At 35.9% G+C, this 57,671-nt stretch carries 56 protein-coding genes and 1 pseudogene (1 of these 57 running past the window's edge); 35 read left to right on the top strand and 22 right to left on the bottom strand.

Going from position 1 to position 57,671, the window contains the following annotated elements; translation table 11 throughout:
* The 6 genes from C7B89_RS05685 to C7B89_RS05660 form a co-directional block, all read left to right on the top strand.
* A protein-coding gene (locus C7B89_RS05685) for an AAA family ATPase (RefSeq protein ID WP_115673285.1) crosses the window boundary here: on the top strand, positions 1-105 show its 3' portion. Its footprint begins 1,584 nt before the window's first position; the window shows 105 of its 1,689 coding nt (coding positions 1,585-1,689); its start codon lies beyond the left edge, outside the window; its stop codon occupies positions 103-105.
* 198 nt (positions 106-303) lie between these two features.
* Positions 304-813 carry a TetR/AcrR family transcriptional regulator gene (locus C7B89_RS05680; RefSeq protein WP_115673284.1) on the top strand — a complete coding sequence of 170 codons (510 nt, stop codon included), beginning with the start codon at positions 304-306 and terminating at the stop codon, positions 811-813.
* A 90-nt stretch (positions 814-903) separates the two neighbouring features.
* Positions 904-1,323, top strand: coding sequence for a DUF3995 domain-containing protein (locus C7B89_RS05675; protein WP_048392518.1), 420 nt, complete (start codon positions 904-906; stop codon positions 1,321-1,323).
* A 44-nt stretch (positions 1,324-1,367) separates the two neighbouring features.
* Positions 1,368-1,985, top strand: a complete 618-nt coding sequence (locus C7B89_RS05670; protein WP_016993289.1) for a histidine phosphatase family protein — start codon at positions 1,368-1,370, stop codon at positions 1,983-1,985.
* A gap of 78 nt (positions 1,986-2,063) precedes the next feature.
* Positions 2,064-2,900, top strand: a complete 837-nt coding sequence (locus C7B89_RS05665; protein WP_115673283.1) for a D-alanyl-D-alanine carboxypeptidase family protein — start codon at positions 2,064-2,066, stop codon at positions 2,898-2,900.
* Between the two features lie 528 nt (positions 2,901-3,428).
* Positions 3,429-4,691: a polysaccharide deacetylase family protein gene (locus tag C7B89_RS05660; protein WP_115673282.1), complete on the top strand. Its 1,263-nt coding sequence runs from the start codon at positions 3,429-3,431 to the stop codon at positions 4,689-4,691.
* A gap of 48 nt (positions 4,692-4,739) precedes the next feature.
* On the opposite strand, the gene gltS is transcribed toward C7B89_RS05660, so the two are convergent.
* Together gltS and hutG are read right to left on the bottom strand one after the other, a co-directional pair.
* A complete protein-coding gene (gene gltS, locus C7B89_RS05655) occupies positions 4,740-5,924 on the bottom strand; it encodes a sodium/glutamate symporter (RefSeq protein WP_016993292.1) in 1,185 nt (394 codons plus the stop codon).
* A complete protein-coding gene (hutG, locus tag C7B89_RS05650; RefSeq protein WP_054550383.1) occupies positions 5,921-6,886 on the bottom strand; it encodes a formimidoylglutamase in 966 nt (321 codons plus the stop codon). Before hutG ends, gltS begins: the two co-directional genes overlap by 4 nt.
* Before the next feature lie 140 nt (positions 6,887-7,026).
* Here hutG and C7B89_RS05645 point away from each other — a divergent pair, with 140 nt between their 5' ends.
* The 5 genes from C7B89_RS05645 to C7B89_RS05625 all read left to right on the top strand — a co-directional run bounded on the left by C7B89_RS05645 (position 7,027) and on the right by C7B89_RS05625 (position 11,635).
* Positions 7,027-7,914 carry a LysR family transcriptional regulator gene (locus C7B89_RS05645; protein WP_048392528.1) on the top strand — a complete coding sequence of 296 codons (888 nt, stop codon included), beginning with the start codon at positions 7,027-7,029 and terminating at the stop codon, positions 7,912-7,914.
* Positions 7,915-8,064: 150 nt separating this feature from the next.
* Entirely contained in the window at positions 8,065-9,300 is a 1,236-nt protein-coding gene (locus C7B89_RS05640) for an acyl-CoA dehydrogenase family protein (RefSeq protein ID WP_054550382.1), read from the top strand.
* Positions 9,297-10,073 carry an SDR family oxidoreductase gene (locus C7B89_RS05635; RefSeq protein WP_048392531.1) on the top strand — a complete coding sequence of 259 codons (777 nt, stop codon included), beginning with the start codon at positions 9,297-9,299 and terminating at the stop codon, positions 10,071-10,073. Before C7B89_RS05640 ends, C7B89_RS05635 begins: the two co-directional genes overlap by 4 nt.
* A gap of 13 nt (positions 10,074-10,086) precedes the next feature.
* Positions 10,087-11,130: a phosphotransferase family protein gene (locus C7B89_RS05630; protein ID WP_115673281.1), complete on the top strand. Its 1,044-nt coding sequence runs from the start codon at positions 10,087-10,089 to the stop codon at positions 11,128-11,130.
* A 289-nt stretch (positions 11,131-11,419) separates the two neighbouring features.
* Entirely contained in the window at positions 11,420-11,635 is a 216-nt protein-coding gene (locus tag C7B89_RS05625; protein ID WP_244205579.1) for a DUF3955 domain-containing protein, read from the top strand.
* A gap of 36 nt (positions 11,636-11,671) precedes the next feature.
* Here C7B89_RS05625 and C7B89_RS05620 read toward each other — a convergent pair whose 3' ends face one another.
* Positions 11,672-12,157 carry a tetratricopeptide repeat protein gene (locus C7B89_RS05620; protein WP_112118482.1) on the bottom strand — a complete coding sequence of 162 codons (486 nt, stop codon included), beginning with the start codon at positions 12,155-12,157 and terminating at the stop codon, positions 11,672-11,674.
* A gap of 30 nt (positions 12,158-12,187) precedes the next feature.
* On the bottom strand, positions 12,188-12,631 hold the full coding sequence (locus C7B89_RS05615) for an SMI1/KNR4 family protein (RefSeq protein WP_054550378.1): 444 nt from the start codon (positions 12,629-12,631) through the stop codon (positions 12,188-12,190).
* A gap of 185 nt (positions 12,632-12,816) precedes the next feature.
* On the opposite strand from C7B89_RS05615, the pseudogene C7B89_RS05610 reads away from it, so the two are divergent.
* A pseudogene (locus C7B89_RS05610) lies at positions 12,817-13,659 on the top strand (alpha/beta fold hydrolase).
* Between the two features lie 81 nt (positions 13,660-13,740).
* On the opposite strand, the gene C7B89_RS05605 reads toward C7B89_RS05610, so the two are convergent.
* From C7B89_RS05605 to C7B89_RS05595, 3 genes are all read right to left on the bottom strand, one after another.
* Positions 13,741-14,163 (bottom strand): hypothetical protein, encoded by a 423-nt coding sequence (locus C7B89_RS05605; RefSeq protein WP_066037268.1) that lies wholly within the window; start codon positions 14,161-14,163, stop codon positions 13,741-13,743.
* A gap of 142 nt (positions 14,164-14,305) precedes the next feature.
* On the bottom strand, positions 14,306-14,881 hold the full coding sequence (locus tag C7B89_RS05600; RefSeq protein WP_048392543.1) for a GNAT family N-acetyltransferase: 576 nt from the start codon (positions 14,879-14,881) through the stop codon (positions 14,306-14,308).
* Positions 14,882-14,897: 16 nt separating this feature from the next.
* Complete coding sequence (locus C7B89_RS05595; RefSeq protein ID WP_066037269.1) at positions 14,898-15,764, bottom strand: AraC family transcriptional regulator; 867 nt, start codon at positions 15,762-15,764, stop codon at positions 14,898-14,900.
* 267 nt (positions 15,765-16,031) lie between these two features.
* Between C7B89_RS05595 and C7B89_RS05590 the strand changes: the two genes are divergently transcribed.
* Positions 16,032-16,787, top strand: a complete 756-nt coding sequence (locus C7B89_RS05590; RefSeq protein WP_066037270.1) for a class I SAM-dependent methyltransferase — start codon at positions 16,032-16,034, stop codon at positions 16,785-16,787.
* A 47-nt stretch (positions 16,788-16,834) separates the two neighbouring features.
* Here C7B89_RS05590 and C7B89_RS05585 read toward each other — a convergent pair whose 3' ends face one another.
* The gene (locus C7B89_RS05585; RefSeq protein ID WP_054550372.1) at positions 16,835-18,028 is read right to left on the bottom strand and encodes a Ger(x)C family spore germination protein; all 1,194 of its coding nucleotides are present in this window, start codon (positions 18,026-18,028) and stop codon (positions 16,835-16,837) included.
* A gap of 142 nt (positions 18,029-18,170) precedes the next feature.
* On the opposite strand from C7B89_RS05585, the gene C7B89_RS05580 reads away from it, so the two are divergent.
* Entirely contained in the window at positions 18,171-18,554 is a 384-nt protein-coding gene (locus C7B89_RS05580) for a VOC family protein (protein ID WP_115673393.1), read from the top strand.
* A 161-nt stretch (positions 18,555-18,715) separates the two neighbouring features.
* On the opposite strand, the gene C7B89_RS05575 is transcribed toward C7B89_RS05580, so the two are convergent.
* Positions 18,716-19,630: a class I SAM-dependent methyltransferase gene (locus tag C7B89_RS05575; RefSeq protein ID WP_115673279.1), complete on the bottom strand. Its 915-nt coding sequence runs from the start codon at positions 19,628-19,630 to the stop codon at positions 18,716-18,718.
* Between the two features lie 135 nt (positions 19,631-19,765).
* On the opposite strand from C7B89_RS05575, the gene C7B89_RS05570 reads away from it, so the two are divergent.
* Entirely contained in the window at positions 19,766-20,200 is a 435-nt protein-coding gene (locus C7B89_RS05570) for a hypothetical protein (RefSeq protein WP_066037272.1), read from the top strand.
* A 1,378-nt stretch (positions 20,201-21,578) separates the two neighbouring features.
* Here C7B89_RS05570 and C7B89_RS05565 read toward each other — a convergent pair.
* The 3 genes from C7B89_RS05565 to C7B89_RS05555 all read right to left on the bottom strand — a co-directional run bounded on the left by C7B89_RS05565 (position 21,579) and on the right by C7B89_RS05555 (position 24,800).
* Entirely contained in the window at positions 21,579-22,313 is a 735-nt protein-coding gene (locus tag C7B89_RS05565) for a class I SAM-dependent methyltransferase (RefSeq protein WP_103118272.1), read from the bottom strand.
* Between the two features lie 294 nt (positions 22,314-22,607).
* Positions 22,608-23,132 (bottom strand): hypothetical protein, encoded by a 525-nt coding sequence (locus C7B89_RS05560; RefSeq protein WP_103118271.1) that lies wholly within the window; start codon positions 23,130-23,132, stop codon positions 22,608-22,610.
* Positions 23,133-23,375: 243 nt separating this feature from the next.
* Positions 23,376-24,800, bottom strand: coding sequence for a VanZ family protein (locus C7B89_RS05555; RefSeq protein ID WP_115673278.1), 1,425 nt, complete (start codon positions 24,798-24,800; stop codon positions 23,376-23,378).
* A 398-nt stretch (positions 24,801-25,198) separates the two neighbouring features.
* On the opposite strand from C7B89_RS05555, the gene C7B89_RS23005 reads away from it, so the two are divergent.
* The gene (locus C7B89_RS23005; protein ID WP_004225101.1) at positions 25,199-25,360 is read left to right on the top strand and encodes a hypothetical protein; all 162 of its coding nucleotides are present in this window, start codon (positions 25,199-25,201) and stop codon (positions 25,358-25,360) included.
* Between the two features lie 466 nt (positions 25,361-25,826).
* Here the strand turns inward: C7B89_RS23005 and C7B89_RS05550 are convergent, their stop codons facing one another.
* Positions 25,827-26,288, bottom strand: coding sequence for a DinB family protein (locus C7B89_RS05550; protein WP_048392558.1), 462 nt, complete (start codon positions 26,286-26,288; stop codon positions 25,827-25,829).
* A gap of 625 nt (positions 26,289-26,913) precedes the next feature.
* Between C7B89_RS05550 and C7B89_RS05540 the strand changes: the two genes are divergently transcribed.
* From C7B89_RS05540 to C7B89_RS05530, 3 genes are all read left to right on the top strand, one after another.
* Positions 26,914-27,423 carry a ClbS/DfsB family four-helix bundle protein gene (locus C7B89_RS05540; protein ID WP_115673276.1) on the top strand — a complete coding sequence of 170 codons (510 nt, stop codon included), beginning with the start codon at positions 26,914-26,916 and terminating at the stop codon, positions 27,421-27,423.
* Between the two features lie 509 nt (positions 27,424-27,932).
* Entirely contained in the window at positions 27,933-29,789 is a 1,857-nt protein-coding gene (locus C7B89_RS05535) for an S-layer homology domain-containing protein (protein WP_244205576.1), read from the top strand.
* Between the two features lie 63 nt (positions 29,790-29,852).
* The gene (locus tag C7B89_RS05530; RefSeq protein ID WP_115673275.1) at positions 29,853-33,980 is read left to right on the top strand and encodes a chitobiase/beta-hexosaminidase C-terminal domain-containing protein; all 4,128 of its coding nucleotides are present in this window, start codon (positions 29,853-29,855) and stop codon (positions 33,978-33,980) included.
* A gap of 125 nt (positions 33,981-34,105) precedes the next feature.
* On the opposite strand, the gene C7B89_RS05525 is transcribed toward C7B89_RS05530, so the two are convergent.
* The 3 genes from C7B89_RS05525 to C7B89_RS05510 all read right to left on the bottom strand — a co-directional run bounded on the left by C7B89_RS05525 (position 34,106) and on the right by C7B89_RS05510 (position 36,065).
* Entirely contained in the window at positions 34,106-34,288 is a 183-nt protein-coding gene (locus C7B89_RS05525; protein ID WP_115673274.1) for a hypothetical protein, read from the bottom strand.
* A gap of 763 nt (positions 34,289-35,051) precedes the next feature.
* Positions 35,052-35,441 (bottom strand): hypothetical protein, encoded by a 390-nt coding sequence (locus C7B89_RS05515; protein ID WP_048392570.1) that lies wholly within the window; start codon positions 35,439-35,441, stop codon positions 35,052-35,054.
* Between the two features lie 285 nt (positions 35,442-35,726).
* A complete protein-coding gene (locus tag C7B89_RS05510; RefSeq protein ID WP_048392571.1) occupies positions 35,727-36,065 on the bottom strand; it encodes a hypothetical protein in 339 nt (112 codons plus the stop codon).
* 357 nt (positions 36,066-36,422) lie between these two features.
* Between C7B89_RS05510 and C7B89_RS23395 the strand changes: the two genes are divergently transcribed.
* Positions 36,423-36,551 (top strand): hypothetical protein, encoded by a 129-nt coding sequence (locus C7B89_RS23395; RefSeq protein WP_279495212.1) that lies wholly within the window; start codon positions 36,423-36,425, stop codon positions 36,549-36,551.
* Positions 36,552-36,962: 411 nt separating this feature from the next.
* On the opposite strand, the gene C7B89_RS05505 is transcribed toward C7B89_RS23395, so the two are convergent.
* Both C7B89_RS05505 and C7B89_RS05500 read right to left on the bottom strand, forming a co-directional pair.
* Positions 36,963-38,195, bottom strand: a complete 1,233-nt coding sequence (locus tag C7B89_RS05505) for an MFS transporter (protein ID WP_115673273.1) — start codon at positions 38,193-38,195, stop codon at positions 36,963-36,965.
* Positions 38,196-38,268: 73 nt separating this feature from the next.
* Positions 38,269-38,898 (bottom strand): LysE family translocator, encoded by a 630-nt coding sequence (locus tag C7B89_RS05500; RefSeq protein ID WP_115673272.1) that lies wholly within the window; start codon positions 38,896-38,898, stop codon positions 38,269-38,271.
* A 235-nt stretch (positions 38,899-39,133) separates the two neighbouring features.
* On the opposite strand from C7B89_RS05500, the gene C7B89_RS05495 reads away from it, so the two are divergent.
* The 3 genes from C7B89_RS05495 (at position 39,134) to C7B89_RS05485 (ending at position 42,196) form a co-directional block, all read left to right on the top strand.
* Positions 39,134-39,814 carry a TraR/DksA C4-type zinc finger protein gene (locus C7B89_RS05495; protein WP_115673391.1) on the top strand — a complete coding sequence of 227 codons (681 nt, stop codon included), beginning with the start codon at positions 39,134-39,136 and terminating at the stop codon, positions 39,812-39,814.
* Positions 39,815-40,455: 641 nt separating this feature from the next.
* A complete protein-coding gene (gene pbfA / locus C7B89_RS05490) occupies positions 40,456-41,814 on the top strand; it encodes a (R)-1-hydroxy-2-aminoethylphosphonate ammonia-lyase (protein WP_054550361.1) in 1,359 nt (452 codons plus the stop codon).
* A gap of 193 nt (positions 41,815-42,007) precedes the next feature.
* Positions 42,008-42,196, top strand: coding sequence for a hypothetical protein (locus tag C7B89_RS05485; protein ID WP_054550360.1), 189 nt, complete (start codon positions 42,008-42,010; stop codon positions 42,194-42,196).
* A 515-nt stretch (positions 42,197-42,711) separates the two neighbouring features.
* Here the strand turns inward: C7B89_RS05485 and catA are convergent.
* Entirely contained in the window at positions 42,712-43,362 is a 651-nt protein-coding gene (gene catA, locus C7B89_RS05480) for a type A chloramphenicol O-acetyltransferase (RefSeq protein WP_115673271.1), read from the bottom strand.
* Between the two features lie 853 nt (positions 43,363-44,215).
* Here catA and C7B89_RS05475 point away from each other — a divergent pair.
* From C7B89_RS05475 to C7B89_RS05430, 10 genes are all read left to right on the top strand, one after another.
* Positions 44,216-44,719 carry a hypothetical protein gene (locus tag C7B89_RS05475; protein WP_115673270.1) on the top strand — a complete coding sequence of 168 codons (504 nt, stop codon included), beginning with the start codon at positions 44,216-44,218 and terminating at the stop codon, positions 44,717-44,719.
* Between the two features lie 709 nt (positions 44,720-45,428).
* Positions 45,429-45,854 (top strand): acyl-CoA thioesterase, encoded by a 426-nt coding sequence (locus tag C7B89_RS05470; RefSeq protein ID WP_004225136.1) that lies wholly within the window; start codon positions 45,429-45,431, stop codon positions 45,852-45,854.
* 11 nt (positions 45,855-45,865) lie between these two features.
* A complete protein-coding gene (locus C7B89_RS05465) occupies positions 45,866-46,240 on the top strand; it encodes a DUF423 domain-containing protein (protein WP_103118262.1) in 375 nt (124 codons plus the stop codon).
* Between the two features lie 162 nt (positions 46,241-46,402).
* Positions 46,403-47,734, top strand: coding sequence for an SPFH domain-containing protein (locus C7B89_RS05460; RefSeq protein ID WP_048392584.1), 1,332 nt, complete (start codon positions 46,403-46,405; stop codon positions 47,732-47,734).
* 14 nt (positions 47,735-47,748) lie between these two features.
* The gene (locus C7B89_RS05455; RefSeq protein WP_048392586.1) at positions 47,749-48,852 is read left to right on the top strand and encodes a TFIIB-type zinc ribbon-containing protein; all 1,104 of its coding nucleotides are present in this window, start codon (positions 47,749-47,751) and stop codon (positions 48,850-48,852) included.
* Between the two features lie 443 nt (positions 48,853-49,295).
* Positions 49,296-50,501, top strand: coding sequence for an EAL-associated domain-containing protein (locus tag C7B89_RS05450; RefSeq protein ID WP_036076413.1), 1,206 nt, complete (start codon positions 49,296-49,298; stop codon positions 50,499-50,501).
* Between the two features lie 324 nt (positions 50,502-50,825).
* Complete coding sequence (locus C7B89_RS05445; protein ID WP_115673269.1) at positions 50,826-51,476, top strand: copper amine oxidase N-terminal domain-containing protein; 651 nt, start codon at positions 50,826-50,828, stop codon at positions 51,474-51,476.
* A 17-nt stretch (positions 51,477-51,493) separates the two neighbouring features.
* Positions 51,494-51,751 carry a hypothetical protein gene (locus C7B89_RS05440; RefSeq protein ID WP_115673268.1) on the top strand — a complete coding sequence of 86 codons (258 nt, stop codon included), beginning with the start codon at positions 51,494-51,496 and terminating at the stop codon, positions 51,749-51,751.
* Positions 51,752-51,779: 28 nt separating this feature from the next.
* Positions 51,780-52,685, top strand: a complete 906-nt coding sequence (locus C7B89_RS05435) for an FAD:protein FMN transferase (protein WP_016992200.1) — start codon at positions 51,780-51,782, stop codon at positions 52,683-52,685.
* Positions 52,675-53,229 carry a ferric reductase-like transmembrane domain-containing protein gene (locus tag C7B89_RS05430; protein WP_036076409.1) on the top strand — a complete coding sequence of 185 codons (555 nt, stop codon included), beginning with the start codon at positions 52,675-52,677 and terminating at the stop codon, positions 53,227-53,229. The genes C7B89_RS05435 and C7B89_RS05430 overlap by 11 nt, the downstream gene beginning before the upstream one ends.
* A 141-nt stretch (positions 53,230-53,370) precedes the next feature.
* On the opposite strand, the gene C7B89_RS05425 is transcribed toward C7B89_RS05430, so the two are convergent.
* Positions 53,371-54,513 carry a sensor histidine kinase gene (locus C7B89_RS05425; protein WP_244205574.1) on the bottom strand — a complete coding sequence of 381 codons (1,143 nt, stop codon included), beginning with the start codon at positions 54,511-54,513 and terminating at the stop codon, positions 53,371-53,373.
* Positions 54,514-54,619: 106 nt separating this feature from the next.
* Complete coding sequence (locus C7B89_RS05420; protein ID WP_036076407.1) at positions 54,620-55,285, bottom strand: response regulator transcription factor; 666 nt, start codon at positions 55,283-55,285, stop codon at positions 54,620-54,622.
* Positions 55,286-55,502: 217 nt separating this feature from the next.
* On the opposite strand from C7B89_RS05420, the gene C7B89_RS05415 reads away from it, so the two are divergent.
* Together C7B89_RS05415 and C7B89_RS05410 are read left to right on the top strand one after the other, a co-directional pair.
* A complete protein-coding gene (locus tag C7B89_RS05415) occupies positions 55,503-56,051 on the top strand; it encodes a hypothetical protein (protein ID WP_115673266.1) in 549 nt (182 codons plus the stop codon).
* A gap of 683 nt (positions 56,052-56,734) precedes the next feature.
* Positions 56,735-57,127, top strand: coding sequence for a RidA family protein (locus C7B89_RS05410; RefSeq protein ID WP_115673265.1), 393 nt, complete (start codon positions 56,735-56,737; stop codon positions 57,125-57,127).
* Positions 57,128-57,180: 53 nt separating this feature from the next.
* On the opposite strand, the gene C7B89_RS05405 is transcribed toward C7B89_RS05410, so the two are convergent.
* Entirely contained in the window at positions 57,181-57,426 is a 246-nt protein-coding gene (locus tag C7B89_RS05405) for a hypothetical protein (RefSeq protein WP_115673264.1), read from the bottom strand.
* Between the last annotated feature and the right edge of the window lie 245 nt (positions 57,427-57,671).

The raw sequence follows: 57,671 nt of genomic DNA, 5'->3' as shown, positions 1-57,671 counted from the left end.
CGATTGATTCAACAGGCAACAATCTCGAGAGAAGAACTCATGACATTTGAGGAGCAGGATATTTTACAGGGCATTGCAGAAAAGTTGTTTGACAATACTTTTTAAGACAAGGAGTAAATTCATGAAAAAGCTATTAGTGTTTATTTTAGTGTGTGCATGTATTTTACCACGACTAGTAACAGTTCATGTTACAGTGAATAATCATATTAATGTACGCCATAAAAACGATAAAAGTTGATGAGTGATGTATAAAGTGGTAATATAAGACAAAACATACGCTAACGTATTTTTTGGAGGGCAATTATGCAAGTAACGAAAGAGGATTGGATTAGAGCGGGTCTAGAGCAATTAGCAGAAGCGGGGATTCATAAAGTACGTATTGAAGCACTTGCTCGATCATTAAACATTAGTAAAGGTAGCTTTTATCATTATTTTCCTGATCGTCAACAACTATTAGATGCCATGCTAGACTATTGGGAAAACCACGCAACAAAGGCCATTATTCAAAATATGGAGCAAGTTGATGCTAATCTAGAGCAGCTTTTACGGATAAGTTTTCACAAAAATAAAAAGATGGAGATAGGCATTTATGCTTGGGCCAAATATGATTCAGATGTCGCAAAGCGTATCGTTCAAATAGAGGAGCAGCGAATAGCCTGTGTGGCGACACTCTATCAAAAAAGTGGTATCAGCATAGACGAATCCACTGATCGTGCAAGATTAGCTTATTTAACCTATATAGGCTGGATGACACGATTTGAAGCCAATCCTCATTTCGATCTCGAAAAAATGATTAAGCTGTTAATACAGTAAGAAGGTCTCTCGGAGCTAACATGGGCTTTGAGGGACTATATTTAACGCCAGAACATACGGTAGCGTATGTAAATGAAGAGGAGGTAGAACATGTTTATTTTATCAATTGTCGCAGTGGGACTATTAGGGCTCATTAGTATCCTACATATTTATTGGGCCTTTGGTGGTCGATGGGGTACAGAAGCTGTTATTCCTATGAAAGAAGGCAGCCAACAAGCTGTTTTTACGCCGAGAAAATGTGGAACGCTCTTTGTTGCAATGCTGTTGATGCTAGCAAGTGGTATCATCCTTGTTCAAGGAGGCTTCATGCCATTTTTTCAAGCCTCTATTTTTTCAAAAGTAGGAAGTATCGTTTGTGCGCTAGTATTTTTGCTACGAGCAATTGGTGATTTTAAGTATGTTGGTATTTTTAAAACGATTAAGCATTCCACATTTGCTCAAAATGATTCAAAATGGTATAGTCCTTTATGCTTGTTTCTTAGCTTTGTTTATGTGCTGGTGTTAGTTTAACAGCAATTTTACTTTAATAAGGGGAGCAGAATGGGGGATATAAAATGGAGCAAATGATCTACTTACTTCGCCATGGTGAGACAAATTATAATACACAAGGGAGATATCAAGGACAGCTTGATTCACCACTCACTGAGCGTGGTCGGGAGCAGGTTCAGCAAAATGCACGCATGCTGAAATCACTCATTGGCGATGCAGATGAATGGACCATCCTATCAAGTCCAATGGGAAGAGCCATGCAAAGCACAGCCATACTTTGTGAAACACTGGGCTATGACAGCAACAAGGTGAGGCAGGATCCACGTTTAACAGAGGTTGCTGTGGGACAATGGGCTGGATTAACCATGGCGGAAATACAGCAACAATGGCCTGCCTTGTTAACGAACACAGATGCCTTCAATTGGTATTTTCGTGCACCAGATGGGGAAACCTATGAAGCTGTTGTAAGCAGATTAACTGCTTTGCTTGAAACGATTCAACCACTTTCAAAAGTGATTATTGTCTCGCATGGCTTAACTGGTCGTATTTTACGCGGCGTCTATGCAAGTCTAAGCAAAGAAGAGACGCTCAAGTTAGAGGTTTCTCAAGATGTAATGTTCAAATTAAAAAATAAAGAGATTACAAGAATTAGTTCAAATTTCGATGATGATTTTTACCTGTGAAAATATTTGAGCGCATCCCATTTTTCTCAAGGAATATTCAGAAATGCCGCCTCTTATAATGTGTAGGAGGCGTTTTTTATGAAAAAATGGATGTTAGTAGTCTGTATTTGTATCATGGTTTTCTTATTTTATTATACAAGCAAAACATATGAATTCACGCATCTAGAACTGCCATCATTACATAGTCAAAATGCTTTGTTACTCAATGAACAGGGCGATGTATTATACGAAAAAAATGCGGATGCTATTATTTATCCTGCATCTTTAACAAAGATCATGACAGCCATTGTTGCCATAGAGATGACAGATAATTTACAAACACAAACCATTGTAGAGCCTCAAACGATTGCGAACTATACGGCACAAAATGCTTCGATGGCAGGCTTTCAAGCAGGAGATTTTGTCACGATGGAGGATTTATTGTATGGTACACTCCTTGCCTCAGGTGCCGATGCAACAGGAACACTTGCAGATGCTGTCGCTGGCAGTGAGGACAAATTTGTCACGTTGATGAATAACAAGGCGCAAGAATTAGGCATGCATGACACACATTTTGTTAATACCAGTGGCCTACATGATGAGGCACATGTATCCACCGTGCGGGATATCAGCAAGCTTCTGCGATATGCATTGGAAAATCCTACCTTTTATCAAATATTTACCTCAAAAAACTACACAACCTATGTTCCCAATCAATTAATCATCACAAACTCATTATTTACAAAATTACCGGGTCTAGACAGTCCGATAATAGGTGGAAAAACAGGCTATACCCCAGAAGCAGGACTGTGTCTGGCGACCATAATCGAGAAAGAAGGGAAATCTTTTTTATTCATTACAACCAATGCTCCTAGCTATATATGGAACCCACCCCCACATATTGAAGATGCCCTAACGGCCTTCGAAGCTTTATAGCAGGAAAAATAATGAAAAAACCTCAACTTTTTCATGGTTCCTAACGTCTTAATAGAAAGGGGAATTATATAGCTGAGGTTCGGTGGTGGATAACCAGCTTTTTATAGGAACCATCAAATACGGGGAGAGCTGCTGCTAAAAGTGAGGGAGCAGTTCAAAAAGAGAGGGGAGCCATCTCCAAAAGGTGGCGAACCTGCTCAAAGAGGTGAGAGCCCTCTCCCAGTAAGGAGAAGGTCACTCACCTAAGTCCGTAGGCCATTTAGCAGCATGAGAAAAAGGAGCTAACAAAAAATCTACAAAATAAGCCACCATCATTTAATTATCATAACCTATGCATAGTTTCTCAGTAAAAAGGGAAGGAGGAATGTATAAGTATTTACTAAAATATGAATTTTAGCAGCATCGTAAAAGGGAATCTAGTTGATTATTACTATTTTATGGCAGGGTTGTTTACTCTATAATAAAAGTTAAATCTTAGCAATTTTTTAGCAAACAGACATGGAAGACATCTAAGGGCGGTGTAGAACAATGAAAAAATTTTTACCCTTTGCCATCGTTTTGACGTTTATGATGTGCATCTTGGCAGGGCAACTTTCAGTAAATGCTGAAGGGTCAGTGGTGATTCACAAGGTAGTCAAAGATACGGTTATTTTTGAAGAAGCTTCTACGAATAGTGCGGAGATCGGGGAACTTTCGAAAGGTAGCTTTGTTTCAGTAACAAAAGTAAGTAAAGGTTGGACACATATTCAAACGCCAGAGCAGGAGGGCTATGTCACATCTGATGCTTTAGTCAAGTTGAAGTCTGAGGGATACCTAGTGATTCAAAAGGGCGGTACAACATTATTTACAGCCCCAAGTCAACATGCCCAGCATGTAGGACAGCTCTATGAAGGACGAATAATTTATGTATATGGCACAGCACCTGGTGGTTGGTCTTTCGTTCAATATGGCGAGGAGATAGGATATGTAGCGACAAACGCATTAAAAAAACCAGCTCCAACGAAGAAAAAAATTAATGCTGTTGCTGGTGCTGAATTACGTTTAACAGCTAGTCCAGACGGAGAAGTTCTTGGTACACTTCCCAATAAAACAAATGTCCAGTATTACATAACACTTGCTGGTTGGGCTTATGTAGAAGCAGGCGACCAAAAAGGGTATGTCAAAGCTTCTGAGCTAGCCGATATTCAGTTAATAGATAATAAACTTTATAATAAAGGTGTGCCAGTAGCGAAAGGCGCAAAAAAACGGGTAGCCTTAACATTTGATGATGGGCCAGATGCTAAGGTGACACCACAAATTTTGGCAACGTTAAAGAAATACGATGCCAAGGCTACATTCTTTATGGTAGGTAAAAATGTGTCAAGAAATGCTGCAATCGTTAAACAAGTCTATGAAGCAGGGCATGAAATCGGAAACCATACCTTGAGCCATAAAAAATTAACGACCTTATCAATAGCAGGCGTTAAACAAGAAGTCAATGGCACAAGTAATGCTATTTATGCAGCCATCGGGCAGTATCCAACTGTTTTCCGACCACCCTATGGGGCGACCAATGACCAAGTACGTTCTGTCATGACAATCCCCTCGATTTTGTGGTCGATTGATACACTGGATTGGAAACATCATAATCCAGATAAAATTTTAGCGTATGTCAAAGCCTCTGTAAAAGATGGGAGTATTATTCTAATGCACGATATCCATCAAACGACAGCCAATGGTTTAGAAAATGTTATTCTTTATTTACAAAAACAAGGCTATGAATTTGTTACAGTAAGTGAGATATTACAATAATAGAAAAGCTTTGCAATCGTCTACTCAGAACGAATGCAAAGCTCTTTTTTATTTAAATAAATTGATAGTCGTAATAATAATAGGAATCCCAAATACGTCAATTAAAAATGCGCCGACAATCGGTACGACAAGAAAGGCTTTTTTAGAAGGACCGAAGCGTTGCACAACGGCTGACATATTGGCCATGGCATTTGGTGTTGCGCCTAGACCATGTCCTGCAAAACCTGCTACCATAACAGCAGCATCGTAGTTTTTGCCAAGTAATTTAAATAACACAAAAATACTAAATACAACAATAAAGAATACTTGCGCAAAAACAATGATGAATAATGGTAGTGCCAAATCAGCAATTTCCCATAATTTAATACTCATGAGAGCCATGGAAAGGAATACACCTAATGTGACATCTCCAATTAATGAGATGCTTTTCATATTAATGGCTTCAGGTTTGAATTTATCCATAATATTGCGTACTAATACAGCCACAAACATTGCTCCTACATAGCCAGGTAGAACGAAACCTGTTGCTTCTGAGAATAGTGTGCCGACGTACGTACCAACAGCCATACAGAAAGTAATTAATAAGACTTGTGTAAAGAACGAATCCGATGTAATTTGCTCATGTTTATTTTCATATTGGACTTCTTCCGATTCTTGTTCATCTGGTGTTAAATTATATTTACCTACTAAATATTTGACAATTGGACCACCAATTAAGCCACCAGCAACTAGACCACATGTTGCGGCAGCAGCACCAATTGTCATAGCTGAAGAAATCCCTAAATCTTCTAAGGTTTGGCCAAATGCAGCTGCAGCGCCATGACCACCCTCCATAGAAACGGCACCCGCCATCATACCGATTAAAGGATGGATCCCCATAAGTGAGGCCAGAGATACCCCAATGACATTTTGCATTAACGCTAGGAAGCCACATGCTAGCCAGTAGATAATCAGTAATTTACCACCGAGCTTTACAAGTTTAAAGCTTGCACCTAAGCCAATTGTCGTAAAGAAAGTAATCATAAATAAGCTTTGTAAAGAAGTATCAAGTGATATTTCTAAAATACCCGTTGTTTTTAAGATAGTGGCAAGAGCAGCGAACAATAAACCACCAACCACTGGTGCTGGGATACAGAAACGCTTTAAAAAGCCTATTTTATTGATAAGAAAGCTTCCTAATGCAAAGAGTGCAACAGCTAGGAATACCGTTGTAATTTGATTAATTTCGATCATGAACCTTGCCCCCTAAGTAAGTTGTTCAGTGCCTCATATACAAAATAGGCACCTAATTTCACTGTACGTCCGTTTTCATCTAATAACGGATTGACCTCACAAATATCAAATGAATGGGTGTGAGGGTGTGAAGTGACTTGTTGCAAAATGGAGCGCACAGTCGATGGGTCAAGCCCAAACGGTGATGGAGCACTTACACCTGGAGCAAATGCTGCATTCAATACATCCATACATAATGTTAAAAGAATATAATCATGCTTATCCATAAAATGTTGTAATGCATCCGTTAATTGTTGTTGGTAGGCTACCGTCATTTGATCCTCATAAACATACTTCACGTTTAATTCATCAGCTTTTTCGAAAAGTTCTCTTGTATTGCCGTAGCGTTGAATACCAACAACAAAATAGTCAGCGTGTGGATCCTGCTCTAAAATTTGACGGAACATCGTACCTGACGAAGGTTGTTCATCATATGGTCGTAAATCAAAGTGAGCATCTATATTGATGATGCCGATTTTAGCTTCCTTTGGTAGAGCAGAACGAACGCCTAAATAATGGCCATACAGCGTTTCATGCCCGCCACCTAGCACCACACATGATATGTTTTTTTGTAGTACTGTTGCTACGACTTCACCAAGCTCACGTTGCGCCTCCTCTAAAGCATGGTTTAGACAAACGATATTGCCAACATCAATAATTTGCTGATCGTCCTCAAATGTCCACGGTAAGCTGGCTAAGCCTTCTCGTAGGGCGTTTGGACCATTTGCTGCCCCTACACGGCCTTGATTTCGACGTACCCCTTCATCGCAGATAAAGCCAACGAGAGCAGCACTTTTCTTATCTGAAGCGCTTACATCATTAATCGCAACTCTTTTTACTTGTTGATGTAAACGAAAGCTGCTTGTATTTGTCGTTGAATCTATTCGGCCTTTCCATTGTTTTTGATCGGTCATTGTGTACATAAACTTATCAACCCCATTGTGAATATTATTGTAGAAAAAGTATTGTTGTAATTCATTATATATTCACATAATTATAATTACTAATATATAATTAATATTAATCTATAGCTTTTAACTATAAATCTGGGAGGTATCTATAGGTGGACATTAAACAATTACACTATTTTATCGCTGTTTCAGAACAGATGAATTTCTCAAAAGCCGCAGAAAGACTGCATATTTCGCAGCCTTCCTTAAGTAATGCGATCAAAAAATTAGAACAAGAGATTGGCTCCCCTTTATTAGAGAGAAATACTAGAAATCTGCAATTAACAGAAGCTGGAGAGTTACTTTTTGAACGAGCAAAAGTTATTGTAAAAAATATGGAAGTGCTAAAAATCGAAATGGATGAAGTAATTGTTCATGGCACGAGAGACATCACCATTGGTGTCATGGAATCTATTAAGCATTGGCTGCCAAAGGTAATCGCCAACTATAAAAAAGACTATCCTCACATGAAAATTCACTTAGTCGATATTTTAGGAAGTAAGCGGGTGAAAAAATCCTTGAAAAGCTATAAAACTCATTTAATCATCACCAATCAGCTAATGGATGATCCAGAGTTGGAAGTTCAAACTTTATATGAAGAACGGTTGGTCGCAGTATTACCTCTACATCATCCGTTAGCCCAAAAGGATACTTTAACCATCTCAGATATTTGTGAAGAACCATTTATTATTAGTACCGAGGGCTTTCAAACAAGACGAGATATCTTAACGTCATTTGAACAGGCTGGTAAAAACATCAATATTCAATTTGAAATTGAGCGTTTTGAAACCGCTGTATCGCTTGTACGAGAACATTTAGGAGTGACCATATTACCTGAAAATTACTTGCAAGGACCGACTGCTAAAACGATTGTAAAAAAGGAAATAGAGGGTCTGAATTTAAGTCGCAATGTCTATCTAGTGTACTTAAAAAACCGTCATTTACCATTAGCCATCCGACAATTACTGAAGGATATAGTACAGTTTTTTGAAAATAAATGATGTAAGTCCATAGTGATGAATTTTCTCTTTTATTAGAAAATTCAAAAATAGAACATTGCTTTACTAGAAAAATAGCGGTAACATTTATTGTAAGAATGAAAATGAACATTCATTCATTTTGCGAAGTTCAAGCAAAGGGGGTATCTTTTAATGAATTTTTCCTATAGTGAAAAAGTTGAGAAGTTACAGGACAAGCTGAAGAATTTTATGGCGCAATACATTTATCCAAATGAGGCCGTTTATGCTGCACAGGTTGAGGCAATGGAGGATCGTTGGGGAGCGATTCCACCGATTATGGAGGAGCTGAAACAGAAGGCGCAACAGGCAGGTTTGTGGAATTTATTTTTACCAGATAGTGAATATGGGGCAGGCTTAACCAACTTAGAATATGCACCTTTATGTGAAATCATGGGCCGTTCACTTCTGGCCCCCGAGGTATTTAACTGTAATGCACCTGACACAGGCAATATGGAAGTACTTGTACGCTATGGAACGGCACAGCAAAAAAAACAGTGGCTAGAACCATTATTACGAGGTGAAATACGGTCCTGCTTTGCGATGACGGAGCCAGCCGTTGCATCCAGTGATGCTACAAATATTGAGGCAAGCATTGAACGCGATGGAGATGAATACATTTTAAATGGCCATAAATGGTGGACAACTGGTGCTGGGGATCCTCGCTGTAGGGTGGCTATTTTTATGGGCAAGCATAAAGATACAACGGCTCCTATCCATGAGCAGCAGTCTATGATTCTTGTACCGATGGATACACCAGGAGTAAAAGTGGAGCGTATGCTAACGGCTTTTGGCTACGACCATGCGCCAGAAGGACATGGTGAGGTTACATTTACCAATGTGCGTGTACCGGTGGAAAATATTTTATGGGGTGAAGGTAAAGGCTTTGCCATTGCGCAAGGCAGACTAGGACCAGGTAGAATTCATCATTGTATGCGTCTTATTGGTGCCGCAGAGCGTGCATTAGAGGAAATGTGTGTGCGTGTACAAGCGCGACAGGCATTTCATCGACCACTAGCAGATCAAGGGGTAATGCGGGAGCGCATTGCAGAATCTCGGATGGATATTGAGCAAGCAAGACTTTTAACATTGAAGGCTGCTTATATGATGGACACAGTAGGCAACAAAGAGGCAAAAGCTGAAATTGCTATGATTAAGGTAGTTGCTCCAAATATGGCACTCAGAGTCATTGATCGAGCTATCCAAGCATTTGGTGCTGCTGGGGTAGGTCCCGATACTACGCTTGCTGCACAATGGGCTAATTCTCGTACATTACGTTTAGCGGATGGACCAGATGAGGTGCATCGTAATACCATTGCTAAACTAGAATTAAAAAAGCATGCCAACAAACAAGAGGAGCTGGTGAAATGACGGTCCTAGAGTTATTTAGCTTAAAAGGTAAAACAGCGATTGTGACAGGTGGAGGACGTGGACTCGGTGCGCAAATTGCTCAAGGATTTGCAGAGGCTGGAGCCAATGTGGTCTTATGCTCACGAAAGGTGGAGGCATGTGAGGAGGTTGCAGCAGGACTCGAAAAGCTTGGTGTTCAAGCATTAGCTCTAGCCTGTGATGTCACAAAGCCTGAGGATATTGCCAATGTGGTAGCTCAAACGATTACAACATTTGGTAGAATTGATATTTTAGTCAATAACAGTGGCGCATCATGGGGAACACCTGCCATTGATATGCCTTACGAAGCCTGGCAAAAAGTATTTGATGTCAATGTCAACGGGACATTTTTATTCAGCCAAGCCGTTGGCAAAATTATGCTAGAGCAGAAAAGCGGCAAAATCATTAATATTGCTTCTATTGCTGGACTAGGTGGGACGCTACCAGCCTTTATGGATACGATTGCCTATAACGCGAGTAAAGGGGCTGTCATTACTTTAACGAAGGATTTAGCCGTCAAATGGGGGCCACATGGAGTCAATGTCAACGCTATTGCACCAGGTTTTTTCCCTACGAAAATGTCCAATGTCTTAATCGAACGTGGACAAGACTATTTGATGGGTGTTACACCATTGAAACGCTTAGGCTCCGAAAATGATTTGAAGGGCGTAGCTTTATTTTTAGCAGCACCAGCTTCGGACTATGTAACAGGGGATGTCATTGTAGTAGATGGGGGCATGAGCTCCATTATTTAAGGAGGGAAATAGAATGGATACGATGCAAGTAAGGTCAAGTGAACGTTTGGATGTTGATAAACTACATGCCTTTTTAGAGAGTTATTTCACTGAGCTTCCACAGGGGAAGCTTGAAATAGCACAATTTAGTGCAGGGCATTCCAATTTGACGTATTGTTTAAAAATAGCTGATTTTGAAGCTGTTCTACGTCGTCCTCCGCTTGGACCAGTTGCCAAAAAAGCGCATGATATGAAGCGGGAATTTACGATTTTATCGGCACTGCATCCATTTTTACCATCGGTTCCAAAACCATATGTCTATGTAGAGGATCGAGACATTATCGGTAGTGATTTCTTTTTAATGGAGCGCAAAAAAGGAATCGTCCTTGATACACATTTTCCAAAAGGCACAGAACCAACAGAGGAGCTAGCACGTCAATTGTCCGAACTGATGGTTGATTCTTTAGTTGCATTACATGCTATTCCTTATCAGGACACTCCGTTAAAGGATATCGTGAAGCCTGACGGATTTCTTGAAAGACAAGTGTATGGCTGGATTGAGCGTTATGAAAATGCGAAAACAGCAGAACATGCAGAAGTAGCGATGTTAACAGATTGGTTAAAAAACAATCTTCCGTCCAATCATGAGGCAACCATTATTCATTACGATTATAAATTGAATAATGCAATGTTCTCCGAGGACTATACCGAAATGATTGGCCTTTTTGATTGGGAGATGGCAACAGTAGGGGACCCACTTGCTGATGTTGGTGTAGCAATGAGTTATTGGATGCAAGCGGATGACCCGAAAATGCTATTATATGCACTTGGTGAACCACCAGTAACTGTATTACCAGGCTTTTATACCCGACAGCAATTTATTGATCGTTATGCAGAGAAAAGTGGGCGAGATGTGTCAGCTATTCATTATTACTGTACATTTGCTTATTTTAAATTAGCCGTTATTTGTCAGCAAATCTATTATCGCTATGTTCAAGGACAAACGCAGGATGATCGCTTTGCTCAGATGGATAAAATGGTCGCTGCCCTCATACAACAAGCTTCTCAATCAATATGATTTTATGGAAAAACGGTTACTTTTAATAAAGTAGCTGTTTTTATAGCCCATTATAACAGATTATCCGACATTAATTTATATAATTATTTATACTAACTCGCACAAAATTTACTCAAAAAACATAATAAATCACGTACAAGAAATTAAAAGAGGAGGGAACGTTCGTTCTTTTAGGTGGGAGTGTTAATCAATAACTATTTATTGTTTTTCGATAAAAAATAATTGACTTGCAATAAAAATAACGCTATCATCAATTACAACAAGGATTTAACAAATGGAGGAAGAAATAATGGGGAAATATTTACTTGCCACAATTCCGATGATCATGGGGATCGTATGTTTATTTATAAAAGGCCTTATAGGAGATGAGATACTAGCAGATGGTACGATAGTGGAGAAAAACTTCTTTTTAATTCCATTGAGCTATTTATTTTTCTTTAGCGGTATACTTACATTCTTGATTGTGGCGTTATCTTCTACATTCAAAAAGCAAACTTCCATATAATAATGCTAAAAACAGGCTCTAAATAGGGCCTGTTTTTTATAACCATGTTTGATCTAGCTTATCACTGTAGTAGTGAATAGCTTTTTTATAATCTTGAATGCCTTGATGATTGGCTGTGCGTAATATCGTGTTCAATAATGTTTCCATTGATTTTGCATGTTCGCCAAGATTATAGAGTGTCATGGCATAGAAGACCTTGATATGCTCAGCCTTGGGGAACTCTTGAATGGCTTGTTCAAAGATCCGTTTTGCTTGCTCGTATTGCCCTATAGTACGATAGGTGCTCCCTAAACCGAGATAGGCATCCACTAAAACTTCTGGTTCTAGCCCCAACTTTATCGCTTCTTCGTAGTGCGGAACAGCCTCTTTTTCCTGCCCTAAAGAATCAAATGTCCAAGCACATTGAAATTGATAATAAGCATTTTGAGGATGTTCCTTGACCAGTGCCACCATACATTGATTTGCTTCCTCAAGCTGTCCGTTTTTTCTTAATGTAAGTATGTGTTCTAATTGTTTGTCCATTATATTTAACCTCTTCTTTACTTAAGTAACTTACCATTCATAAAAACAATCTTCTATCAGCAACTCAAATGAATCAGCTATTCGCTTAATTTCTCCACAATCATGATCGCAAATAAAAACATGGCCTGATGGATCGATGAAAATGGGATTACCTCCACCATCCATTGAAATAACATAGCTCGTTTCTAAAACATTTGGAGATAGGAACTCTTTATATTGTTGACGAAAATCCAGTGTTAAATCGACAACGGTTTCGTTTCCAAGACTTGAGCCGTTAGAAAAAGCATGGATTGCTATACCTGCATATGCCCCACCAAACGTTTCAATGAACGCTACGTAGTCGCTGTGAAATTGTACATGAAGTTGTTGCTGTGCCTCTATGATTTCCCTTTGACTTGCAGGTTTACCCACTAACGTTTGATGCTTCTCATTAAATAAAAATAACCGCAAACGCTTTATTAGATCTTCCTTCATAGACATTCTCCTTTTATTCAGTATACACGATCCTTCATTGCTAGGAATCTGTGGGAATGATATTGTTAATGTAAATAATAACATCTACTGGGGTGATAGAATGCTAGAGCGTTCAATGGAAAAAACACGGGAAAACCAAGAGGGAAGGGAGTGATGATACAAAAATAGAAAAGAGGATGAAGATAATGACATATCAAAAACTTATGTGTGATGGATTTGAATTAAACTATTGTATAAAGGGGCAAGGCCAACCAATTTTAGTGGTGGGGAGTAGTGTTTATTATCCACGTCTGTTCTCAGAAGACTTTTATCAACATTTCCAGGTGATTTTTTTAGATCATCGAGGTTTTGGTAAGCCAGCTCAAGCATTTACGCAAGAAGATTACACATTAAACAAAATAGTGAAGGATATGGAGTGTGCGAGACAAATCCTACAGCTAGATAATTTAATAGTTTTAGGACATTCAGGACATGCATTTATGGCAATGGCGTATGCCAAAGCCTAGCCCCAGCATGTTCAAAAACTCGTACTCTTAAATACAGCAACATCGAATAGTCAAGAAAGACAGCAACAAAGCTTGTCTTATTTTGAGGCACATGCAAGTATGGAGCGTAAACATCAATTTGCGCACGAAATAGCCTTATTGGAACAGGATCTAAAGAAGGAGCCTGAACGACGCTTTGTTCATATGTGTATTCGTATGGGGGCGCATAGTTTTTATGATTTTATGTTCAATGCTACCTCTATGTGGGATAACGTTCATCCGAATATGGAAATTATTGATTATCTATGGGGAGTAGCTTTTGCGGAGCAGAACCTTTTACAACAAATGCTACAAGTTAACAAGCCAATTTTTCTAGGTCTAGGCAGGTATGATTATTTAGTAGCCCCTATTTCATTATGGGATGCAGTAGATCATATTCCCTATGTAAAGAAAGTCATTTTTGAAAAAAGTGGTCATAATCCTATGTTTGAAGAGCCTGTATTTTTTAATGAACAACTAATTCAATGGATAAACGAGAGGTAGTCGAATGGCTGGTTATGCTTGTATAGCAATTAACCAGCCTATTTTAATAATAAAAAGAGAAAAGCCAAAGTATCAACTACCTCAACAAGTTTTACGTATTGCATCAATGTTTTGACAGTCCATAATGACAGGCCGTGCCATATCATCGATTTGAAGGAAGTACCCGCAGCAGCTTTGCGGAATAAGATAAATAAAGTATATTCCTAGAAATTGGCTGCCATCTGAGAGGTATACATCTACTAAAGTCCCTGGTTCAAAACATTCTAAGTGACTACAAATACAGCTTTGACAATGCTTTTCAATTTGATTTTGTTTCTGATATTTTTTTTCAAATTGGGGACTATTATAATATTTTATTTTATAAGAATCTTCCTCAATAATAGGATGATCTACGCTGGGAGAGTGACCAAAGTAAACATTCTTTGAGTCACAATAGCATTTAGAAAATTTATGATAATTGTTAAATTCCCAATTCATTCGTGTTAAATATCTGTTTCCATCCATTTCTAAAACGCTCCTTTATGATTACAATGTCATGCTAGCATGAGTCATCTATTTCTAGTCTATGTTAAAAAGCCCTTTAGGAGATGGTAAAATGTCCATTTATCTGTACAATATAAGAAAAGACTAAACTCATTAGTAGAGTTTAGTCTTTCAAGTTGTAATCGCCTTTCAATAAGCCATATATCTCTAAATCAACAACACCCTTACCAGACCATAATGAAGCTTGTCTCAGAAGACCTTCTTTTAAAAATCCATTTTTTAACAGAACCTTTTTCGAGGGTTCATTTAAAGGCATGACTTCTGCCTGTATTCGATTAACATTTACCTCTTCCAATAAAAATTTTACGATTGTTGCAACTGCCTCTGATGCAATGCCTTTTCCCCAGGATGCTTCAGCTAAATAGTAACCGATTGTTACCATATCTACTTTTTGATTAAAGTCCATCGCTTCGATAATCCCTACTAGTTTTTCACGCTGTGATATTTCGAAGATCCCCCATTTAATCCTGCTTTTCTTCGTATAATCACGTTCAAAATGGCCAATCATTTTTTGAACAGTTTGAAGGTTATGTTTTGGGATGATGCCACAATACTCAAATACCTTGTCATTATCATAAATAGCAAATAGCTCTTGTATATGTGAGTCTTCAATTTTTTTAAATTGTAAATTAGCTGAATGTAGGGTAGGGAACTGCTTAAATACTTTCTCAATAATCATCGACCTTGCTCCTTTATTATTCTTTAATGGGAATGTAGATTTTCATTTTCATCTCCTGTGGGTAGATCGATTGCATGACATCGGTTATTTCAAAATCAGGACCTGTATCGCGCTCATAATTAGAATTCGGCAACCATACTCCGTAAATGAAACGTCTTGTATTTTGAATTCCTTCCGCAGTACCATTCAATGTAAATTCTGCATATTTACCAGCAGGAATTTCAAGGTGGGTGAAGCCTTTCTCTAATTGCTCCTCAAAGATTTCGACTTCCTCTCCTACAATAAAAGAAAACCGGCCATCCTCCTGAAAGTTTGTAGAAATGCCATACGCCATATTAGGGGCTACCTTATGGGAGATTCGTTCATAATATTGCTGCTGACCAAAATCCAAATAAAAGCCAGGGATTTCTGCATAGTATTGTTCGTCTTGTAAGGACGTTTTGTATTCATAGCCTGTAATACGTTTTTTAGATAAGTGAAGTATTTCCGGTCGCTGCATAGGGAGTTCTCCTTCCAGTTTATAATCCAAAAAGTTTATTTTGGTTTGAAATGGTATGGAGTTGGCTCCTTTTCGGTATTTAGCAGGTGTGACACCAAAATACTGAACAAATGCCCGTGTAAATGCCTCCTGAGAACCATATTGAAAGTTGATTGCAATCTCAAGTATATTCTGCGTTGTTGTTGCTAATAAGGAAGCTGCTTCAGAAAGCCTCCTGTTGCGAATATACTGCTGCACAGAAAAACCTGTAATGGCTTGGAAAAGTCGTTGGAAATGAAATGCTGAAAAGTAAGACTGAGAAGAAATATCTGTAATCGTTAACTTTTCACGTAGGTTTTTCTCAATAAACTCTATGGCGTTTTGAATTCTTTCAAAATAATCCATACCATCATCCTTTCTTAACTCAATGGTACCGTTTAATGGGAAGGGTTTTTTGATAATTTGTGCTAATTTGTACATTAAATTGTAATGTATAGGAAATCAATAGAAACATTGATTAAAACAACAATTAAATGTATAATTTAACTAAATTTACAAGAAAGTGAGTGATAGATGATGATAGTCAGCTCTGTTTTCCCATTGAATATAATTAAGGTGCGGGAGAATAAATAGATTAGTTGATTTCTTCCGCAAACAATCGGAGGAGAATATATGTACAAAAATTACGGACCGTTAAGCACAGCACTTTATGATTTTACGAAACCAGTTGGATACTCGCTTGATGGAGATATTGAATATTATCTAGAACGACTGCAAGGTGTAAAGGGGAAGATTCTAGAAGCAGGGGTTGGTTCTGGACGTTTCTATATTCCTTTTATGGAAAAAGGCTTTGAAATAGAGGGAATTGATCATTCCCCAGAAATGCTAGCATCCTGTCGAAAAAGATGCCAAGAACGAGGATTGACGCCAGTGCTGTATGAAGGAAATGTTTGCCAATTCACCTTAGGTCAACAATACGAAGCCATTGTTATGCCTACAGGCTCATTTTGTTTAATTGAAAATCATCAAGAAGCACTATCAGCTTTAACCTCTATGTATCAGCACCTTGTCCCTGGTGGGAGACTCCTAGTAGATTTATTACTTCCTACAGACTGGAAAACAGGAGAAATTACGACATCTTACCATCAAATTTCACAAGATGAAGGAATTGCCCTTGAAAGAAAATCGATTGCCATGAATTGGGTGGAGCAATATACGCTGATGGTTTTAAAATATGAGAAGTGGCAACAAGGCACATTAAGTGATACAGAACTACAAAAGTTTTTATTACGCTGGTATGGAATTGAAGAATTTAAGCTTCTATTACAAAGTATTGGCTTTTCTGCAATAACTTGTTCTGCGAATTATAAGTTCCTTCAACAACCAACTGAAGAAACGTCACTCATAACGTTTGAAGCGGTACGTTAATTAAAATGACCAGTACTCAATAAAAGAGTACTGGTCATTTTTACGAATTAGTCAAGTTTTAATTTTGTTGCAGTTCCTACTCCTTTTGTATGCACATCGACTTCAATTTGAACTTCAAGATTAGGGTAGAGGGTTTGCCAGTTCTTTTTAATTCGATTCCATGCTCGATAGTCCTCTCGATGTAGTACATTACTAAATTTTAATAAATCGGCTTGATAGGTTTGTTGAATTGTTTGAAGTGTACGTTCTAATCGTTCCTTGATTTGTCTGCTCGTTTCTTTATTTAAAGCATCGATGGTTTTTGATTTTGTTAAATCTAAAGAACAACTTACCTCTGCAACGTTTTGCTCAATATCAAGTTTGATGGAAATCGAAGGTATATCATTTTGAAAATGACCTGTCACTTTAGTAGAAGAATTAATAATTTCTGTTGAGATTTTCCCTTCTTCAGGACAAGCAATAATTTCAAATGTACTTTTTATATTATTATTTAAAAAATTATAGTCTCTGCTTTCTTGTTCTGTTAAATAGCCGATGAGCTTATAATTTTTAAAAATAGCCAGTCCACCATATTTTAATTGTGCAGGGCTATCAATTTTTTCTATATTTGAGCTAAAATCTCCAGCATCCGCATCACCGTGTATATGAATAGAGGGTAAGACGGCACTATGATCAATACTGCCTAAAGATTGGATTAAATCATCAAGAATAACAGATTCTGTTGTCCCCCATACTGCTTCAGAAACCTTTAATGATTTAAACATTTTGCTAGCAGGCACATCCTCTAAAGGGGTTAAAACACTTAATATTTCTTGTGCAGTCGAATCATGAGAAACAATAAAGTTAAAATCACTTCGTCCTTCTGGGTCTCTTTGAAATAAATCTAAAATGCTATTCATACCTTCCTCAGCCATTTCTTCACCAATAATGATAATTTGGGCATGCGCATAATAAGGCTTTCTAGGTGTTAGCGCTGTTAATTTTCGAATGGCATCAAATAATGATTTACCTTTTGCATGGTAGGTAAAAACAGGGACCTGAATGCCAGATGCTTTGTTCGAAGCCACTTGACTTGGATTAACAATCTGAACAGAAATTTCGAATTGCTCGTCCGATTTATCCACACCAACAGCCGTAACAATAGCTAGTTCGTTTAACTCCCGCTTATTCCAGCATCCACCTAGTAAAAGAAGTACTGACAGCAATAGGATGAATGATACCTTGTGTTTAATGGTGGACACCTCCTCTAGGAAAAGAAGACATTTCGGATACTATTAAGGATAAGCAAAAGACAGGCAAAATAATCAATAATGAAAATCTCAATGAATCTTTTTGAAGGAGAATAAAATGAAGAAAACAAACTGTGAAATGGAGGTAAGGAAAATGAAACAATCCTTATTTAAAGGTGTAGAGGCCATTTTTATTCCAATAAAAGATCCTAAATTATCGGCTAAATGGTATGAGGAAATACTCGGATTTAAGCTTCAATATATAGAAGAGGGCGCAGCAGTTATGAAAATCACTGAACAATTCCCCACGGTCATTTGCTTAGTAAAAGCTAAGGAGCATCAGCCATGTCATTTTCCAGACAATCACTTTGGTGTGGGGAAATATGTGAACTTCCTCTCTAAAAATATTGAAGAGACCTATTTATTTCTAGTGGATCATCATGTTCAAGTCGAGGCTTTAGAAGGAGAAGGGGACACCAAATTTTTTACCTTCTATGACCCTGATGGGAATCCTTTAGGTGTTTGTCAATCATTATAAGCGGGTCACTGCGTTAACAGTGACCCTAGTAACAAATCTAGGAGGTGTAAGGCTAATTAGCTTTACACTACTATAGTATACTAATTCTCTATATTGAAATAGTTAATTGCCTGGGTAATAAAAAGAAAATTTAGAATCTTATAAAATCAAATGGGATGGACCTATTTTTTAACAATATGCATGTAATGGATAGTTTCAAAAGCACATAAGTAATCTGTTCGATTTTGAAAATACAGCTCTTGAATCGCTGTAGGAGATAGATGTTCATATATAAGCAAACCTAATCGATCTAGCATCCTCTCCATGTCCTCATAAGCATAGCATGATTTCATTGGCTCACCACCAACTGCGGCCATTTTGACCATGTTTTCTACTCTATTAGAGAGTCCTTTTTCGGTGAAGAGTGTTTCATCACCATAATCCAAAACAATGGAACTACCTGATGGAACTAAGGCAAATAGATGATTGAGTAAACTTGCTAATTCATCTTTTGTTAAATAATAGGACACACCTAACAGACTAAAAAATGTTTTTTTAGATTGAAAGCCTTGCTCTGAAAATAATTGAGATTGAAATTGCTTTGTAAAATCCATCGGTACAAAATGCAGATAATTCAAGAGGGGGAGAGAAGCTTCCTGTAATCTTTTCATTTTTGATTCCTGTGTTGTGGGATAATCCACCTCAAAAATTTCCAGCATGGTTTGTCCTTGCTCCTGACGATATGGAAAAGTATCAAAGCCAGCACCTAAGATGACATATTGCTCGACACCAAGCTGTATTTCGCTATGCAAGACCCTTTCACAATAAGCAGCACGTGCCAAAGGAGTCGGTGAGAGTTGAACTTGTGTTATCCATTTTATTAATTCCTTTGAATCGTCTTTAAACTTTGTAGCGATATCTTTATTAAAAAATGCAATGCCTTGTATCAAATTAGCTTGGATATTTTGATATTCTTCTTGTGAAATCAATTCTTTGGCTATATAATCATCAAAAATTTTCGGCGTATCAAATTGGCTATGGTAGGCTCTACTAAAGGCAGCAACTAATGAAGTGATACTAGATTCCAGTTGATTCATACCAACACTCCTTAACAAAAAATAGGATTCCCCTGGCCAGGAGAATCCTATTATATATAATATTTATTTAAATGTAAATTTTAGCATAAAAACATTTTTTTTGTCAAGTTTTAGGTACTGAGAAAGAGGAGTAATATGAAAAAATTTAAAATAGGCTTATCTTTACTCTTAGCAGTAATTATTAGTGTTATGCTCATTACATGGAAAGATCAAAGCTATTCTGCTATTGATCTATTAGAAAATGCTAATTTTCATGTGGAAAATTCCACTGTTACGCTACATCGTATAGATACAGATACAGAAGATATCTTTTCTGAAATGAAAATATCAAAAGAAACACAGCAAGAATTGATACAGTCTTTTCAACAGGCAACATTCAAAAAAACAGCCATAAAAACTATTGATTACGATTACCGAATGACAATTTCACTCAATACAAGCTACCCGATGTTCATTGATTCTAAAAATAAAATATTGGTTCTCCTTAACACAAATGAAAGCTTTGAACTGATAAAAGATCACGCTTTTTTTAGTCTTTTAGAAAAAGCAACGGAAGATTCACAGAATTAGTTAGTATCCAACACAAGCTAAATAAGTAGGGATACAGCATAGATCTTCCCTGTGAATTATGTAGATGAACCAACTGGGAATGGTGAATTTCATACCTCCTTTTATAGTGACCATTCTGATGAAGAACTCGGTATCTGATATGAGGTGAAAAATAAAGGCACACAACAATTTAACTGGAGTGTCACGGCTTCGGAAGGGAAAATATGGGCTAAAGGAAGAGTAGCTGCTGAAGGACAAATATCTTTACTGGAAAAAGACCGATATAAGTCAGAGGAGCGTGTGCTATAGATGGAGCTGACGGCGTGTTTGATTTGCCATTTTTTTAGTAGAGTAAAAAATTTTTAAGAATGTGTAACTTTTTAAAACATCAGCCGTCTAACTCATCAGTAGAATACAAAGAACTAAAGCAAACTAGTAACATTCACTTTTCACAAAAGGGCCAGGATTCACATTTTTTCGTGTTTCCTGGTCTTTTTGTGGTGGTAGTCCTATAATTTAACGAAAAAATAAAGAATTTATGAAACCTTTAGCCTGTTCATTCGTATTGTAATTTGAATCTAAAGCTAGACAAGATTTAGTAAGATTCACTTTCACTTAAAAGACTAGAGCTTACATCATCATGTGAGAGTCTAGTCTTTTTTGTATGGTTGTTCAGATATTGTTCAGTATAATATGTTAATCTGTGAATGAAGATATTTCATAGTCTTCAACCTAAACGCAAAATGGCCAGTTCTCTTTAAAAGAGTGACTGGTCTTTTTGTTTAATGTTCCTTTACAGACGTGTTTCTTCAACATATTTTATGAATAGCACGAAAAATTAGTAGCTTCACCTATCATAGTTAAAACCATAGAGACCTGTATGGTTGTAACAGCCATGTCTTGCTTTCCCATCACCAAGCGAGAATGATGAAGTGGATTTCACGCTTTCAGCAGAAATTTTTCAGTTAGAGCAGGGAGAGCATTGTTATCAATTTCAGTTTGTAGAAACATACTTTAAATTATGTGAAAATAGCAAACAGTCACCCACCCATACATTGGGGCTGTCATTGGTAAATGACCCTGTGTCATGAGCTACGTTCAGTCATTTTCATTATTTCTTATTTTAATGAAACTAAGAAAGACTTAAAATTTGATAGAATGATTTATTTTCTCGAAAAAGCATTAATTCCCCCTAAAATCCTATTGGAAAATATTTTAACTTGTTCAGCGCCTCAAGTTGTCGTAGTATTATAACGAATCAAAACTAAGTAAGTTAGTAAGATTCACTTTCACAATAAAACCAGGTGCTCCCCAAAAGAGAGCATCTGGTTTTTTGTTTATATACGATATAGCTGTATACTTAGCGATACCCGATCCATATTGCCTAAGCACACAGTGATTATTTTTTCTCAGCTACAATGATTAAAAACATAGGTCTCCGTAGTTCATCTTGCATGTCCGGAATATTTTTTAGCATTTCCTCTGAAGGCATAGGTTCCTTCACCGCACTTATCGTAAATCCAGCTTGTATTAAGACATTCATATAAGTAGACAGTGTGCGATGGTATTTAATAACATTTTCGGTAAGGAAGGTCGTTTCTCGAATGCCTTCTGTCTGATAATGATCAACTGCCCAATGCAGGCGGTTGCCATTCTCATCGTAGACCCAATCTTGTTCATTGCGTGATGTGTATATAGGATGCTCTACAGAAAAGACAAATGAACCATTAGGTTTTAGATAAGCATAAACCTTCTTACAAAGTGCTTCGAAGGATTGTACATAGTGAATTGCTAATGAACTAATTACTACATCAAATTGAGAAGCGGAGAAATGGATATCTTCGATCGGCATCTTTAAATAGGTAATAAAAGGATCATTCGTTTTTTCCTGCGCTTTTTGCAGCATTTTTTCTGATAAATCCACACCAATTACTGATTTTGCCTGTTGTTCACGGGCATAACGACAATGCCAGCCGAAGCCACAGCCTAGATCAAGTACGGTCTTATCCTGGAAATCTGGAAGAAGTGCTTTTAATACGTGCCATTCACCTGCCGCGTCTAGTCCTTGAACAGAACGTGGCATTTTTTCATATTCGGAAAAGAAATTGATTTCATCATATTTATTTTGTTTCATGTATAGAACACTCCTATCAATTAAGTTCGCCCCCTAAATCTACTGACAACCTAGGAGGCTAGCTATCTTCTTCTAACCATTGCTCCACCTCATGTAACTATTTTTTTACTATAACACATGATCATTCAGGCGTACCTAAAAAATAGGAGAAGAACAGACTTGGCGTCACTTGATTATGAGTAAGAAATAAATAATAAGTATTAGAGGAAAGCCGAATACACTCCTCGTCAAATCAAAAAGATCCCATCTCTAAAATTTAGAGATGAGAGCTACTGTCCTTTATATACTTTTAATCTAACCACTCAATTGAACAATCGTTAAGGAGCGGTTAGCATAACTAGCGACGAAGGAATCTGAAGCTGCACTGGCTCCCACCAAATCCCCTGCGGCTAATGTAGCTTGGACCACATAGGCCGAGCTACTTCTATTGACAACATTAAAGACTGCAATGCCGTTTAGAAAAATCGGTTGACCATTGACGGTAATGCTAACTGTGAAAAATGGTTGATCAGGATCAGGGGCTGCTGTTGCTTGCGCATTAATCGAAATGGTGATTTGATAGACACCGTCATTTTGAACGACCAATTCATTCCCAGATGGGCTAACCGTAACATTTGATAGCGCACCAACCACTTGGAAAGTGACGGGTGTTGGATCAGGTGATAAAGGGCCCAATGTATCTCCTCTAAGGGATCCGTACGCTAAAACACTTCGATCTGGTGAAGGGACAGGAACAACAGGACCAGGAAGTGCAACAATTTTTGGGAAATATTTCATTTCATTTGGACAACAGTTCTGACATGTATGTTTACCGAACATTCTCTAACCCTCCTTTATGCTCTCAATATAAATATTATATTCAACTCTCTTATCTTTAATTGAACGGACACCTAGGCTACAGATTAGATAAAATCTAAAAACACTAGTATTTTTAAGTAGTTATTTGTTGATGGTGTCCATTTTGTTAGAAGTATTCCAAAGTTTGAGATGTTATTTCAACTCATATAAAAAGAAAGCCCAGTATCAAGTCTGGGCTTTCCTTAGTTAGCGGTATCAAAAAAGCTACTTTCTCGCCTGAATCAAGGTGAACCAACTTTTTCCATTTAATGTACCAGAAACTCTGTATATGGGTTGATAGAAATCTTTTGTATCATACATATACGAGAGCTCTATTAAATCGACAGTAAGCTGATCGCCTTTTTTTATCAACAGTTCTTCTTCTGTTACAAGTGCATTATATTTTATCTGTGGAAATTTGCCATTTTTAATTCGTTCATACACCTCTGCAGGTGACAAAATATTTACTTCACGGATCAATTGATGCTCATGAATATTATACGATAATGAATACAAACTACCATCTGGCTTCAAACCGAGCTCTACCTCACCAAGCCAATAATCTTGGTTCAATTCAGCTTGGTCAGGAAGCGTCCATTCAAATACGCCATTATCCAAAGCTGTAAACTCCCCATCTTTAGGAAGGAGAGAAAGCTCAACCATCATACTCTTTGCCTTCTTCACAAGTGTCTCTTGCACAGCTAAGGAAGGTTGCACTGGCGTATAAAGATCGTCTGTTAGCGACCAATTTCCCTCTGAATTAATAAATAGCGTATACGAGTTCTCTTCTTTATCTTTCAATAAGAGCTCACGATCACCACTAATATCCTGCCGACTTAACTCTGATAAATCCAATTTCTTTTGCAACAAAGTCTCAACTTCATCTGTATGAATTATTTTTTTATACACGGGGGCAACGGTAGATGCTGTATGTAAATCTAATGAGGTTGTTACATCAACATCCGACATATTTGATTTTGTGTAGGCATTAATTGCTAAATGACCAAATTCCTGTTGAGCGTAGACAATCATCATGCCAATAAAAATCAAACCCATCATGAGAGGAATGGCTAGGTTACCGATCAAACTTTTCATTTTTATTTTTTTATGCTGAACAATGGAAGATCCTAGTCTATATAACTGGTATCCAATAATCCCACCAAGCGAGTTGTTGATTAAGTCATCAAGCTCGAAAATCCCTGCTCCTGTAAGTGTTTGATACGTTTCAATGGATAAGGTTGCCATCACCACTACAGGAAGAAGCCATTTAAACAATTTAAATTTAGAGAAAAGTAAAGGTAAGAAAATGCCCAGTGGCACAAACATTAAAATGTTAAAAATACAATTTTGAAGATCACGTAACGAGTATTTCTTCCATGCATCTATATAGCCACTAAATGGTTGGAGATTCATTTGCATGAAATGGGAAGAACCACGCCCAAAAATCGTTAGTTCACACACAAATACAATATAGCCGATAAAGAGTGCTACAAGTATCAGTTGCTTAAAGTTTATTTTTTTTCGATTTGACTGTTGTTTTTTATGATAGAGGAAATAATAAAGTCCAATAAGTAAGAACTCAGCACCAACTATAAGGATGACTGGCAACATTAAAATTCGAATGTTATTCATAATATCTGTAACGCCCAAGACAAGATGCTCCTAACTATGTTAATCTATTGTCGACTTTTCTTATTGTAAATGGTAATTATTAATAATTATTGAGAAAAATTATGAAGATTTCTTAAGATTTTGTAGCATACCTAATTGAGGGAAAATGCTTTTATTTTCCGTAAAAAAGGGGAGGAACAGTCTAGGGATTATCAACAAAGTTTGTGAAAATTGCACGTTTAGAGGCAAAGACAAACCTTGCTGTTTCGATTTATCAGCATAATTTTATGGGCAATAAAGTATAGGTAGGCGTTTTTTATAAGACTTCCGTTGTATTGTCTTGTCAGTCCTTGTAATCAAAATTGACATAAACAATTGTCAGAAAATATCAATATACCCTATAATAAATAAAAAAGCTGAGAATAAGAGGTGAACTTATGGGGAAACCAGTAGATTACAATCTATTTCCGGGTTATCAAAACACACTTGACTCCAGACTTGATGAACGTAAGGAAGAATTTATTGAGGAACTAGAAAGAGCAAAAGTTGATGGACATATACTTGAATTTGAGAAAACACCAGAAGAATTGCCCCAATAGTAAGAGCAAAGCATCTTGAAAAAAGATGCTTTTTTCTTTTGTTTGGAGCTTGTTTATATGTATAAATTGGGCTTTTCACTTCAATGAACTCTTTCTTTTTATGCGATAATAATTGATAGAAATGTCAATAATTAATAGGATGTAGAGTACACTAAATACATTTAAAATTAACGAAGGCAGAGGGAAAATGACCTCTCTAATCAATATTAACCAAATAGTGGTTGATACTAAAACAATAGCATCCAATAAAATAACCATAGTATGTTTATGGGCTTTAAAAATAAAATTAAATACAATTAATCTTACTAAAATTGGTGTCGTGAAGAAGTAAAATGAATAGATCTGTGTAATTTCTTCTAGGCTCACATGCATCTCCCTTTGGTGTTATTTGAATTAAATAAGCAGCAACAAATAAAAATAGGACTATTAACAGTAGTCCTATTTTAAGAGTATAGCATATAAATGTCTATTTTTCCATTTTACGTAAATAGGCGAGCTGTCCAATATGATAGGCATTATGGGTAGCGGCATTAGATATGATGGCCCACCATTGCGCTTTCACAGGGAACCCATTTACGATAGATAAAAGTTGCTCTTCCTCAATTAATTCTTGCCACGTAAGTAGGATATGTAATAACTTTTCTTTTAATTCATAGAAAGTTACCTCCTCTTTAACTAGAAACGTATTCGCATTATTTGTTTGCGAAGGAGCCTTCACTTGATTTTCTCGATACCGTATTTGCCAAATTTCATTCCAGTAGATTAGATGCTGGACAATTTCAGCCATACTATGGCTAGAAGAATCGGGTTTCCAAAAGGCTTCTGCTTCAGATAACCCTTCTACGACTTCAGAAAATGAGATATACCAACTTGGGTCATTTGCATTAGCTAAAAGTTGATCTAACAAAATGGTCTTAGCCTCCATCATTCACGTTCCTTTCTTCAAAGTAATTTATTGAATAGTATAACATTTTAAGTTTTAATATACCGATAAAATAGTAGTTCTGACTAGCTTTTATGAATGCAACAATAAAAAAGCTGCAGCTTATTAGAGCTACAGCAAATATAGATGCGGATTTTAACACTAGTTAAATCAGGCAAATCAGCTTCTATTTTGAGCTTTTTCCGATTCTTCTTTTTTACTTCTAAGTAGTAATGCCATGAATAAGAAACTGGCCACCCAAAAGGCAAAGAATAAATTTTCTAGCAAAGCCCAATGACCATTTTTAATATAATTCCAAATGGTTGTAAATAAAAAAATAATGATGAAGAATGCGATATATAAGCATTTTCCGAATGTAGTCACTTCAAGCACCTCTATTATTAATCATCACACATAAGAAAAGAAGAACGTAATAAAACCCTCTGTTTCACTCGTTATGGGTAATACACTCAAGGTTAGTGTGTGTAAATTTTGGTTACTTATACATCCACCGAAAAAATAGAAGGTAACACTTACCATATAACAACTTTTTTAAAAAAAATTTCAAAATTAGCGTATTCGCGTTATGTTAGACTGAACTTAAGAAATAGGTGGAAGGGACGGAAATAGAGTGAGACAGTATGCCAACAAAGAAGAATTGATTAGTACGATTAACGAAAAGTATAAAAAATATATTGCCGAATTTCATGATATACCAGAAATCTTGAAAAACAAACGGATTAAAGAAGTTGATAAAACGCCATCTGAAAATCTTTCTTATCAACTTGGTTGGATAAATCTTTTGCTTCACTGGGAGCAAAAAGAACAAAAGTGCGAAGAAGTACATACACCTGCAGAAGGCTATAAATGGAATAATCTAAGTGGATTGTATAACTCTTTTTATAAACAATACGGAGAGTACTCTTTGAAGGAACAACAAGCAATGCTTAATGAAGCTGTCAATCATTTATGTGAGTGGTTAAATACCCTTTCAGAAAAGGAATTATTTGAAGTTGATCAAAGACGATGGGCAAAAACACAAGCTAATTGGCCCGTTTGGAAGTGGGTTCATATTAACTCAGTTGCTCCATTTACAAATTTCAGAACCAAAATTCGAAAATGGAAGAAGATGAACCTTTAAAAGATTAGATGTTCCTTACTATAACAAACCAAACGAATTGACTTTAGCCTTCCACAAATGGAGGGCTTTTTATTATCCACTATGACAACAAGTGCGATGGGCTATGGTAGTTTTACTGTATCTCGATGCTTCATATGAAGGAGGTGGAAGGGAATCAGTCAAGCAACAATCTTTCAGCGAGCTGCTATTATGGTGTCATGTCAGTCCTTCTCTACAAAAGTAGTGAAGTTTTTTTATGCCGCCGGAACGAGCTGGTACATTAGCTCATACGAAAATGTAATTACATAATATAAAACTACTATTCGAATGACTATTGTAAAAGATAAATATGTACTATTTTACATAGAATTTAGAATATTCATATTAAATAACAAAGTATTTATTATTTTTCTGTTAAAATTATTATGTTAAACAATATTTTGGTATTGTTTGATAATTACCGATAATTTTGTTAAGAGGATTTAAAACTTATCTTTACTAAACAGGAATAGGGAGGGATTACGCAAAGTATGAGTAAATGGGGAAAATCCAAGTATTTAAATGCATTAACAGCAATGGCATTAACAGCTTCAGCGGTAGTGGTAGCACCTATTACATCTGAAGCCAGTAGTTTTAAGGATGTTCAGCGAACGCATCCATTTTATGAAGAAATTAAAAATTTAAATGATCGTGGGATTATTAAGGGATTTAAAGATGGGACATTTAAACCCGAACAAAACTTAACGCGTGGTCAAGCCGCTAAAATTATTGCAGGTGTTTTAGAACTGGATACATCAAATGTGAGCAATCCAAACTTTAAAGATATTCCTACTAATCATCTATATTTTGGTGCAATTGCTGCCTTAAGGCAAGAGGGAATTATTGATGGCTATGAAGATGGTACATTTCGTCAGCATGAATTTATTCAACGTAACCATGTAGCAAAAATTTTAGCGAATGCTTTTAAATTAAAAGCTTCTAATACGAATTCATTACCATTCACTGATGTGCGTGTAGAATACAAAGATGCGATTGCTGCTTTATATGAAAATAACGTAACGACAGGTAAGACAGCTACCTTATTTGATGGATCTTCAAATGTAACACGTGGTCAAATGGCGGCATTTATTACTCGTTCAGAAGGTATTGTTAATCCTCCTACTCAACCTTCTCAAAGTGTAACGTTTAAAGTTGAGGAATATACAGCAAATGAATTAGCTATTCATGGTAAGACTTATTTATTTGGTGATTCAGTAAAGTCAATTTTTACAGCTGAAAACAAAACCGCACTAACAGGGGCAAAAATTACAGCTACTATCGAAAATGGGACCATAACAAAAGTGAATACGATTGTTTTAAATCAGACAGATCCAGAAAAAAAGGAAGTTGTATTTAATACAAATGCAACGCTCGATTCTATTACGATTAATGCAGATAATATGACGGTTAAAAATGTAACGGTTACAGGAAATGTAATTATAACTTCAAATGTTAAAACTAAAATTGAATTTGATGGTGTCACACTTGCAGGCGATTTAATTATAGCCAATCCGAGTGATGAGGCAATGGCTTCATTAGAAAGCGAAAAGCAACGTACATCCATATTGAAAATTAAAAATTCGCGAGCTGGAAAAGTACAAGTTAAGCGTAACTTTTCCATCGTGTCAGACACGACGATTCCAGAACTTATCATAACAGATAACATATCCGCTATAAATATTAATGGAGCAGCAACGAAGGTAATAATTGAATCTACGGCAAAGCTGAATATGACTGGGAATGTAAAGTTTGAACAATTATTGCTTCCAGTAGCAGTAAAATTATTATTGAACGTGGATGGTGTAATGAATGAATTAACGGTGTTAAATGCTGATACTCGACTCACAATTAGTTCAGGTTTACGCATTAATAACTTAACAATTCCTGCAGGCTCTACAGTAACAAATATTATTACTAACTTTACCTCGGTTGCTTCCCAAATTAAAGCAATTATTGGAGGCTCTTCGCCAAGTACGGGGGGCTCAGACACAGGGGGAGGAAATGTGACGCCTGATCCGGTTATCCCACCAGAAAAAGGGAATGAATTTCATGTAAAGAATGCTGAGGAATTAAAACAAGCACTAAATAAAGCTAAAGTAGGAGACTTAATTAAGTTAACAGCTCCAGTGACTGCAGATGTAACGCTAACAGATTTAGTAGTAATAGATTTGAATGGTCATACCTTGAATGGGAATGTAACGCTTACTGCACCAACAGCTTCAGGGAGGTACTCTTTAATGCCATCTGGTAGTACAGGTACTATTTCGGGAGATTTAATCATTTATGCACCGAATGTAACCCTCTCTTTAGATGGGTTAACCGTTGTAGGGAACACAGTAATTGAATAATAACTTCCATGTAAAACCTAAGGAAAAGATTATTTTAGACTAAAATCATAAGGAGCTAAACGAATGAAGAAATATGAATGTAATGTTGTTACCAAAATAGCGTTATCATTTTTACTTGTAATCTCTATGATTTCACCTTACTTCACAGTTGTAAAGGCCGAAACGACAGAAGCTATTGGAGTGGGGGAAGCGGTCAATCAATTTGATCCAACCGCAGTAAAGAGTAATGTTGCTGTAGAGGGATATATAGTAGGGTTCGCCAAAAGTGAAACTTCTTATTCTGTGATAGCAGATAGTGACACAAATATTGCGATCGCTGATACACCAGATGAAACAGATGTCACGAAAATGCTGTATATTCAATTACCAAGCTCCTATAGAGCCAATTTCGGATTATTTACTAACCCAAGTAATCTTGGGAAAAAAGTTAGAATAACAGGTTCACTGGAAAAATATTTTGGCAACCATGCAGGGCTAAAATCACCAACTTCAATGGAGTTTGTTAGGGACGATACTACTGAACCAAATCCTCCCGAGACAGCAACAATTGCCGAAGCTCGTGCAGCTGTTGGAACAGACCGCACAGTTCAAATTCAAGGGACGGTTACGACAATACCTGGTAGCTGGGGAGGCAAGGCCTTCTATGTACAGGATGAGACAGCAGGGATATATGTCTTCTCTAGTTCTGCAGAAGCAGGGAGCTTAGCTGTTGGAGATATTGTCAGCATCACAGGGAAAACTAGTTTATATAGTGGAGAGGTTCAATTTAATTCACCGACAATTGAACGGATTTCTACAGGGACGGCACCTACACCGCAGACAGTAAATTTACCGATTGCGGATGATAACACACAAGGAAGATTAATCACACTTGAAAATGTGAAGATTAAAGATTTAGCGCCATCTGGTACGTATGGTACATTTGAATTTAAAGCAGTCGATGCAGCAAATAACGAGCTGTTAATTCGCCATGATAACCGTACAGGCTATCAGTTCTCTCAGTTTGAAGCAGATGGCTTCAATAACAATGATGTCATCACAGTGACAGGGATTGCGTCAATTTTTAACGGGACCTATCAATTAAAAACGTTAAGCGCGGAAAGCTTCCAATTAGTATCAAACTATGAGCCAACACAAGTAGAGAATATTAAGGCTTTACCAGCAACAGGCGAAGTTTATGCAGGAACGAAAGTAACATTATCTACAAATACCCCAAATGCAACCATCTATTACACAATCGATGGTTCTGAACCGTCAGTAGCTAGTGAGGTTTATGATGCAGCAGCGGGGATTGTTGTAAATGAAGCCATGACTATAAAAGCATTTGCTACTGCAACAGGCCTAGACGATAGTGACATTGCTTCCTTTAATTATACAGTTAAAGAAGAGCCAACTGTTATATCCATTACGGAAGCTCGTAATAAAGAAATCGGGCAAACTGTTATCGTATCAGGGATCGTGACAGCAAAATTAGAAACGGCTACAGCACACATTCAAGATGAAGATGGGGCGGCGATAGCCATCTATCCTGTGGATAGTCTTGCCGCAAATGTCGGTGATCGAGTGACGGTGCAAGGACGAGTAGATGAATATAGCGGTCTAAAGCAATTAACGAATATTTCACTTGTTGGTATGCCTGTTCCTTCGACAATACCAGAGCCACATCTTATTAAAAGTAATGAGGTAGCGGAAGACAATGAATCGAAACTAGTTACAATTAAAAATGTTACCGTTACTGGTTCGGGTCAAAACTTTACAGGTACTGACGAAGTAGGCCCATTTGCTATTTACGATAAAACAAGAGATTCTGGTTTAGTGAGTGGAAAAACTTATGGGGAAATTACAGGGATTGTTGGTCAATATACAAACCATCAATTGCTCCCTCTTCGCGTTATTGAAGATGTAACAAAGGTGCAGGATATCAAAGCTTCTCACGTCGGGGGCGTAACAGCTGGCACGAAAGTCTCCCTTTCTACAATGACTGAAGGAGCAACGATTTATTACACAGTGGATGGCTCAACGCCAACAACAGCTAGTGCAAAGTATACAGAGGAAATCCTTGTTAATAAACCAATGACGCTTAAAGCGATTGCAGTGAAAGAAGGTTTAACGAACAGTGCAATTGCTACATTTGTTTATGAAATTATTGATACTAAAAATGCCAAGATTAGCGATATTCAAGGGGCAAGCCATAAATCACCATATGTCGATTTAACAGTAAATGATGTGGCAGGAATTGTAACATTCGTTTTAAATTCAACTAGCTTTATTATGCAAGAAAACGAGTCGTCATTTGATGGCGTAAAATCAACTGCTATCAAAGTAAATAAGACAGGACATAATGTAGCAGTAGGGGACGTTATTAACGTTTCAGGAAATGTAGTAGAGGCAGGTGGCAACTCTCGATTGACAGATACACAAATTGCAGCAACAAATATTACAAAAACAGGTACAGCAGGAATTCCAGAAGCCCTTGTGATAGGGGAGGATCTGTTGCCACCAAATAAAATTATCGATAATGATAGTTTTGCAATTTTTGACCCACAAGAAGATGGCATCGATTTTTGGGAATCTATCGAGTATATGCTGGTATCATTCCCGGATGCGAGAGTAATAGGACCGATTTATAATAACGATTCTCCAATTGTTGTACCGAGCACAACTAATAATACATTCAATGTGAATGGTGGTTTAAATATAACGGCCGATGATTATAACCCAGAAAAAATTATGCTTGAAGGGGTAGCAGGGAAAAACTATGATTCAGGTGATCGTTTTAATGATGCCCTTATCGGATTTGTAGAGAATTTTACAGATGGCTATCGACTGAACACAAATAAAGTCTTCCCAGAAGTGACAAAAGCGAATCTTCAGCAAGAAGTGACGCATCTTGAACCAGTAGCGGACAAGTTAAATGTCGCTTCCTATAATATCGAAAACTTTTCAAATAATCCTGCCAATACATCAAACGAAAAAGTAGCCAGAATTGCAGGGACATTTGTGAATAATATGAAATCACCAGATATTATTACATTAGTCGAAGTTCAAGATAATGATGGACAAACTGATTCAGGAAATGCGGATGCATCGGAAAGCTATATGCGATTAATTCATGCAATTAAAGCTGCGGGTGGTCCTGCGTATGATTGGATTGATGTCATGCCAATTAACAATACAGTAGGTGGTGCACCTGGCGGTAATATTCGTGTAGGTTACCTATATAATCCAGAACGTGTTTCATTAGTGTCAGGTATAAAAGGGATGGGTGACCAAACCAATACGTGGACAGCAGATGGAAGCCTCGCTTTAAATCCTGGCTTTGTTGATCCATCAAAATTTGTAGATACACGAAAACCAATTGCAGCCGAATTTGAATTCCAGAAAGAACGTGTAGTGATTATCGGAGCTCACCTAAATTCTAAAGGTGGAGATGGTTCACTTTGGGGACCAACTCAGCCACCAGTGCTAGAATCAGTAAAGAAACGTATTCAGCTTGCTCAAGCCATCAATGATTTTATCGATGAAGGACTTGCCATTAATCCAGATTTAAATATCATTGTAGCAGGGGACATGAATGACTTTGAATTCACACCAGCTCTTCAAACGTTAAAGGGTGATGTTTTAACGAATATGATAGATAAAGCCCCAGAGCAAGATCGTTTTACTTACTTCTTCCAAGGAAACAATCAAGTGTTGGATCATATTTTAGTTTCGAATAAGCTTGCTGACGTTACAGAAATTGACTTGATTCATATAAATGCGAACTTTACAGAAGCACAAGGCCGTGCATCAGATCATGACCCAGTATTAGTTCAAATTGATTTGAAAGCAGACAATGAGGAAATACCAACACCAATAACACCTGAAAATGTATACAATTTTGATAACTACAAAACAGGTAAACTAATCATGAATCGCCCAAGCATTTCGCTATCGTTAGGGAAAAATACAAATATTAAAAATGGAATTGCTGTATTTAGTCAATATGCTGAATTCCATGGGGAAGGATTTGCGGATAAAACAGTAACGATTAGTCCAAAAAAAGGAAATGCGATTATTGACTTTAAAGGTACGAAAATTGGTGAAATTATTATCGAAGGAAAAAATGTAAAAGAAATACGAAATTTACCTGATGGAGCGACCATTACGTATACTAAAGGGGCTTCGGCAGAGGAAATTGAATTTAAGTAGTATCTAAAAAACAATCCAGCACTAGTCTATATTGATTTGGTGCTGGGTTGTTTGCTAATTAACCTATAACACTGAAAAGTTGTTCATTAAACAAAAAATAACCAAGTGTCCATATGATTACTTGGTTATTTTTTACTTTTTATAAAGCCCATATTAGGAAAAATAAATTTTAAACCGATAATTAAAGCAAAGAACCCTGAAATCCTTAATGTTACATTTGTAAATGTCTCTCCATTTTCAGTGATATTCATTAGTAAACAGCCAAAGGAAATAAAAATAAATCCAATCAAAGCAGAAATATATTTCAATCTATCATCCCCTTATTTAAATAAGCACTAATTTTTACTCCACTCCCAAAGCAGTTTCTTTTTATCAAAGATTAGCATCCAACCTTTCTTTCAATACAATTATTTCAGTTGGAGGTAAATGAGGGACGCATTGTAACTATAAGAGTAACTACTCATGCTTAATGTATAAAACTATTTATAAGTATACCCCACTTAAAAGGATTTATAGAAGTTTAGATGGTAGTGAATATATTAGAAAAATCACTATTTATCTTAACCATCAAGAAAAGGATCCCTCTTTTTTTCAACGTTCCAATTTCCTTAGATCAAAACTCGACCAAATCAATATTTTGTGCAGATGAAAGAATGAATGACTATGGGAAACGAAAAAAGCATTGCAACGAAGCAATGCTAAGTACGTGGAGTTTTTGACAACCTTACTACATTAAAAACAAAGCCTATAACTCCACAAATAAAGAAAATATAGGCTACTAGTATGGACATAACTTCTAAGTTGTTAGTGAATATCCTGTATCCTCCTAAAGTAAATAAAGCCAAACTGCCAACCGAACTAAGTAATATTTTATTTTTGTCAGTCAACACACACACCTCCAAATAATGGTATGTATATAGGTTAACACAAAATGTATTTTTAGTTAACCTATTCTATGTTTATTGGTGCGTGTCATAAAAACAAAGAAACTTTACTGTACACTTTGAATAAAATGTTCAGCAAGGAAGAGGATTCTTGCTGAACATTACTATAAATATAATAATTTTTTTATTAATTAATAAAATTTTGAGGAATACATTCACGAACACCAGAATTTCTCAATGAGTTAAATAAAGCTGCACTGATTCTTAAAATAACAAAGTTATCAGTACCATTTTCTAATTCATAGATTACAAAGTATGAATTATCAACTGTAAAAATACATTTTCGTTCTAATTCAAATCCAGGTGGTACAGGAGGAAGATTGAAACGTGGTACAACTAAAGGTGTATCTCCTTCATCTCTGATAAAATCAAAAGTTTGTTGGTCAATCTCATAGATATTAACTGGATCAATCTCAACACCTTTTTCTGGAATTGTAATTTCATCTTCAACTAATACGAAAAAGCGTTCGTTTCGAAAATTGAAAAGACCTCTCGCCCCTATTTCAAATGATGCCATTTTATATTCACCTCCTATTCTCTAAATATCTTATTCATATCAAATACAGTTGTTTGGACATTAAGGAGGGGGAGTGAAGAATAGTTTCTGGTCTGAAGTCATTAGAAGCTAATAGTAGGGTGAGATAGATTTACAATTTCGGATATGAATGGGGATTAGCTGGACAATTTGAAGTTCATGTCAGAAAGAAAATGTGCTGTAAGGAGTGATAAGCTGGAGGTAAATGAATGAATATGGAAAGCCCTATACACTGGTATAGGGCTTTTATAATCTTAACATTAAATTCTAAAGAATCTGTGTTAATTCTGAGTTCACAAACCGTTGGGCAGCAATAATTACACCTGAAGCTGTTCGTCCATAAACGCTATATATTCCACCATTTTGATTTGGAATAATTTCAACTTCATATTGAGCTCCAACTACACCAGGCGTTACAAAGGTAGAACCATTCGCAATAGCGGCAAAAGGAGTTGTTGATAATAATTGTCTTGACCCATCTAGTCGAAAAACTCTTACTACGCCAGTTAATAAACCTCCCGTAAGGTTAAGAATTTTGACACGAACACTAGCTGCATTAGCTGGTTGATTTCCTGTATTTTCAATTGGGCCAGTAGTTAAACTCATTTATTTCACCTCCAAATAAACAAAATTTGTATAATCTGCAGATTATATTTTCATAGTATGAAGTATTCTGTATACTCTCTAGTCTTATTAATCATATCTATAAATTAAAGAAAAGTGTGGATTGGTTTAGTAAGTAATGCGAAGGTTAACCTATTTCTCATGACATAGTACCTTAGTAGAACATCGAATAGTGGAGCTATTGAACAATATGAGGAAAGTAACTAGTGTCACTGGGTTGGTAATGACCCTAAAATGAGAGAGGCAGTGACGGTCAACTAACGCCACAAACGAATAAGTGCGTGCGATACACACAATTATTAATTTGCAATTAAAGATACATAAAAAAAGCCGTAGCGTTTGCAGACGCTACAGCTCGAATTGGTTGATGCCTTTAAAGTCAATCTAGTAAACGTAGTATATCGTAACTTAGGAGGACGAAACTATGTAACAGGGCAAACAACAGTTACAGTTACTAAAGATGGCTGAAACAATCGAGGAAGCAAGGTAGCCAATAACGAAAGCTGATAACAATAGCTAAATTGGAGTGATTGAATCCACATTACCAAAGGCATGTGGGCACAACCTTTGTATACAGGAATTACAATGTCGTATATATTCATTAAATTATCGAATTAAGGAAAAGGTGCAAAAGCAAATTTCGATAGTGCATGGGGATCGAGAGGTTAAAGTACTTCAGAGATTGCTTGATGGGATAGCATACGCGCTATTGGAAGCTCATGAAATTATCCAGTACGACAACAAATGATGAAGTAGCCGAGAGAGACTACTTCTTATAAGTTATTTCTAAAAGTATTTTTAAGCGGAATTATTTTAGTATGAGATCTGGATAAACGATGTGCTTTCAAATAAGGTCATTCAGTCTAAAGCTCTTTATTTTTATGCCATTTCATTGTTTTTTTCAATATCCTCTACATTGATAAACTTTAAGACTACAAACAGGAGAATAAATCCTAATACACCTGCCGTAATATAGCTGGCATTGAGATAATTTTTCATGACGAGAGACATAATAGGAGGACCTGCTGCAACGCCTATAAATCGTGCTGAGCTGTAAAAAGAGGATACGGTTCCTCTTAACTCTTTTCTAATATTGTCAGTAATAATTGTGTCAAGTGCGGGCAATAGTGCACCAATAGCAATCCCCACTATACTCGTAACGACTAATAAAAGAATCAGTTTTTTACTTGTAAACCCAACAAAGACAATACTGACAGACATTGCAATCAAGGAGGCAATGATTATTTTTTTAATCCTTCCTAGGTTTCCTTTAATTTTTCGACCAGATATAAATGAAGCTATACAAAGTAATAAAAGTGGGATGGCCAGGACAAACCCTTTTTTAATCCCTTTTATATCATGAACTTTTTCCAGATTTTCTGACAAGAAAAATAGCATACTAAATAATATGAGCATCACAAGGACCCCGTTAAGGAATACGGTATATAACCATTTACCTTCCTCCTTGAAAACTTTTTTTGTATTCCGTAAAAACTCTTTGAGCTTCAATGGTTCATCATCATCTTTAGGAGCTTTAACGAAGAAAAAAATAAGTACAATCGAAATCAAACTAAGCGCTGAAATGGAAAAGAAGGGAAGGAACCATAAAAACGCAGCAAATATTGATCCTAAAATGGGACTTAACACTTTCCCAAACGTATTAGACGTTTCAATTATCCCTAATGTAGAACTTATTTTTTCGTCATCATCCTGGTAAAGGTCACCTACAAGAGGCAATACGATTGGCATTGCACCAGCGGCCCCAATTCCCTGAATAATTCTTCCAGCGATAATCATTGCGTAGGGGTCATCCATTTTCCATGAAGCAAATCCAGCAATCAGACCACCGATTAAAGCTAATATTAAGCTTGGTAATATGACCATTCTTCTGCCGAAGCGATCCGATAAATAGCCAGCTACGGGGATCAGAAAAATAGCTGCGACTGAATAGCTTGTTATGATCATGCTCGACTGAAATGATGTGATCCCGACCTTATCCTCCAGTATAGGGAGCACGGGAATAAGCATTGAATTTCCAAGTGTCATGATGAGCGGAATAGAAGTCAAACTTACAATACACCAGACACTTACATTAACCTTCTCTTGGTCCATTACCACACCTCGACTAATATTCTTTTAAAGGTATGGTTTCCTTTCGTGTTTATTTTATGCGTTGTCGGTGAGTTTATTGGAATAACACTTGGTAAGCCTGCATCCCAAAGTAGATCCCGAAGCCAATCATTAATAAGGCTGAGATAAAAGAGACCGTTTTCAAAAGCTGTATAGATAATAATTTTCGAGCGACACTGGATAAAAAGGCATAAATAAAATCTACAAAAATAATGCCCATTAAAATGGCGATACTCACCAAAATGATTTCATACCCTGTTGAGATACCAGCCGTTTTTGCGAGTATGGAGCCGTATATTCCCAGCCAGAAAAGGATGGTTAGCGGATTCAAAAAAGACATGAAAAATCCAGTCATGAGGGATTGTCTCAGTCGTGTCCTTTTCCCTGTTTTCGAATCCATCTCAATTTTATGTAGCGACAGTAAATTTTCGATACCGGTGTACAAAAGAACAAAACAGCCGAAGGACCAAAGGATTGTTTTTAACCAGATGGAATTGATAAATTGGCTAATTCCAAAATATACGATAAACATATAGATAATGTCAGTCGCTATGGCACCCAGACTAAAAAACCATGCATGAAAAAAGCCATTTTTTAAACCTGTATTCAATAGGACAGTCTTAACAGGTCCAATTGTTGCAGCCATTGATATGCCTAAAAAGATAAAAGTAAATATAGAATCCATAAAATAGCCTCCAATAATCAAATGTAATTGCATTTTATTCGAAGGCAATAACTTTTAGGACAATCTAAAAGGGCATAAAAAACATGCGGATTTAATATGTCCTTATCGACGCTAAACTAATTATATATAGCATATTTATCAAAAGAATATAGTTTCGTTTTTGTCTTTAAATTTATCCTTTAAAACAAATAATTCAATCAAATTCGTTCATAATAATGAAAAGGACGTGATGACTATTCTAAATGAGAAGAAGATATCAAAGCTAAAAAATATGTTAATTGAGCAAAAACACTCGCTCCAACGAAGAATGGATACAGATGATGAATATTTAGAACGAGGTAGTTTACGGGATTCTGTTGATGAGCTGTCAACAATCGATAATCATCCAGCAGATCTGGGTACCGAATTATACGAGCGTGAAAAAGATATGGCGTTAAAAGTTCATGACACAGATGAGTTAGCAAAAGTAAATACAGCTTTACAAAAGATTGAGGATGGTACCTATGGCGTATGTGAAGTTTGTCAACATGATATCCCATATGATCGATTGGTGGCACTGCCTTATACCTCTTTTTGTATTGAACATACTGCAAAAGACGTTCCAACAGATCGACCGGTTGAAGAGCAAGTGATGCTACCTCCAGTAGATAATTCTTTTGCTGGCCGTGATGACAAGGATGATATTCATGATTATGAAGATATGTTTCAAGTTGTAGCAAAATATGGAACTTCTGAAACACCTTCCGATTTTGAAGGGGATTTTGAAGATTATGATGAATTATATGAAGATCCTGAAGAAATTGCCGTTAATGACGAATGGGATTCATACCATATCTCTGAAACAGATGAATTAACACGCCAAGTTTCCATTCAGGAAGTAGAACACGCGAGAAAATTTGATTATTTAGAGGATTAAATGTGGGATTTAAAAAGATAGGCGCAATTGTTATAAATGAATGCTTTAATAAAATGTTTTGAACAAATGCAAAACTTGCAGCATGTTTTGTAATAAGAAAAATAGGATGTAAACTCGGAGGTAGGTCATGTGGTATTTTCAATAACCTCAATATTAGGGAAAGACAGACCAACGATCGACCTGCACTCCATAATTCTGTTTGGAGCATGACATATAACGTGGTGTCGCTCTATCACGAGTTACAAGTGAGCTCTTGCCAAGAGGATTACTATAATATTTAAGCTTTCATCTTAGGATGGAGGCTTTTTCTTTTGCTTTGAAAACTGCGTCATACAGCCAAAACACTTCGAGTCGAGAGGTCAGAGTTTGGTGTGGTTTTGAGAGCAAATAATTACCAATGCTTAAAGTTGAAGCTAGTGCTCAGGGAACTTTACTTTCTTATTTGGAAATTCGACCAAATTTTTCTCTCCTTTGATTCGTCGGTGTTCTATGAGCATAGATTATTATTATTGATTCACAACAACTACGTCTAAATGTTATTAGGTGAAAAGATTTACAAGATATTAATATCTAATTAAAAAACAAATGTTATTTTGTTTAAGTAAAAAAATTAATTACCTATAATGAGAGGAGAAGAAATAATGGAAAAAAACATTGAAGTTTTAAGAACAGAAGGGGACATTAATTTAACAAAAACTCGTACTTTATGGCAAGGAAAACACTTGAGCAAAGAATCATTTGAGCTTTTAAACGATGATTCCAAGTATTATTTACATCAATCTCTTTCTACTCCTTGTTTAAATATTATTGAAAAAAGCTATGGAATTTACATAGAGGATATAGATGGAAGAAAGTATATGGATTTTCATGGAAATAATGTTCATCAAATAGGTTATGGTAATGAATATGTTATTCAAGCAGTAAAAGAGCAGTTAGATATCCTTCCATTCTCACCAAGACGTTATACAAATAAAGTTGCGATCCAGCTAGCAAAAAAATTAGTTGATATTGCACCAGAAAGTTTAAATAAAGTACTGTTGACTCCTGGGGGAACTTCAGCTGTTGGAATGGCTTTAAAACTTGTTAGAAAGGTAACAGGCAAATTTAAAACTATTTCTATGTGGGATTCATTTCACGGTGCTTCTTTAGACGCTATTTCAGTTGGAGGAGAAGCACTTTTCCGTAACGGTATGGGTCCTTTAATGCCAGGGAGTCTGCATATAGCTCCTTACAATTCATATCGTGGTTTGTTTGATGATGACAATGGTAGATTTAAATCTCTTGACTATCTTGAGTATATACTTGAAAGAGAAAATGAAATCGGTGCAATTATTTTAGAGCCTGTTCGTTGTACAGACGTGCATATCCCACCAAAAGAGTACTATCAACGTTTACGTAATATTTGTGATAGAAACAATATATTATTGATTTTTGATGAAATTCCAACAGCTTTAGGGCGAACAGGTAAAATGTTCACTTTTGAAAACTTTGGAGTTATTCCAGATATTGTATTATTGGGAAAAGGATTGGGTGGAGGCGTTTTTCCAATGGCAGCGATGCTGGTAAAAGGAGAACTTGATGTTGCCCAAGATATTGCACTTGGTCATTACACTCATGAAAAAAGTTCATTAGGTTGTGCAGCAGCATTGGCTACTCTTAATTATATCGAGGAGTTTAAATTAATTGATAAGGCTAATCAATTAGGAAATTATATGAGGATACGTCTTGAAAAGATGCAAGAACAGTATGAAATTATAGGTGATGTTCGAGGAATCGGTCTTTTATACGGAGTAGAATTAGTATTAAACCGAAATTCGAAAGAAAAAGCTATATCTGAAGCAGAGCAAGTAATGTATAAATGTATGGAAAAGGGATTAAGCTTTAAAGTATCCCAAGGAAATGTGCTTACTCTCACTCCACCACTTATCATTAAGGAGCATGAATTAGAACTGGCTATGGATATTTTAGAACAATCTATCCAGGAGATTTTAGGACAGTAATATAGATTTATGAAGAATTTATACAATTTACTAGATTGAAGCAACTAAACATCTCATATGAGGTGTTTTTATTATATAAAGAAACTTGATGTAAACATTCCAAAACAAACAAATGACGCAAGGCTGTTCTTGCGATTATAAGTGAAAATAGTGTATTATAGCTTTCATGTTGTAAATAAAAAGGACGGATGTAATGAAATATAATAAGACAGTTATGCTAAAGCTTATAAATGAACATCGAACATTGCATGATGAATTAAAAAAGCTAAAATCTGAAATGGGTTTAGAGAAAAATTTCGCAGTAAAGGCATTGTATCATTCATTTGTTGCAGAAGATGGTCCTTATATGAAAGAATATCAGGATTTAGAGCGATTACAATAAATGTAGTGCCACTAACAAAATTGTTGGCAAGATAAGTAATAATTTTTAGTCCGAGAATTTAATACTAAGTTTGTGATTGAGCCATTCATTTTGAGTGGCTTTTTATTCTGTTTTTTTACTGGCAGACGCTATAAAGAACGATAGGAAATACACGTTTGAACAGTTTAGGGATTCTTACAGATCACTAAATTGGGCAAGCAGGAAAATACAAAAGAATAAATACTTGAAATGTATGAAAATGAAAAGGGTAACCGCCTGAAAGTTGAAAGGGAATTGGAAAACCTTAAAACAATGATTGGCTATGCGAAAACGCAGATGCAAGGAGCATTGAACTCAATTGGTTAATCGATTACTATAAAGATATTGTTCAGTAACTTGAGTGGATATAGAAGGAAAGCAGAAAGACAATAATCAGATACAAGGAACACAAAATAAGGCATATATACTACCCTGTTTTCTTACTGGTTAGTAAAAAACACCAACTAAAAGAGATTAGTCAGTGTTTCGTGTTTTATTTATATAAGAAACTCTAGTTTATTTTCTACAAGAGTCTGAAATCTATCCATAAATAGAGCTGCATGGTAACCATCGCAGACAGAATGATGAACCTGCAAGGATAAAGGTAAATAAATATTACTAGTTTTATTGATAAACCTACCTGCAGTGATTATCGGCAAACAATAATTTGGGCTATTATTCACGTTTAAGTTAAAACCAGTAAAAGAAGTCCATGGAATCATAGAAATATTGACGACATTTTCAGGTATCGGTGTTTTAGGAAACAGTTTTCCTGTACCATTGTACTTCTCTGTATCGGAAATATAGTTCTCATAAAACTTTTTAAAACCTTCATCTGTATTTGTATAAATGGCTGAAAATAACTCTGATGTCTTATCAAAGATAGTATACATTGGGACTACCTTATCCCAGTATCCAAACTCTCCAGCAGAATTAAAGTTCATTCTAAAATGTTTATTTGAATTTGCCACGTGAGTAATTAAAAAGATGATTACAGGATAGAATTTATATCCCTTATCTTTTGTAATTTTATAAAGTTCAGTAATATCAATATTTCTGGTGATGCTAAAGCTCGTTTGTTGATTTAAGAAATGATTGAAAATTTCTTTTCGTTCCCAATTATTAATATCAATTTTATTGAATTTCATCTTACTAAAGCCTCCTAAAATTTAAAATCTAGATAATTTTAGGAAGCTAATTTGACTGCTTTTTTCATAAGATCATTCCTTTAATTTTATATAAGTCAATCTTAACATATTATTACGGTTTCGATTATTAATTTAGATTAGCATAGCGAGCTTAAACTGCTAATCAAAAAACTACTGCATAATAGGAGAAATCGTCTTCAGGAAGGTCATTTTTGAAAAATTCTAATATTTCTTCGCCGAAAAACACAATAGATAATAGTATTAGTACAATTAAAACGGCTCACTAAAGTCTGGATGTCATCACTTGATACAAGGGTTCGTAAGTCACATAGAAAGCTAGATGGTCAGAAAGCTGATAATGAAGGCTACTAACATTATGGTGTGGGGCATTGCATCGATGGATAGTCAGTGTCGATGGCACAATATATATGGTGAATGGCAAGTTACCAGAGTATCGATGAGGCAGAGACTACATGGACGATACCTACTAAAAGCAATCGGCTGTTCGTATTGATGCTTATATGAATGATTTAGGGTTAAATTACAAACAAGCTTTTAATAAGGCGTACAAAGAGGTGAAGCCTTCAAGTGTTGTAGTACCATTCGTAAGTTACGAGGAATGGAGTCAACAATTTAGCAGTAGAGGGTGAGTGTAGTTGGATAGGAAGTAGTTATTCCTAGGAATAAGTTTTTAGATATTTATGTTAAAAACGATATTGAAAATTAACGCTTAAAATCGTAAAGACATGTTGGAAATGGTAAGCTTGACATAACAGAAATATAGTAACTATTTCGTACCGTATTGTTAAAAAACAAAATGTAACTTCGTAGCTTAGGAAAGGATGTGTGATATATGGACAAAAGAAATTCAATAATGGAAACATATTTTAATACAAAGGATATTGCTAAACGTAATGTATTATTAAAACAATTAGTATTTGACTTGCCTGAGAACGGAAAGGACTTTTTTCTCAAAGTATATAAAAAAGAGAGATATTTGGATATGCGGCTAACTGCGATTAGAGGATATGCTGCCTATGCAAGCGAAGAAGAAGTTGCGATTTTAATGAAAAAGATGTTGGAAATCTTAAAAAGGCGACCAGAAAGTACACCATATAATTATCAGGAATACGAAATCTTGCGTTCATCTTTTCTAATACCTTATTTATTGGAAAAATATCAATATGACTGTTTCAAAAAATTTAATGAACAGTTAAAAAAACAGTACGACGCTATGCCTGAAGTTTTCAAAGGAATTTTTACATGTGACGATAAAGGGGAACATATTCAACTAATTTCCCCAGCAGTAGTACGGAAAAAGATTGAAGATTTCATGCAAAGTGAAGGATGTATCTAATGGATTTTGCACCCAAATGATATATTGGAGATTTATGGATTTTTTCCTGTATTAGTCTATTAGCTATTGTAATTTATATCATCTCGCATTGCACATTCAACCTTTGCAAAGAAGGAAGATTGGGTAGGAAAGCTGTTAACAAGTGTGTTTGCTAATATAGGTATGTTTACTTTTGTCATGGGTCTATTTAGAAGGATGGAAAAGAGCGAGTGAATTGCTGTCATTTGTAAATGTATTAATTGCTATAGGTTCATTCGCAATGATGTTTTTTATTGCCTTTTTTATAATTTTTGGATAGTCAATAAAATAATAAATGAATAAAAGACAACTGTGTGTGTGAACTGCCCCGTAAAGTTAGATTGATGTTTAACTTTTACGGGGCAGTTCTAATAAAGTGATGAGTGGTTTTTCTCAATCATATTTATTGAAAACTTATAAACTAAAACCTTTTTTTGCTTTGAATTCATTTGTTAAAAAATTACATTTTGATTTCCAGTACCTGACCAGGATCTTTTATTTTTAAATTTTTGTACCCCAATTAAGTGGGGTACAACGGGTAAAAACAGAAAAAACATTTTTCACCAAATACTTTTCTGAATCTAATTTCAAATTTTTTTAAATTATAATTTATTAACTTTTTCTAATCAGTAGAGCAAAAACCCCACCAAATCAACACTTTTGCGCTATAATGTAGGACGAGGTGAAGAAAATGTTTGTGAGTGAGAAACAGATTGAAATACGGTATGCAGAGACCGACCAAATGGGCGTGGTGTACCATGCAAACTATATTATTTGGATGGAAATTGGGCGTACCCAGCTTGTAAGTGATGCAGGCTTTGAGTATGCTGCCTTAGAAAAAGATGGCTATGTATCGCCAGTGATGGATTTATCGATTTCGTATAAAGCAGCCATGCATTATGGACAAGTGGCGACGGTGCGCACTTGGGTAGAAAAGCATGATCGTTTACGAACGACGTATGGCTATGAAATTTTACATGAGGATGGCACGGTAGCAGCCACAGCTCAATCCGTACATATTCTTGCGCATAAGGATACATTGCGACCGGTATCATTAAGTAAGATTGACCCAGCTTGGGATGCCAAATATAAAGAAATTGCCGTCGAGGCAAAATAGGAGAACAATAGATGGAAATGTTTATAGCTTTAGGCGCTATTTTGGCAGCTCTTGGTGTTGTTTTAGGTGCTTTTGGTGCACATGCACTCAAGGATAAGTTTGCCTCACCGCATTATGCAGCCATTTGGGAAACGGCTGTGCAATATCAGATGTATCATGCTTTAGGGATTCTAGCCCTTGGCATTCTATCCAATGATGCATTTTTAGGAAGCTCTAGTTTGCTTTCTTGGGCAGGCTACTTGATGTTTACAGGGATTGTATTCTTCTCTGGTAGTCTATATGTGCTAGCCGTGACAGGTGTGAAAAAGCTAGGTGCGATTACGCCAATTGGTGGCATGTTATTTATTGTTGCGTGGGTGCTTGTTATAATTGCTGCCTTATCCTAATACAGAAAAAGTAACGAGAACGTTCTGATGATTTATATCATTGGCGCTTCTCGTTTTTTTGTTGATAAGAAGAAAATGAAACAATTTGTCTGATTTTGCGTATTACATAGTATGAAGAGATGTTAAAATAAGCTAAACATCAATGTGAAGGTGGGAATATTTATGGGTTTATTGAAAGCAGGCGTAGGGGCATTAACAGGTGTTTTAGAGGATCAATGGCGTGAATATTTTTATTGTGAGGCATTATCCTCAGATGTTCTAGTAACTAAAGGTATTAAACGCACTTCTAAACGAGGTTCAAATAAAGGAAATGACAACATTATTAGCAATGGCTCGATTATTGCCATCAATGAAGGGCAATGTATGATGATTGTTGAACAGGGGAAGGTTGTAGAGTTTTCTTCAGAAGCTGGGGAATATGTCTATGATACATCTACAGAGCCTTCGATTATGTATGGCTCAGATTTATCTCATGGCATTATGGAAACATTTAAACAGATAGGCAAGCGTTTTACATTTGGTGGAGAACCTGCTAAAGATCAGCGAGTTTATTATTTTAATAAAAAGGAGATTGTTGGCAATAAATATGGTACTCCCGCACCAATTCCATTCCGTGTTATTGATCGTAATATCGGATTAGATATCGACATTGCCATTCGTTGTCATGGTGAGTATTCTTATAGAATCATTGATCCGTTATTATTCTATACAAATGTATGTGGAAATGTAGAGCGTGAATATACGCGAGAGGCCATTGATAGCCAGTTAAAATCAGAATTAATGACAGCGTTACAGCCAGCCTTTGCACAAATTTCAGCAAGTGGCGTTCGTTATAGTGAAATACCTGCGCATACGGTTGCGTTAGCAGACGCACTCAATAAGGTATTATCAGAAAAGTGGCTTGCTACACGTGGTTTAGCTGTTGTGTCATTTGGGATTAGTACCCTAAAGGCTTCTGAGGAAGACGAAGCCATGATAAAACAACTACAACGCAATGCGGTTATGCGTGATCCAGGTATGGCTGCTGCCCATTTAACAGGCGCTCAGGCAGAAGCGATGATTGCAGCTGCTAACAATGATGGTGGCGCTATGGCAGGCTTTATGGGGATGAATATGGCTGCACAAGCAGGTGGAGTCAATGCTGGTCAGCTTTATCAAATGAATGAGCAAAATAAGCAAGCGCAAATGGCTCAGGCTGCGATGCAAAATCAATCAGCCAAAGCATCTGGTACATGGACATGTGCATGTGGTCATGACAACACAGGGAAATTCTGTTCAAATTGTGGCGCAGCAAAACCAGCGGAAGAGGGCTGGACATGTACATGTGGAGCGGTGAATAAAGGAAAGTTTTGTAGCGAGTGTGGCTCTAAAAAACCAGCTGGTGCTTTACTCTATGCATGCGATAAATGTGGGTGGGCACCAGAGGACCCTGCCAATCCGCCTAAATTCTGTCCAGAATGCGGCGATGTTTTTGATGAAAAGGATGTCAAGTAAGGAGATGATGACCTATGTCAACGCAAGAAGTTGAACATGTCAAACAAGTAAAGCTTGACTTTGATGCGGAATGTCCATCCTGTAGTGCATCAATTGAGTTTAATCCTGCTACAGGTAAGCTGACCTGTCCGTATTGTGGATTTGAATCTGAAATTGCAACCCCTGAGCAAGAAGAGGAAAAGGTTGCACAGGAAATGGACTTCTTAAAAGCAGAGGAACGTGGGAATTTCAATTGGGGCGTGGAGAAGAAAACAGTTATTTGTAAAGCTTGCGCGGCCGAGACAATTTATGATGCTCTGCAGGTCGCTGACAGTTGTCCTTACTGCGGCTCAAATCAGGTCATGGAAGCGAGCGCTGAAAATACGCTTGCTCCCAATGGCGTATGTGCTTTTGAAGTAACGGATAAGCAGGCAGGAGAACATTTTCAGAAATGGATCAAAGGTCGATGGTTTACACCAAAGGCTGCCAAAATAAGTGCAAAGCCTGATGCCTTTAAAGGGGTATACCTCCCGTATTGGACGTTTGATTCAAAAACAAGCTCCAGATACTCCGCAAGATATGGACGACATCGAACGGTTACGGATAAAGATGGTAAAACGCATACTGAAACGGATTGGTATTCAACAAGTGGGTTTTATCAGGAATTTATAGACGATCATTTAGTGAGTGCCACAACACGCTATGATCGAGATATGATGCGAAAAATTGAACCATTTAATCTTCTTAATAATAAGGCCTATAAACCTCAATATGTAGCTGGATTTTTATCAGAGCGTTACAGTGTTGGTTTGCAGGATGGCTGGAGCCAAGCAAAAAGTGAAATCCATGATCACCTCCATGCGCAGATTACATCCAAAATCCGTTGGGAAAATAGGGCGGATGTAGTATCCAATCTACGCTTTTCCACAAACCATGATGATATTACATACAAATATTTAATGTTACCGATTTGGTTATCTTCTTTCCGCTATAAGGAGAAGATTTACCGCTTTATGGTGAATGGACAAACGGGTCGAGTTGGTGGTAATGCCCCTATTTCACCGCTTCGGGTGACAATTGCAGTTATTTTATCATTAGCAGTAATCGCTCTGATTTGGTATTTCTTTATGTCTGAATAATAATAAACAGTATGCCAGTAGGAGCCTCTTATTGTCCTTTTGGGATACTGTTTTTTTCATAAAATTGTCCTTAAATACTGGGTAAATGACTGAATTAATTGACTGGTATAGGATAATCATCATCCATTATCACGGCTGTCATTGCGTCAAGTTGCATAGATTAAAGGGAGAGTAAAATATCAGAACAGCCTTGGTTGGACAAAAGCATAACGTTGCAAGATGGTGTAACAAGCAACCTACTATGTAGGAAAGTCGTTAGAAATAATGCAATTATGGTGGTTAAAAATTAGGACGGATTTCCATTAATGATGAGAAGTGAAGTTGCGATTTTACTTTAAACAACTTATTATACAGTCAGAGAGCATTTTTTAGGCTAGTCATGATAAATGTAATGTTATTTTTGAATAACAATGAAAACGTTATTCATATTGGAGGTTTCGATGATGGACGCAATTGAAGTGTTAACAAATTTAGATCAAATACATGGGTATTATCAACCGATATTTAGCGCAGATGCGCATACGGTGATTGCCTACGAAATTTCCGGATATCTACAAATTCAAGGTCAGCAAATTAATTTAAAGGATTTTGTCAACAATGAAGATATTCCAGAAGAATATCGAATTGATATGGAACACAAAATTTTACATGCGGCATTAGCCAAAATTGATGAAATTGCACCAGAAATTGATATTTATATCCCAAGCAATCCAAATTTATTGATGCAAGATTTTGGTGAAAGTCATTTTAATATTATCCAACAATATATAGAGGAAAAAGATTTACAGCGTATCGTACTTGTCGTATCAGAGCATCGTTTTATAGGAGATATTAACAAATTACATCACGCCCTACGCTATTTTACGACGTTTGGGGTAAAAATTGCCGTTCAGGAAGTAGGAGCCGAAAGTCATTTAGAGCATATTGCGCTATTGGCACCACATATCTTAAAGGTCAATACACGTGATTTAAATTACGATTCTTGGTCCGCTCAATCGGACATGATTTCTGCCATTGGTAGCCTAGCTTATAAAATTGGAGCAAATCTATTATTTGAAGATATTGAAACGGTTTATCAGCTACAATTTGCTTGGAAAAATGGCGGTAGATTTTATCAAGGGCCATATCTAGCAAATCCAGCTATGACTTTTGTCGATAAGGATATATTAAAGGAACGTTTTAAAAAAGAATGCCAGCAATTTATTACTTCCGAAAAGAAAATGCTGGAGGCGCAATATTTGCAGTTGAAAAAATTAAGGGAGGAATTAGAGGCGATTGTTCACCGTGTGAAACCAACAAGCGACAATGTCTCCCATTTAGAGTACTTAGCTGAATTATTGGATAACTACTCCTTCCGTCTCTATATTTGTAATGAGGATGGGTTCCAGTTAACGCCTAACGTTATGCGAATTGATGGGAATTGGGAGCTACAGCCACGTGCCATCAATAAAAATTGGAGCTGGCGCCCTTATTTCCTTCAAACGATTATCAAAATGCGCAACGATCAAAGTGGGGAAATCTCTGAATTGTATCGGGATATTGAAACAGGAGAAATTACAAGAACATTCTCCATTGCCATCAACGAGCATGAATATTTGTTTGTTGACCTTTCCTATGACTATCTTTATGAGCATAAAATCTTTAGATAATATTAGTAATTTCTTTAGTGACAACATTTCATGGGTACAAATTGCAATTCGATCTATTTATTTTAATTAAATGTATTAGGTATTATGGGGGAGAATCCTAAAAGCCTAGTAAAATACTGAAGTTGCCTTCTATATTTGCAGAAGGCAATTTTTTTTGATTTCAATCAAGAATGCTATTTAAGTTCTCATAGAAAATTAACTACCTCTATCGAAACAAAAATGGCAGTCTATACATTTGTTAAATTTGTAATGAATGATTTTGTTTTTTCAGTATTTTTTCATTTAGCTTAATTAAGATGGAAATATCATAAAGGAGCTGAAAAAATGAGGATTATCAAAATACTGCTAATTATTAGTTTAATTTGGCCATTTGTTGATGCCAACATAGCAAATGCGGATGATGAAGAAGATTATAAAAAATACGAGGGTGATGTTCATAAAAAGCACAATGATGATTATGATGATGACGAGGAAGATGATGATTATGATTATGATTATTATAAAGAAGAGGATGAATATGAATATTATGACCAAAGATACCCTGAAACAAATAGTAATACATGGAATATTTGGACAAGATCGACTTATGTAAATAAAGGAGAGTTACCCCTAAAAGAAGCGAAAGAAATTCAATTAAAACTAGAAAATAATAATAATACAGTGTCACTTTACTTGATTCCTTTAGATGGTGAAATATATGTGCCAGGTAAAATTGTTGCTGAACTTTTAGGTGCAAAAGTAGTTAATTATGATAATAGTAAAATATTGGAAATTAATAAAGCTGGTACAGAACTAATTTTTCGTGCGGGGACAAATGTAGTGTACTATAACGAGATAAAAACACCGATACCAGCTGTTACATTTTACTTGAATGATAATATATACGTTCCAATTAGTGTAATTTCAAATGGTTTGGGCTATGTGGCTGAATGGCAAGAAATGAATAACGCTGTTGTATTGAAGTTATTAAAATAAAAAAGGGAGATGATTGAATGAAAGATCAAAAGAAAGCTAAATGGATATTAGGCACTTCTGGAGTAATATTATCTTCTTTACTATTAACGCAATTTAATAATGTTCCATCAGATATAAACATAGCTGATCTAAATTTGACAAATGAACAATCAAAAAAAATGTCAGACCGAGAAAAGGAACTTGTTCAATTAGATTGGACAAATTTTGAAATTGTTGGAGTGAATCAACTACAACAAAATAAAATTCGTACCAATCGAACTACCAAACGATCCTAAACTTAGTTTGAAGTGGAGTTGAAGTTGCTTGGATACCCTTTCATTAAACACGATGAATACAAACTTTTATATTGAAATTGCTGGAACGCAAAAAATGGATTGGAAAGACAAAGTGGTGAAATGGTTGCAATACGTTGCAAGAGAGTGGTCGAGATTTGAGCCAAATAATGAGTTAAATCAAATTAATCAACTAAAGGTAGGAGAAATAGGTAGAATTTCTCCTGCATTATATGATTGTTTAAAAGCAGCAGACAATTATTATACATTAACTAATAATATATTTTCTCCGTATTTAAAATTACATTTAGAACAACATGGGTATGATCGATCCTTTCCTTTTCAAGAATCAACGTATAAGCCAATACAAATAGAAAAAAAAACAAATAAGCCATTTCTTTTTTTGGATCACAATGAAGTTTTAAAAACGGATAATCAATTAATTGATTTAGGTGGATTTGCCAAAGGATACGTAGTTGAAAAAATAGCTGATTGGCTTAGACAGGTTTCTCCAGAGTTTGGAATTGTAGATGGTGGTGGAGATATGAAAATGTGGTCGTCAGGCAAAAAGACATGGACCATTGGGATTGCTCATCCATTTCATATACACGAAGAGATCAGTTCAATTAGAATTCAAAACGGAGCAATTGCCACATCGAATCGTATATTCAGAAGTTGGAAACAGCAGGGAAAAGAAAAGCATCACTTATTAGATGGAAGAACCGGAGAGGTAATCATTAGCCCTATCCTTCAAACAACAATAATAACAAACTCATTATGTCAAGCAGAAGTGGCAACAAAACTGGCTTTTTTATTAAATGAACAAGAATTACAAGTATGGTTTGACAAACTACAGATGCCTTGTGCTTGCTTAATAGCAAAAGATGATGGAAGTATATATTGGCTGAAAGGAGGAGAAAAATTAGATGTTATTTAGTACTTGGGAATGGATTCGATTATTAGGGCTTTTAAGTTATTTTTACTTCAGTATGTCAATTTTTTTTGGTTTACTAAGGAAATCTTCTACTCTCAAGTCCAATAAAAACTTATACTTTCAATTACATCAAATGAGTGGATGGATGGGATTTATAACTGTTATTGTACATTTACTTTTACTAATGATTGATCAATACGAACCCTATACTATTTCTGAAATCGTATTACCTTTTAGCGCTAACTATCAGGCATTGTTGTCTGGGCTAGGAACCATAGCTTTTTATTTATTTTTAATAGTTCTTTTAACATCAGATATATGGATAAATAAAATGAACTTTTCACTTTGGAAGAAGATGCATTTTCTTGTTTTACCTGCTTGGATATTATCACTTATTCATGGGCTATTCATTGGTACTGACTCTAATCAAATGTTGGTAATTTTATTTTATAGCAGTACGGTAATGGTTATAATTACCGCACTACTTGTAAGGTTGATGAGTGATGGATTTAAGAAGAAAGATCAAAAGCAAGGGGTTAGCAAGTAAGCGGTGCATGAATGGATGAAAGGCAGTTTCTCCATGTTAGCTAGACTGCCAAAGTAGCTCAAAAAAATAAACTAGTTGAATGGCACTACTGATACATGTAATGCCATTCTATGGTTTATCCATCATGTAACGATGAAGAGCCTATTTTTTAGTATAAAGAGGAAATTGAATACAAAATGTTGTACCTTTTTCCAATTCGCTTTGAACTGTGAATGTTCCTCCGTGATCTTGAACAATAGAATCAGCTATAGCAAGTCCTAGTCCTGTTCCGTTTCTGTTTCTCACAGCATCACTTCGGAAAAATCTATCAAAAATAAAAGGTAGGTCTTCCTTAGAAATCCCAATGCCTGTATCTTCAATGTAGATATATATCATTTTATCAGTTTGTAAAAGCTTTAGATAGATTGATCCTCTTTGTGTGTACTGAGCGGCATTATCTAATAATATATAAATTAATTCAGTTATATTATTTGAATTTCCAATAAATTCAACATTAGGTTGGATTTCTGTTTCGAAAACGATTGATTTCGGTAACGCTCTTTTAAACTTCCTACTAATCGTTAGTAGCAACTCTGTTAAGGAGATTTTTTCTTTAGTTGAATGAATACGATTTTTGTCATGTCGGGCTAAAAATAATAGTTTATCTAATAGCTCTTTCATTAACTCTGCTTCATGCTTTAAATCTTCAATCAATTCTTTACCGAAATCACTCATATTATTAGCTTCATCAGTTTCTAAAATATCGAGTGAACTATAAAATACACTTAGCGGTGTTCTTAACTCATGAGAAGCATCTGAAACAAAGCTTTTCTGTTTTTCAAGTGCATGTTGAATGGGAATCATGGCTTTTCCTGCCATGTAGTAACTTAAGAATCCAATTATTATCGTAAAAATTATAATTAAAACAATAAACAGTAAGATCATTTTTTGAAAAAAATGATATTGTGATGTGGTCGATTTGCCTATAACAATATATCCAAGAAATTCATCGTTCGGCTGAATGGGTTTCGATAAAATTAAAAGATGTTTATCGCGCCACTTTATATTTTTTACAAAACGTTTAGAAGGATCTTCCGTTTGAATGATTTTTTCTAGATCTTTAAATAAACCTTGATAGTTTTCGTCACCGTGGACTAGTATCTGGTCTTTTGTATAAATATAGTAAAAATACATACCATTTGGGTTAAATTCTAATTTCCCTTCATTATCATTTTTGTGCTCAAAAAAGTCATGATATTGTTCTTTATAATAAGTTTCTAGTTCTTCTATTTGTTGATAATCCATTAGTTGAACTAATGAAAAATATAGAATAATAAGAAAAGCAAAGAAAAAGCCTATAAAATAAATGGAGTTAAATAAAGTTAGTTTTTTACGAGTTTTCTTAAACATGCTACCTCACTCTGTATCCTATTCCTCTAATGTTTTCAATAATGGATTTTGGACGATTATGATCGATTTTTTTACGAACTAATTTTACTAACGCATCAAGGTTGTTGTTAGTCATTTCATGATCAAAGCCCCATACTTGTGTGTAAATTTGTTCTCTAGTAAGAATGATGCCTTTGTTGATAAAAAGGTACTCTAACAATAAAAATTCGTTTTTAGTTAATAGTATTTCTTGATTATCTTTAAAAAGTGTTCTGGAATCCAAATATAACTTTAAATCATCAATTTGAATGATTTGATGAATGGATTTATTTTTTCTTCTTAAAATGGCACGTATTCTAGCTAAGAGTTCTTCCATTTTAAATGGTTTAACAACATAATCGTCAGCACCTGCATCTAATCCGCAGATGATGTCATTGCAATCATCCTTTGCTGTTAGTATTAAAATGCCACCTTCATAACCATTTCTTCTAGCTTCTTTGCACACATCAATACCGCTTATTTCTGGCATCATCCAATCTAAAATGACTAGATCGTATGTATGAAACAGTATGTATTCTAATGCATGCTGACCATTATCTACAGCATCCACCTGATGAAATTCTTTTTGAATGATGTGAACAATGTTTTTTCTTAATCGATTATCATCTTCTGCTATCAGTATTTTCAACGAAGCTCCTCCTACCTTTTTTATATTCAATATAACTAATTTATAACAACATTATGAAATCCACCTGAATTTTTTGTGCGACCAATCTTCTACTTATTCTAAGCCAAAAAAGAAATTTAAATTAAATATCGTAATTTTTTCTAGTACCGTTTTTCAGATTTTTTTCATATTGGTTGCTTAGACTAATGTTGAACCTCAATATGGAAGGAGATCTCCTATGCGATATTTAAAAATGTTTGGGATAGTATTGGTAGTTATGTTTTTTTTGTATGATGTAAATCCCATTTATGCAGATGATATTTTTGAAGGAAAAGATGAGTATGATGAGGGTAACGGTAGACAACAACACGAAGAAGGGCGTTATGAGGACCTTGGTGAATTAATTGGTTGGTGTACATTCATAGGAATTGGTGCAGCGGGTATGATTTTTCCTATTAGAACTTTCTTGAAGTCTGTAACTCGTACTTTCCCACAATCTAAAGGGCTATATTTATACGTAGCAAAGTTAATAGGTAGATATCATATTCTTTTTGGCATAATGGCATTGTTGTTAGGTATTGGTCATGGGATAATCATGTACTTTAATGAGGGTGAATTGGAGAATGAAGGAATTATTGGCTTAATTGCAATTATTCTTTTATCAATTACTGCTATTATAGGAATGAATTTATTCAACTATAGAAAAAATCGAAGCTTGCGAACAATCCATATCTCAATAGCGGCATTAAGTGTTATTACAGGAGGGATTCATATTTTTATCTCTTAATTATGTAAACATGACTCGGCTCATAATTACTCAGCTTAACATTTTTGTTGCCTATTGTATTCATTTCTATATTTGTTTTATAAACAATGTCTTAAACAAAGAATCGCTAGTATTTGAGCTAAATGCAAAAGGATCGCATTAGGGAAGTGTGATGTGTAATTATATTTAAGTTTATAGTTCTTGTATTGGTATGGTATTTTTCCGTATAAGAATTCTACACCTCAGAATTAAAACTAGCTGTAATGCAGGTGGACAAAACTTAGCCACCGACACGACCCCAAAATAACGAAAAAACTAGGTACACCAAAGAGGGGTACCTAGTTCTATTATGCATAGGGACACTTGGGATGGAGTGACCCTAGTAACAATTTCGGAGGTGTAAGGCTAATTTAGCTTTACACTACTATATATATGTTGTGATTGCTATGGTTGAATAGTTAATTGCCTGAGAAATAATCGATGAAATGCAAAAGTGTTTGGGTATTTCATTGATTGTCTAGGATAGAAATGGTAAAGTGAACATAACTTTAGGGACAAGGAGGAGAATTCACATGAAAAAAAGAGCTATTCGTTTTTTAAGCATGGGTATAGGGTTCTCCACAGCTGTTTTTTTCTAAAATCAACGAACAAGGGATAAGTCTGCCCTTTTTTAGAAAAAAAACAATCCTAAAGGAGAAAAGAATATGAAAACAAACATAGTACGTAAAAATCCAATGCAGGTACCTAGCCCTGTTGGGAAGTATAGCCACATCACAATCATTCCGAAAGATGCAAAAATGTATGCATTCTCTGGACAAATTGGGGTTGATCAAGATGATCAACTGCCTGCAGATTTAATTGAACAAACCACCAATACATTTAGAAATATTGAAGCGCTTTTAGCAACTGAGGGATTGGATGCATCTCATGTGGTAAAGGTGAATATATGGGCGACAGAGGAGATTGATTGGCATCATTTCTATCAGCAATGGGAAGTAATGTTTGGTCATTCCTATCCCTCTATGACTATTGCTTATGTATCTGCATTAGGGCTACCAGATATAAAAATAGAGATTGAACTTTGGGCTGCTAAATAGCTTAAAAAACGACAATATCCATGTGGTATTGTCGTTTTTGTATACAGACTGAATTAACGTAACATCCTTTTTAATTGTTTCATTTCATAATTTAAATCGTCAATTTGCTTTTGTAGTTTGTCAATATCATTGCTATTACTTTCAATTTCCTTCAACTCATCCTCTAGAGCAAGACCAGCCGCAATGGTCGCTAGAGCGTCTCCAAGTGTTGTAATCGCCCCCGCAATGACAGCCAACTTAGCTGCTTGACTCACGGATTCCAATCCCTCATTATTCCGATTACCTTTATTTTGCTTCATATAATCCTCCCTACAAAAAAGGGTATTATTTGCATTGTATGCTAAGAATAAGAAACAGGTGAAGAATTTATGGGCATCAAATAGGTAACAAGGAAAAGTTGGATTTTATAAGGCGTTTTTTAGAAGTTTATGGTCTTTTCTAACATGATTCTAATGACATTCAGAGAATAAATAAATATTTTAACTCATGTAAAAATGTGTTGTCAATAATAAATTTGTAATTTTATTAAAAAATGTTATAATAG

The sequence above is a fragment of the Lysinibacillus capsici genome (assembly GCF_003367505.1).
In the GTDB taxonomy this organism is placed as follows: Bacteria; Bacillota; Bacilli; order Bacillales_A; family Planococcaceae; genus Lysinibacillus; species Lysinibacillus capsici.
This window is presented reverse-complemented; position numbering and strand designations above follow the sequence as displayed.

Excerpts from the sequence above, each read along its gene's own strand:
- C7B89_RS05680 (WP_115673284.1), top strand. The coding sequence starts at position 304 with ATGCAAGTAACGAAAGAGGATTGGATTAGAGCGGGTCTAGAGCAATTA.
- C7B89_RS05675 (WP_048392518.1), top strand. The coding sequence starts at position 904 with ATGTTTATTTTATCAATTGTCGCAGTGGGACTATTAGGGCTCATTAGT.
- C7B89_RS05670 (WP_016993289.1), top strand. The coding sequence starts at position 1,368 with ATGGAGCAAATGATCTACTTACTTCGCCATGGTGAGACAAATTATAAT.
- C7B89_RS05665 (WP_115673283.1), top strand. The coding sequence starts at position 2,064 with ATGAAAAAATGGATGTTAGTAGTCTGTATTTGTATCATGGTTTTCTTA.
- C7B89_RS05660 (WP_115673282.1), top strand. The coding sequence starts at position 3,429 with ATGAAAAAATTTTTACCCTTTGCCATCGTTTTGACGTTTATGATGTGC.
- gltS (WP_016993292.1), bottom strand. The coding sequence starts at position 5,924 with ATGATCGAAATTAATCAAATTACAACGGTATTCCTAGCTGTTGCACTC.
- hutG (WP_054550383.1), bottom strand. The coding sequence starts at position 6,886 with ATGTACACAATGACCGATCAAAAACAATGGAAAGGCCGAATAGATTCA.
- C7B89_RS05640 (WP_054550382.1), top strand. The coding sequence starts at position 8,065 with ATGAATTTTTCCTATAGTGAAAAAGTTGAGAAGTTACAGGACAAGCTG.
- C7B89_RS05635 (WP_048392531.1), top strand. The coding sequence starts at position 9,297 with ATGACGGTCCTAGAGTTATTTAGCTTAAAAGGTAAAACAGCGATTGTG.
- C7B89_RS05630 (WP_115673281.1), top strand. The coding sequence starts at position 10,087 with ATGGATACGATGCAAGTAAGGTCAAGTGAACGTTTGGATGTTGATAAA.
- C7B89_RS05625 (WP_244205579.1), top strand. The coding sequence starts at position 11,420 with ATGGGGAAATATTTACTTGCCACAATTCCGATGATCATGGGGATCGTA.
- C7B89_RS05620 (WP_112118482.1), bottom strand. The coding sequence starts at position 12,157 with ATGGACAAACAATTAGAACACATACTTACATTAAGAAAAAACGGACAG.
- C7B89_RS05615 (WP_054550378.1), bottom strand. The coding sequence starts at position 12,631 with ATGAAGGAAGATCTAATAAAGCGTTTGCGGTTATTTTTATTTAATGAG.
- C7B89_RS05605 (WP_066037268.1), bottom strand. The coding sequence starts at position 14,163 with ATGGATGGAAACAGATATTTAACACGAATGAATTGGGAATTTAACAAT.
- C7B89_RS05600 (WP_048392543.1), bottom strand. The coding sequence starts at position 14,881 with ATGATTATTGAGAAAGTATTTAAGCAGTTCCCTACCCTACATTCAGCT.
- C7B89_RS05595 (WP_066037269.1), bottom strand. The coding sequence starts at position 15,764 with ATGGATTATTTTGAAAGAATTCAAAACGCCATAGAGTTTATTGAGAAA.
- C7B89_RS05590 (WP_066037270.1), top strand. The coding sequence starts at position 16,032 with ATGTACAAAAATTACGGACCGTTAAGCACAGCACTTTATGATTTTACG.
- C7B89_RS05580 (WP_115673393.1), top strand. The coding sequence starts at position 18,171 with ATGAAACAATCCTTATTTAAAGGTGTAGAGGCCATTTTTATTCCAATA.
- C7B89_RS05575 (WP_115673279.1), bottom strand. The coding sequence starts at position 19,630 with ATGAATCAACTGGAATCTAGTATCACTTCATTAGTTGCTGCCTTTAGT.
- C7B89_RS05570 (WP_066037272.1), top strand. The coding sequence starts at position 19,766 with ATGAAAAAATTTAAAATAGGCTTATCTTTACTCTTAGCAGTAATTATT.
- C7B89_RS05565 (WP_103118272.1), bottom strand. The coding sequence starts at position 22,313 with ATGAAACAAAATAAATATGATGAAATCAATTTCTTTTCCGAATATGAA.
- C7B89_RS05560 (WP_103118271.1), bottom strand. The coding sequence starts at position 23,132 with ATGTTCGGTAAACATACATGTCAGAACTGTTGTCCAAATGAAATGAAA.
- C7B89_RS23005 (WP_004225101.1), top strand. The coding sequence starts at position 25,199 with ATGGGGAAACCAGTAGATTACAATCTATTTCCGGGTTATCAAAACACA.
- C7B89_RS05550 (WP_048392558.1), bottom strand. The coding sequence starts at position 26,288 with ATGATGGAGGCTAAGACCATTTTGTTAGATCAACTTTTAGCTAATGCA.
- C7B89_RS05535 (WP_244205576.1), top strand. The coding sequence starts at position 27,933 with ATGAGTAAATGGGGAAAATCCAAGTATTTAAATGCATTAACAGCAATG.
- C7B89_RS05530 (WP_115673275.1), top strand. The coding sequence starts at position 29,853 with ATGAAGAAATATGAATGTAATGTTGTTACCAAAATAGCGTTATCATTT.
- C7B89_RS05515 (WP_048392570.1), bottom strand. The coding sequence starts at position 35,441 with ATGGCATCATTTGAAATAGGGGCGAGAGGTCTTTTCAATTTTCGAAAC.
- C7B89_RS05510 (WP_048392571.1), bottom strand. The coding sequence starts at position 36,065 with ATGAGTTTAACTACTGGCCCAATTGAAAATACAGGAAATCAACCAGCT.
- C7B89_RS05505 (WP_115673273.1), bottom strand. The coding sequence starts at position 38,195 with ATGGACCAAGAGAAGGTTAATGTAAGTGTCTGGTGTATTGTAAGTTTG.
- C7B89_RS05500 (WP_115673272.1), bottom strand. The coding sequence starts at position 38,898 with ATGGATTCTATATTTACTTTTATCTTTTTAGGCATATCAATGGCTGCA.
- pbfA (WP_054550361.1), top strand. The coding sequence starts at position 40,456 with ATGGAAAAAAACATTGAAGTTTTAAGAACAGAAGGGGACATTAATTTA.
- C7B89_RS05485 (WP_054550360.1), top strand. The coding sequence starts at position 42,008 with ATGAAATATAATAAGACAGTTATGCTAAAGCTTATAAATGAACATCGA.
- catA (WP_115673271.1), bottom strand. The coding sequence starts at position 43,362 with ATGAAATTCAATAAAATTGATATTAATAATTGGGAACGAAAAGAAATT.
- C7B89_RS05475 (WP_115673270.1), top strand. The coding sequence starts at position 44,216 with ATGGACAAAAGAAATTCAATAATGGAAACATATTTTAATACAAAGGAT.
- C7B89_RS05470 (WP_004225136.1), top strand. The coding sequence starts at position 45,429 with ATGTTTGTGAGTGAGAAACAGATTGAAATACGGTATGCAGAGACCGAC.
- C7B89_RS05465 (WP_103118262.1), top strand. The coding sequence starts at position 45,866 with ATGGAAATGTTTATAGCTTTAGGCGCTATTTTGGCAGCTCTTGGTGTT.
- C7B89_RS05460 (WP_048392584.1), top strand. The coding sequence starts at position 46,403 with ATGGGTTTATTGAAAGCAGGCGTAGGGGCATTAACAGGTGTTTTAGAG.
- C7B89_RS05455 (WP_048392586.1), top strand. The coding sequence starts at position 47,749 with ATGTCAACGCAAGAAGTTGAACATGTCAAACAAGTAAAGCTTGACTTT.
- C7B89_RS05450 (WP_036076413.1), top strand. The coding sequence starts at position 49,296 with ATGGACGCAATTGAAGTGTTAACAAATTTAGATCAAATACATGGGTAT.
- C7B89_RS05445 (WP_115673269.1), top strand. The coding sequence starts at position 50,826 with ATGAGGATTATCAAAATACTGCTAATTATTAGTTTAATTTGGCCATTT.
- C7B89_RS05440 (WP_115673268.1), top strand. The coding sequence starts at position 51,494 with ATGAAAGATCAAAAGAAAGCTAAATGGATATTAGGCACTTCTGGAGTA.
- C7B89_RS05430 (WP_036076409.1), top strand. The coding sequence starts at position 52,675 with ATGTTATTTAGTACTTGGGAATGGATTCGATTATTAGGGCTTTTAAGT.
- C7B89_RS05425 (WP_244205574.1), bottom strand. The coding sequence starts at position 54,513 with ATGGATTATCAACAAATAGAAGAACTAGAAACTTATTATAAAGAACAA.
- C7B89_RS05415 (WP_115673266.1), top strand. The coding sequence starts at position 55,503 with ATGCGATATTTAAAAATGTTTGGGATAGTATTGGTAGTTATGTTTTTT.
- C7B89_RS05410 (WP_115673265.1), top strand. The coding sequence starts at position 56,735 with ATGAAAACAAACATAGTACGTAAAAATCCAATGCAGGTACCTAGCCCT.
- C7B89_RS05405 (WP_115673264.1), bottom strand. The coding sequence starts at position 57,426 with ATGAAGCAAAATAAAGGTAATCGGAATAATGAGGGATTGGAATCCGTG.